Below are 55996 nucleotides of genomic sequence, written 5' to 3' on the forward strand. Positions count from 1 at the left end.
ATCGGCGCGAGCTGGCTGATCGGGCGCCGGATCGCCACCCGGCTGGCGCGGCCGCTGGAGGATCTGGCCGCCACCGCCGAACGGCTCGGCGAGGGCGACTTCAGCGTCCGCACCCGCCGGACCGGGGTCCGCGAGATCGATCAGGTCGCCGAAGCGCTCGACGTCACCTCCGAGCGGATCGGCGAGACACTGGACCGCGAGCGGACCTTCTCCTCCGACGCCTCCCACCAGCTGCGGACGCCGCTGACCGGACTGCGCCTGCAACTGGAGGCGGCGCTGGAAAGCCCCGACCGCGACCCCTACGCGACGATCCGGGACGGCATCGCCTCGGCCGACCGGCTCGAACGCACCATCGACGACCTGCTCGCGCTGGCCAAGCAGACGCGGGCGCCGCGCGCGCTGCTCGACCTGGGCAAACTCTTCGAAGAGGTCCGCCAGACCTGGCACGGCCTGCTCGCCGGACGCGGCCGCGCGCTGCGGATCAGCGGCCGTGACGCGCTGCCGGCGCGGGCGGCGGACGCGGCCGTGCGGCAGGTGCTGGCCGTACTGCTGGACAACGCGGCGACCCATGGGCGCGGCACGGTGTCGGTCCTCGCGCGCGACGCCGGGGACGCGCTGGCCATCGACGTGAGCGACGAGGGCGCCATCGAGGACGGGCGCGATCCGTTCGCGACCGCCGACCGGACCGAGGACCACGAAGGCAACGGGATCGGGCTGCGGCTGGCGCGGAGCCTCGCCGAGGCGGAAGGCGGGCGGCTGCGCCTGACCAGCCCGGCGCCGACGACGTTCACACTGCTGCTGCCCGCCGAACGCCCCTCGCCGAAAGAAGAAGGCCCGGGCCTGGCGAGCTAGGGGGGGTTACTCGCCAGGCCGGGCCGGTAGGAGGCAAACGCGCCCCGACAGCGCGCACGGCATGCCACCTGACTGAAGACGGTAAAGACCAGCGGGCCAACAGACGGTACACGCCGGATTAACTGACACTTTGCTTTTGAATGTCACAGCGCTTTTCGATGTCGAAAGGGATCCAGAGCCGTTGTCCGGCCGGGCTGAATCGATCGTGGGAAGATTGACCGCATGACCACCGAGCCGGCGCCGAGATGGCGGAGACTGGAACCGGACGAGCGCAAGGAGCAGATCTTCGCCTGCGCGGCCCGCCTTTTCTCCGACCGTCCCTACTCGGAAGTGTCCACTTCGGACATCGCGGCGGAGGCCGGGGTCGCCAGGGGGCTGATCAACCATTACTTCGGCACGAAACGCGAGCTCTACCTGGAGATCATCCGGCGGGCGCTGACCGTGCCGCGGCTCGCCGTCGAGATCCTGCCGGACGGGCCGCTCGAACTGCGCGCCGACGTCGCCATCGACTGGTTCCTGGACATGGTCACCAGCCAGGAGAAGATGTGGCTGGCCGCGATCGCGCCGGAGGGCATCGGCCGCGACCTCGAGGTCGAGCGGATCCTCGAAGAAGCCGATCGCGAATCGGCGGACCGGGTGCTCGAAGCCGTCGGCCTCTCCCGCGAAAGCGAGCACGGCCCGGAGCTGAACGCGCTCGTCCGCGCGTTCGGCGGGATGGTCAAGGCGGCGGGCCGCGAATGGCTCGTGCGCGGCGCGCTCGACCGCGCGCAGGTGCACACCCTGCTCAGCAAATCACTGGTCACGCTGGTCGGTGACGTCTTCCCCGAGATCCAGCGAGGCTGAGGAGGGAGAAGCCCCCGGCACCTCGAGGGGGAGGTTGGTGCCAGGGGCTTCGGGACCGGTGACGAGCACCGGTATTCCTCCACACTACGCCGATTCCCTGTCAGGGCTCTGTCAAACGTCCGATTGCGTTCAGCTGGGTGAGCCGGAGTTCGAGACCGTCGAGACAGCGCTGCACGGCGTAATGGTAAAGCCGCTCGTAGTAACCGGCCGCGAGGTCCGGATCCGCGACCAGCTCGGCGACCGACTCGCCCAGCGCCGCCATCCCGGGCAGATCGTCGCGCGTGCGGTACGCCGCGTAGCCCTCGCATCGGTCGAGCTGGAGCGCCATCGCGCTCTCCCGGTCGTCCTCCATCGCGACGAACTGGCAGGCGGTGGCCAGCAGCAGGTTGTAGGCGAACGGCGCCTCGCCGCCGAAGCCCGCCGCGAGCAGACGGCCGATCCCGGCGTTCATGGTCGGCACGGCGGCGGCGACCGACGGGCCGAACAGGGCCAGCCGTCGCGCCGAGCCGGGATAGCGGCGCAGCACGGTCCGCACGGTCGGCAGGAACTCGTCGAACCAGTCCCGCCACGGCAGGGTTTCGCCGGGCAGCTTCAGTTCGCCGACCACCCGGTCCAGCACCGCGACGACGACGGTGTCCCGGTCGCCGACGTGGTGGTAGACCACCGCGGGGTAGGCGTCGACGGCGGCCGCGAGCTGCCGCAACGTCCAGTTCTCCAGGCCCGATTCGGCCGACAGCTCCAGCGCGGCGTCGACGATCCGGTCCTTGGTGACGGCCGGCCGTCCGGAAGCCGCGCGGGACCTCGGCCGGGAGCCCGCGTCTTCGGAGAAAGTCGGCATGCGGGCTACCGTATCCGCATTCGGCTGGTCGGACGGCGGGGGCTTCCGGCAGGATCGGGCCATGCCCCGTGCGCGTGTGAACGGTCTCGAACTCGAGTACGACACCTTCGGCTCCCCCGCGGATCCGCCACTGGTCCTGGTGATGGGACTCGGCGCCCAGATGGTGACGTGGGAGGTCGGCTTCTGCGAACTGCTCGCCGAGGGCGGGTTCCACGTCGTCCGCTTCGACAACCGCGACATCGGCCTTTCGTCCTATCTGGACGATCTCCCCACGCCGGATCTGGCCGCGCTCGCCGCCGGCGACCTGACCTCCGCGCCGTACCTGCTGTCCGATCTCGCCGCCGACGTCACCGGGCTGTTCGACACGCTCGGATTCGCCCGCGCGCACGTCGTCGGCGCGTCGATGGGCGGGATGATCGTGCAGCAGCTCGCGATCGACTCGCCGGAGCGGCTGCTCAGCCTCACGTCGATCATGTCGACCACCGGGGATCCGTCGGTCGGGCATCCGGAGCCCGTCGCGGTCGCCGGGCTGACGCGCCCACCCGCCGCCACCCGGGAGCAGGCGATCGAAGACGGCATCGAATGGTTCAAGCTCGTGGGTTCGCCCGGTCACCCGTCCGACGAAGAGTTCCTGCGCATGAAGGCCACTCGCAACCACGACCGCGCGAATCACCCCGAGGGCGCGCTGCGGCAGGCCGCCGCCGTCGTCGCTTCGGGTGACCGCACGGCGAAGCTGCGCGACGTCCACGTCCCCACGCTCGTCATCCACGGCGAGAGCGACCCGCTGATCAACGTCAGCGGCGGGAAGGCGACCGCGGAAGCTATCCCGGACGCGGAACTGCTGCTGTTCCCCGGTATGGGGCACGAACTGCCGCGGCAGCTGTGGCCCGCGATCGCCGGCGCGATCATCGCGCACGCGCGGAAAGCCTGAGCGGGTCAGGATTCCGTCAAGGTTCCCGGCGGGGCCGTAGGGAACGCGTTCACGCCCGCGGCACGGGCGGTGACGCGGAGTTGACTGGACGGATGAGGAAACCCGAGTGTTTCGGCTTCCCGTTCGGTTGTGCCTCCGTCGTCGTCGCGGCGTCGGTGGCCGGACTCCTCGGTTCGGCGCGACATCACGTCTTTTCCTTGCTGGCTTTGGGTTTGGTCGTACTCGTCACCGGTGTCGCGACAAGCCTGACCGCGACCGCCGGGACGGCGGTGATCGCCTGGGGTGTCCATTCGGGATTCACCGCCGGAACACTCGGCGAGCTCCAGTTCACCGCCGAGACGGGGCTCGCCGCGGCCGTGTTCGCCTCCGCTACCGCGCTCGGCGCCCTCGCCGGAACGGCCCGGCGTTTCGTACGGGATGATGCCGGGTCCGAGTCGCCCCACCCCCTGGAAGGGGCGACCCGGACGCGGCTTTCCGGCCCTGACACACCTGCCCACACCCCTCCGGTGGGCGAATGCGACGGGGATCATCGATCACGGGAAGGTTCCAGCTGGTCCGCTCGTACCCAGGTCGCGTGAAAACCGAGCGGGACACGCTGGGGCAACAGGACCCTGGCCAAGGGTCCGGCAGCGAGATCGGCGGCGTCGAAGACGTCCAGCTCCGAGCGCCCCTCACGCTCGTCCTGGACGAAGGTCACCAGATAGCCGTCGGCGGAACCGGCGGCCGCGCCGTCGCGGGGTGCGAACGGCGCCTCACTGCCCCACCGGCCAGGACCGAAACGGTGTTCGGTCTTGACGCCGGCAAGATTGTCGTAGCACACCAGGCCGTCGAACTTGAGCGTCGACTCCGGCGAGATGTGCACCGCGTAGGAGAAGCGATTCCGGCCGCCGACCACCCTCGAATCGACGGACGGAAATTCGGTGTTGTCGTCGTCGAGCTGGTTCTCCAGGCACTGCCCGGTCCGGAGGTTGAACCGGTAGCGGTGCAGTGAGGCGTCCAGCCGCAGGTACGACAGCATCTTGGCGAGCGGGGTGTGCGCGCCGGACCGCGGTTGCGGGCGCTGGACGCGGCAGACGTCGAGGACGATTTCCTCGCCCTGCTCCCAGGAATTGACGACGTGGTAGATGTAGCACGGGCTGGCTTCGAACCAGCGGATCTGGCTACCGTTACCGTAGCGGGGAAGCACCCCGAAACGACTCGGCAGCGACCGGTCGAACAACAGCCTGTGACGGCCGTTGCGTGCCGCTTCCCTGTCCTGGACCAGCGGTAGATCCATCAGGACGGCGTGGTTCTCGGTGATCGCCATGTCGTGCGGCAGGCGCGGGCCGGGCAGTTCGATGTCGGTCGTGCTCGCGACCTTGCCGTCCGCGCTGATCACGCCGTAGCGCAGGTACGGCGGGCGCGGCCCGTAGTCGAACCAGAACATCTCGCCGGTGCGCTCGTCGACCTTCGGATGGGCCATCATGTCACCGACCAGCGTGCCCAGGAAGTCTTCGGCGCCCAGAGTCTCCAGCGAAAGCGGGTCGACCGAGTACGGCGTGCCGCACATGTACCAGGTGGAGAGCACCTTGCCGCGATGGAAGATCAGGTCGGTGTTGGCGCTGTCCTTGACGTTCAAGCCGTGCGTGTTGCCGAACGGGTTGCCCTTGGGCGATTCCATGACGCCCTTCCAGAGCGCCTTGCCCGCTTCGGATTCGGCTTCGAACGCCTTGGTGCGGACCCAGCGGTTGCGATAGCGGGCCTTGCCGTTCTCCAGATGGACCGCGTGGATCATGCCGTCGCCGTCGAACCAGTGATAGCGCCCCTCCGGCTCGAACCGGGGGTTCGGCCCGTTGCGCAGGTACACGCCGTTGAGGTCCGCGGGGATCTTGCCGATGACTTCGAGATCGCTCGCGTCGATCTCCTCGCCGACCGGGGCGTAGACGCCCATCAGGTACGGGTTGACCTCGGGTTCGCCGGTGGGGGCTGCCACCAGCACCGGCTGCTCGGAGGTGCTCGTCATGACCGAGACACTACGATTGCTGTAGTCAGGTGTCAATAGACTCCTACTGCTGTAGTCAGTAGTACGCTGACCGCGACTCCCCCTCGGAAGGAAGCACGTGACAGAGGCGACGGCGCACCGCGTCAGACCGGCGGGCGATCCACTGCGCCGCGCGCTCGAACTGCTCGGCGATCAGTGGACCTTGCTGATCCTGCAGAGCCTTTTCCTGCGCTTCCGCCGCTACGAGGAACTGCGGCTGCGGCTCGGCATCTCCCCCACCGCGTTGTCCGGGCGGCTGCGCGACATGGTCGACGCGGGCGTGCTCGTCCGCACGCCGTACCGGGACGCGCGCCGCACCCGGCACGAATACCGGCTCACCGAACGCGGCCTCGATCTGTGGCCGCTGCTGATCTCGATCTGGGCGTGGGAACGGGAATGGGTCGAGGGACGGCGTGCCGTACTGCCGACGCTGATCCATCTCGACTGCGAACTGGCCACCTCGGCGCCGCTCGGCTGCGCCTCCTGCGAACGCCGGGTCGACGCCCGCGACGTCCGCGCGCGACGGCTCGACGACACCGGCGTCGTCGAAGCGACGGCGTCGAAACGCTTCCGCCGCAAGGACGCCGAGTCCCTCGCGGGCGATCCGCTGATGTTCTTCCCGGACACCATGGAACTCCTCGGCGACCGATGGTCGACCGGGGTCGTGGTGAGCGCGCTGCTCGGGGCACGGCATTTCTCGGAGTTCGAACGCGAACTGGGCATCGGGCCGAGCGTGCTCTCAGGGCGGCTTTCGCGGCTCGTGGACGTCGGCGTGCTGCGGACCGGGGTCGCGAAGACCCGCACCGACGCGCACGACTACCGGCTGACGGCGAAAGGCCTCGCGTTCTTCCCCGCGCTGGCGTTCATCGCCGAATGGTCGCGGGGTTTCGAGGTCCCCGGCCAGGAGCCGGACATCACGCTGGAGCACGTGGACTGCGGCAACCGGCTGAAGCCGATCCTGCTGTGCGATCACTGCTGGCACCCGCTGCTGCGGGACCGGGTCCGGTTCGGCGGCCCGGTCCAGCTGCCCGCGCCGTCCAGGTGACGTAAATCGACTCGCCAAGCCGGTCGGTTCCTGACAGGCTGGCGTGGTCACACGTCGTCACCTCGGAGGTAAGAATGACTGAACCCGCACCGTCCCCGGCGGATGGCGAAGAGGACGACACGAAGCGCAAGTTCCGCGAGGCCCTGGAGCGCAAGCAGGCTCAGGCCCGCTCCGGCTCGTCGCACGAGAACGGCGGCGGGAAGAACCTGCACGCGCACGGTCCGGCGGCGAACAAGCGCACCTTCCGTCGCAAGAGCGGCTGAGTCCCCGGCACACCCAAGTGCCATGAAAGGTCCTTTCCTTGCAAAATTTGCAAGGAAAGGACCTTTCATAGCGTTCAGGGGGCCGCGTTCAGGGGAGCTACACGGTCAGGATCGACCGCAGCCCGCCGACCTCGGCCATCCGGCGTTCGGCCAGCCGGTCCGCCGCCGTCGCCGGCGGGACACCGTCGGCCTTCGCCAGCGCGAAGACCGCCTTGGTGGTGTCGAAGATGGCCGTCGTCTTGCGCTTGGCCCGCGCGAAGTCGAAGCCGCGCCGCTCGTCGTCGACCTGGATCACGCCACCGGCGTTGACCAGGTAGTCCGGCGCGAAGAGGATGCCGCGGTCGTCGAGCTGCTTGCCGACGCCCGGATGCGCGAGCTGGTTGTTGGCCGCGCCGCAGACGATCTTGGAGCGGAGCAGGCCGACGGTCTCGTCGGTGAGCACCCCGCCCAGCGCGCACGGCGCGAAGACGTCGAGTTCGGTGCGGATCAGCGCGTCGAGGTCTTCGACGACCTCGACCCCGGGGTACGCCGCTCGGGTGCGCTCGATCGCCGCGGGCGAGACGTCGGTGATGACCACCTGCGCGCCCGCCTCGATCAGATGCCCGACCAGGATGTGCCCGACCTTGCCGACCCCGGCGACGCCGACCTTGCGGCCCGCGAGCTCCGGGACACCCCAGACGGCGTCCGCGGAGGCGCGCATGCCCTGGTAGGTACCGAAAGCGGTGAGCACCGAGGAGTCGCCTGCGCCGCCGTTCTCCGGCGAGCGGCCCGTGACGAACTCCGATTCACGGGCGACGACGTCCATGTCCTGCACGTAGGTGCCCACGTCGCAGGCGGTGATGTAGCGGCCGCCCAACGTCTGGACGAACCGGCCGAAGGCGCGAAGCAGCGCTTCGGTCTTGTGCTTCTGGGGGTCGCCGATGATGACGGCCTTGCCGCCGCCGAGGTCCAGCCCGGCGAGCGCGTTCTTGTACGCCATCCCCTTCGACAGCGCGAGGACGTCCGCGAGCGCGGCGTCTTCGGATTCGTAGGGGTAGAACCGGGTCCCGCCCAGTGACGGCCCGAGCGCCGTCGAGTAGATCCCGATGATGGCCTTCAGGCCGGTGGCCTGGTCTTGACAGAAGACGACCTGTTCATGGCCGGTACCTTGGCCGAACACTTCGGTCACTGTGGTGACTCCTTGTCCTGGAGTGCACGCTGCTTGTGGCTCACGTGCGAAGTTCCTGCAACAAGGCACAGCCCCCGACGAAGGTCGTCCGGCGGCGACGGTGCCACATCGCAAACCTAGATCGCCCCGGTCCGTTCGCCAAGCCGGGGGCGAGGTGTCTCAGCCGGTGACGACCTCTCGAAGGACGTGGAGCGCGGAATCGAGCTGCCGGTCGGACAGATACGGGGCCGGCCCGAACCTCAGGTACGCGCCGCGGCTGTCGGTCCGGACGCCGCGTTCGGCGAGCGCGGCCTGCAGCGCACCGGCGTCGGCGCACTTCAGCGACAGGAAGCCGCCGATACGGTCCAGCGGCGTCTCCCTGTCGCGGGTGATGACGTCCTCGGGCAACCCGAGCCGGTCGAAGCCCTCGGCGAGGAAGCCCACCTGGTGCCGCGACACCTCGCGCAGGAATTCGGGCGTGAGCCCGTGCTCGGCGAAGAACCGGAAGACGCGAGCGCCCCGGTAGTGGCTCGTCGGGTCGTAGGTCGCACCGGCGAACCTGTCCGATCCGGCGGCGTAGGCGATCTGGCCGGGCCGGCGCTCGTCCGCGAGCGCGCCGAACTCGGCGTACCAGCCGGTGACGACCGGCCGCAGTTCCTGCGCATGCGCGGGCATCCGCAGGAAGCAGTTGCCCTCGCCGAGCTGGAGGTACTTGTACCCGCCGCCGAGCACCCAGGCGTTGGTGAGCCCGAGGTCGTGCAGCGAGAACGGGACGACGCCGAGCGCGTGGTAGGCGTCGACGACGAGGTTCACCGACTTCGAAAGGCAGACGTCGGCGAGATGCGCGAGGCCCGGCACGAGCCGGGAGGTCTCGAACAGCACGGCCGAGACGAGCACGGCGGCGGTGTCTTCGGTGACCTCGGCCGCGACACGTTCGGCCAGCGTGGCGACCGGCGCCGCGGGGACGCGGACCACCTCGACGCCTTCCTCCGCCAGCCTGCCCAGCTGACGGCGCAGGGTGTGGAACTCGCCGTCGGTGGTGACCAGGCGCGGGCGGCGAGGCAGGTCCATCGCCGAGAGGAACCGGATCACCAGGTCGTGGGTGCTGGCACCGAGCGCGATGGCGCCGTGCGGATCGCCGAGCAGCGCCCGGAACCCGGCCCGCATCTCGTCGGCCTTCGCGAAGGCACGGTCCCATTTCGTGTCGACCTCTTCGGCCGCGTCGGCGAAGGCTTCGAGAAGACCTTCCCGCGCGACGTCCGGCCACGCCTGATGCGAGTGCCCGGTGAGCAGGATCCGGTCCGCCACACCGAAGGCCTGATAGTGCTCCGCGAGCGCGTTGGGCTCGCGGCGGAGTTCGTCGAGGTTCGTCAAAGCCTGCTCCGCACCGCCCAGAGATCCGGGAACATCGGGGAGAAAAGCGTCGTACGCAGATAGTGCGCGCCCGACGAACCCCCCGTCCCGGTCTTGTCTCCGATGGTGCGCTCGACCATCTTCACGTGCCGATACCGCCACTCCTGCATCCCTTCGTCCAGATCGACCAGGTGCTCCGCCACGACGGACGGCCCGGTGTCGTCGCGGTAGACCCGCAACAGAACCTCTTGGAGCGCCGGAGAGGGTTCGAGTGGCTTGGTGACATCGCGCCCGGTCGGGACGTCGTACTCCTTCACCGCGAGGTAGGTGACGAAGGAGTCGAAGAGCGACGGCCGTGACATCGCGTCCGCGATCTGGGCGCGCTGTTCACCGCCTTCGGGGTAATGCGCGAACACCCGCTCGTCCCGGCGGCCGAGGACGGCCTCCAGGACACGGAACTGAGCCGACTGGAACCCGCTCGAAGCGTCGAGTCGCGCACGGAAACTGGTGAACTGGCTCGGAGTCATCGTCTCGAGCACATCGATCTGCGCGACCACCACCTTGAAGATAGTCAGGATTCGGCGCAAAGTGCGGACGGCGTGAGCGGTGTTACCCGCTTCGAGTTGCTCCTGCAGGTAAAGCGCCTCGTGGAGAACTTGTTTGAACCAAAGTTCATACACTTGGTGGATCACGATGAAGAGCAATTCGTCGTGCTCGTCGGACCGCGGATGCTGTGCGTCCAGCAATTCGTCCAGCGAAAGGTAGGACGTGTAACTCAATGCGGCCTGAGTGTCGTTCATTTTTCTGTCACTCCATCGATATCGCGCCGACCGTGATCGCGCTGCCAGGGCGCACTCTTCCCGATCAGCGCACGTTGCCCACGACGGCGCCCTGCCATCGCGATCACGGGGCCTTCCGGCCGAAAACGGCGCGACCCCGAAAAGATCAAGAGCCCCTTCCGGTCACCTGTCACTTTTCAGTCACCTCGTCGAAATGGCGTTGCGCCGCCGGGGCCAGCGCCTGATAGAGATCATGGAACAACTCGACCGCCGCCGCCCGGCACGGCGGAGCGGGCACCAGCCCGACCGGAAGCTCCGGATCGAGCGACGGGAAGGCGCGGAACGTGTGCGTCAGCCAGGTTCGGACCTGGAACGCCTCGGCGTCAGGCAGGTCGCCTGAATATCCGCCGAAATCTCGGACGAAAGCGTCGTAACGCGCGGCGAGGCCGTCGAGGTTCCACGCCCGCGCGGCGAACCGCCGGACATCGAGACCCGCCGAGGGCTTCCCGAGCATCAGCCCGGCGTGTTCGGCGACGTCCAGTTCGGCCAGCAGGGCGAGCACCTCGGCCTCGCGGTCGTGCGGGGCGATCCAGGTGCCGTCCTGTACCGGGCCGAAACCGAGGAAGCGCAGCCGCCGCACCAACCGCTCCCTGGCCTGGCGGCGGCTTTCCGGGATGCTCTGCCACAGCACCGTCCACTGCCCGACCTCGCGCTCGCGCCTGCCGAGGGAGAAGATCCGGCGGTCGCCGTCCTCCAGCAGCGCGATCGTGCGGCGGGTCAGCGAGTAGTGGACGAGCCTGCCCGCCTTGTGCCGCGCGAGCAGGTCGCGGCGGGCGAGCCGGGCCAGCGCGATCCGCGCGGCGCCGTCGGAGAAGCCGAGCCCGGCGAGCACGCCGACCAGGCCGCCGGACCAGACACGACGGCTCTCGCGCGGCGACACGTAGGTGCCGAGCAGCGTCATCACCAGTTCCTGGGGACCTGGGTCGCCGTGGGGCGGGGCCGATTCGGGCATGAGCGCAACTCTATACACCTCAGGCCGCTGCGGTGTAGCTTGATTCGAGTGACGTACTTCGCGGAGTTGAGCTCGCGTCAGGTGGCCGCACTCGCGTCCGACGCGCGCGTTCCCGTGCTGCTGCTCCCGGTGGGCGCCGTCGAGCCGCACGGACCGCACGCGCCGCTGGGCACCGATCCCCTGATCTCGCGCGGGATGTGCGAACGTGCCGCCGCGCGGCTGGCCGGCGATCCCGGTCTGCGCGTGCTGATCCTGCCCGAGGTGCCGTACGGGGTGACGCGGTTCGCCGCCGGGTTCGCGGGCGGCGTCTCGATCGGCGAAGAGACCCTGTACGCGCTGCTGACCGAGATCTGCGGCGCCCTCACCGAACAGGGACTCACCCGGATTCTGCTGGTCAACAACCATTTCGAACCGGCACATCTGGCCGTACTGCGCCGGGTGGTGGAGACGGCGGGCGTCGGCTTCGTCGACCTCGTCCGTCGCCGGTACGCCGCGCGGCTCACCGACGAGTTCCGCTCGGGCGAATGCCATGCCGGGCAGTACGAGACGTCGCTGGTGCTCGCCGACCGGCCGGATCTCGTCGACGCCACCGTCCAGCGCGCGCTGCCCGCGGTCCACGTCGACCTGGCGCGCGGCGGGGTCACGGATTTCGCCTCGGCCGGGATGACCGAGGCCTACTGCGGAACCCCCGCCCAGGCGACCGCCGAGGAAGGCGAGAAGACCTTCTCGGTGCTCACCGACATCCTGGTCGAAGCGATCCGGGAGCTCGTATGACCTTCAATCTGGCGACCCATTTCGTCGACCGTCTCCCCGGGCAGCGGACGGCGTTGCTGTGCGGCGACGAGGAAATCACGTACGCGCAGCTCGGGGCACTGGTGAACCGCGCTGGGAACGTGCTGCGGGAACTCGGTGTCCGAAGTGGACAGCGGGTCCTGCTGGCGCTGAACGACGGCGTCGAGTTCGTGGCCGTCTGGTACGCGGCGCAGAAGATCGGCGCGGTCACCGCCGAGGTCTATTCCTTCCTGCAGCCCAAGGATTACGCGTACTACCTCGGCTACACCGAGGCCGTCGTCGTCATCGCGGACGCCTCGACGTTGCCCGCGCTGCGCGAAGCCGGGGCACGGAACCTGCTGGTCGTCGGCGACGTGGAGTTGCTGCCCGGCGAGCACTCGTTCTCCACGCTGACCGCCTCGGCACCGGACGAGCTGGAAGCCGCGCCGACCACACTCGACGACGTCGCGATCTGGAAGTTCACCACCGGCAGCACCGGTGCGCCCAAGGCGTGCGTGCACCCCGCGCGCAGCGCGCTGGAAAGCTTCGACCGGTACGCGCTCGGCGTGCTCGGACTCCGCGAGGACGACCGCGTGCTGGCCGTGCCGAAGCTGTTCTTCGGCTACGCGCGCGATTTGACGGCCTTGTTCCCGTTCGGCGTCGGCGCGTCCGGCATCGTCTTCCCGCAGCGCAGCACTGCCGACCTGCTGTTCTCGCTGATCGAGCGCTACCGGCCGACGATCCTGGTCAACGTGCCGACCATGATGAGCGCGATGATCGCCCATCCGGCGGCGTCTACTGTGGACATGAGCTCCCTACGGCTGGCGACATCGGCGGGCGAGGGGTTGCCGTCCGAGCTGCATCGCAAGTGGGACAACCTGTTCGGTGTCCCGGTGATCGACGGGATCGGCTCGTCGGAGGCCTACCACATCTACCTGTCCAACGTGCCCGGCGCGCAGCGGGTCGGCAGCCTCGGCCGCGAGGTCCCCGGCTACACCGCCCGCGTGCTGGACGAGAGCGGCGATCCGTTGCCGGACGGGGAGATCGGCACCCTGGAGGTGACCGGCCCGACCATCGCCCGCGAGTACCACGGCGACGCGGAGAAGACCGCGCGGACGTTCCACGGCGACACCCTGCGCACCGGCGACCTGTTCAGCCGCGACACCGACGGGTACTTCCATCACCACGGCCGCGCCGACGACCTGCTCAAGGTGTCGGGCGTGTTCGTCGCGCCGAGCGAGATCGAAGACTGTCTCATCGGTCATCCCGCCGTCGTCGACTGCGCGGTGCTGGGCGTGACCGTCGACGGCCTCGTCGTCCCGCGGGCGTGCGTCGTCCTGGCCGAGGGCGCTTCCGTCACGGCCGAGGAACTCAAGGACCACGCGCGGGCAAACCTGGCGAAGCACAAATACCCGCGCGAGGTGGTCTTCGTGACCGAACTCCCCCGCACCGCCAACGGAAAACTCGATCGGCGCGCGCTGCGCCGGGTGGAGGCAGAGTGAGCAGGATCGTCGTCGTCACCGGCGGGACCCGCGGGATCGGCGCGGCCATCGCCGCCCGGTTCCGGGCCGCCGGCGACAAGGTGCACGCCCCCGGCCGGGCCGACTGCGACGTCACCGACGAAGACGCCGTCGCGCGGTACTTCGACGGTCTCGGCCCGGTGGACGTGCTGGTGAACAACGCCGGGATCTCGGCGAGCGCCCCGCTGGCGAAGACGTCGCTGGAGCAGTGGCGGACCCAGTTCGAGGTCAACGCGACCGGCGCTTTCCTGTGCACGCGGGCGGTTCTGCCCGGAATGCGGTCGCGCGACACCGGGCGGATCGTCACCGTCGCCTCGACGGCGTCGCATATCGGCTACCGCTACACGGCCGGCTACACCGCGTCGAAGCACGCCGCCGTCGGCCTGATGCGGGCGACCGCCGCGGAACTGGCGGGCACCGGTGTCACCGCGAACGCCGTGTGCCCGGCCTTCGTGCGCACGGACATGACGGCCGCCTCCGTCGCCCGGATCCAGGAACGGACCGGCCGCGACGAAGCCGACGCGGAAGCCGCCCTCGCCGCCGCGTCGCCGCTCGGCCGCCTGCTCGAACCCGACGAGGTCGCCCACGCGGTGACCTTCTTCGCGGCGCCCGAAGCCGCCGCGATCAACGGACAGACACTCGTCCTCGATGGAGGTGGGATCCAGTCATGAGCCCGTTCCGCGCCACGCCGCCGATCACGACGGACTGGGAGCACTTCGAGTTCACCGTGGACGACGGCGTCGCCACGGTCACCTTGAACCGCCCCGACAAACTGAACGCGCTCACCTTCGACAGCTACGCCGACCTGCGCGACCTGCTGGCCGAACTGCCGCATCGCGGCGACGTCCGGGTGTTGGTCATCACCGGGCAGGGGCGTGGTTTCTGCTCCGGCGGCGACGTCGAAGAGATCATCGGCGAACTGCAGAAGATGGAGTCCGCGGAACTGCTGGAGTTCACGCGGATGACCGGCGCGGTGGTGAAGGCACTGCGGGAATGCCCCATCCCGGTGATCGCCGCGGTGAACGGTGTCGCCGCGGGCGCGGGCTCGGTGATCGCGCTGGCGAGCGACTTCCGGCTGCTGGCGTCGTCGGCGAAGTTCGCCTTCCTGTTCACGAAGGTCGGCCTGGCCGGTGCGGACATGGGCTCGGCGTATCTGCTGCCGCGCCTGGTCGGGCTGGGCCGGGCGACCGAACTGCTGATGCTGGGCGACAAGATCGACGCCGCCCGGGCCGAGACCATCGGGCTGGCCTCGAAAGTGGTTCCCGACGACTCGCTGGCTTCGGAGGCTTCCGCGTTGGCTCGGCGTCTTGCCGATGGACCGGCTTTGGCTTACAGCACGACGAAGGTGCTGCTGACGCGTGAGCTCGACATGGATTTGGGGAGTTCCATCGAGCTGGAGGCGATCACGCAGGCCTTGCTGATGACGGCGAAGGATCATGGGGAGTTCTATGCGGCCTGGACGTCTGGGCGTTCGCCTCAGTGGACTGGCCGGTGAGGACTTTTCGCTGATCGTCGCTTTGTCGGGTGTCGCCGGCCTTCGGGCGATGCACTGTGTGGATTTTGGGACGTCAGATGCCCCAAAATCCACACAGTCATGACGAGGGGCCCGTCGCCGGTGTGGCCGACGGGCTCCTCGGTTTTCAGACGTGATGCAGGGTGTTACGGCGGGGTTGTCGGAGCGGGTCCCGGTATTGGGGCGGGATGAACTCCGGTAACCCATCGGCCGCCATCAGTACTTCCCAGTCACCGTGGTGAATCAACCGATGATGGAAACCACAGAGCAGCACGAGGTTCCGGAGGTCGGTGGGTCCGCCGTCTGCCCAGTGATGAATGTGGTGGGCGTGGCAGTTCTTGGGTTTTCGATGGCAGCCGGGGAAGGCGCAGCCGCCGTCGCGGATGTTCAGTGCCCGTCTCTGGCCGGGAGTGACGAACCGTCTCAGCCGTCCCATATCCAGTGGTTCACCCGAGGCTCCCAACACGACCGGCAACATCAGGCAATCGCAGGCCGCTAGCCGCGCTTCGCGGGCGGTCATCGTCCCGACAAAGTCGAGACACGCGGTCCCGAGACCGGATTTGAGTTCGTCGAGTCCGATGGTGACATGGACGAGGGTGCGGTAGCCGCTGGTGCCGGGCTGATCGGGGCAGGCGATGGCCAGATCCAGGAGCTCGGCCCAGGCGTCGCCCATGCGTTCGCACTTCATCCGCAGATCCGCCTGCCCGAACTCATCGACCGGGCGTGGCTGGGCATGTGCTTCCAAGGCGGCCGCCGTGCGGGCACCGGTCTCATTATCGAGGAGGCCGGTGAGTTTCCAGAACCCGTCCCTGCGGCGTTCCAGAGTGATTTCCCGGCGTGGTTCCTTGGGTTCAGGATCCTTCGGCTCGTTGCCGTCGGGGTCCAGCCAGGCCAGCAGTTTCGCCTCAGCCTCGACGAGCTGGTGAGGACCGGCGTTCGGGGCAAGCTCGGCCAGGATCTTCTCCGCGCTCGCCCGATCCCCAGCCGAGGTGTCGGCCGGGAGCTTCTTCAAGATCTCCAGGATCTGATCGATCCGCTCATCCCCGACCAACCCCTCGGCGGCGACCGCCGCAGTCGCCGGAGCGACAGGCGGAACCTCCGTACCGTCCAAGGCTCGGGTGGGGTTCAAGGCGAGAGCCCGCTTCACCACCGCGCCCGCTTCGCCGCGCGACAACCCCGCCATCTCCGCGAACCAGCTCGCCGTACTTCCATGCCCGTATAAGTCTTTGACGCCCCGATTCTCGATCTCCGCCAGAAACTGCCCCAACCCGGCAGTGGCCATGCGAATCACCTGCAAGAACTGCTGCACGCCATGCGCAAGCTCCAGCTTGCCAGCGCGCCACAACTCCTGCGGCAACTCGGGGAGGAAGGTCTCGGACACCCCTCAATAATACCGCAAACACGTCGAACACGTGTTCGTAATTTTAAGCAACAAGTCAACTCGCACCGACAACACTGAAGGGTGAAACAGTCGCCAACGCCGAATCACCCTGAGCGACCCGCATTTAGTCGGCTAAATGCGAAGACAAAGAACCGGCAGCTGAAAGCAACCGATCGGCCAGAACCCGGCACCGCTCCCCCAATTCCACCGGTTCGATCACCTCGAACGCATGCCCCAGCACCACCACGTGCATCAGCAGGAAATCGAGATCCCCGGCCCCGCTCACCACCTCGCACCGCGACCGGCCCCGTTCCCGCACCACCGCGGCCGACGCCGGGATCTGCGAACGCACGACCGGAGCGGGCGCGTGCACCAAAAACCGCGCCTGGTGCCGGTAGACGCGGCTGGCGATGTTCTCCTGCACGTACGTCGCCGCGTCCGGCGCCTCGCGCGGGCGGAAACGCCACGACCGCGCGGAAACCTCGGTCATCTTGTCGACGCGGAAGGTGCGCCAGTCGTCGCGGTCGAGGTCGTAGGCGAGCAGATACCAGCGCCGCCCCGAGGCCACCAAGCGATACGGCTCGACCCGCCGCGGCGTGGAACCCGAAGACGGATACTCGAAGGCCACCTCGAACTCGTCGCGACAAGCGCGAGCCAGGGTCATGAGCACGTCGGGGTCGATCGGAGCGCGGCTTCCGTCGAAGGCCACCACCGAGCCGGACAGCGCGCTCACCTCGTGCCGCAGTCTGGTCGGGAGCACCCGGTCGAGTTTCGTCAAAGCCCGCAGCGCGGCTTCCCCGCTGCCCGCGCCGGCGAGCAGCGAGACCGCGGTGGCGATCGCCTCCTCGTCGTCCAGCAGCAGCGGCGGCATGTCGTGGCCGGGCCCGAGCTGGTAGCCCCCGCCGACCCCGTTACTCGCCTGCACCGGGTAGCCGAGCGCGCGCAGCCGCTCGACGTCGCGGCGGATCGTGCGCGGCGTGACCCCGAGCCGCTCCCCCAGCTCCGGGCCGGTCCACACGGCACGCTGCTGCAACAGCCCGAGCAGGGTGAGCACCCGCTCGGTCGTCCCCCGCTCGTCCTCCATGTCACCCACTCTGCCAGAGATAGCGGACCGATCCTGTCCGCTAGGCATGTCAGAGTGATCCCATGAACCGCAAGAGCCGCGAATTCCAGGTCAGCTTCGACGCCCTCGACCCGAAAGCCTTGTCCACCTTCTGGCGCGACGCTCTGGGCTACGTCCACCCCGGCCCGCCCGGGGTCGAGGTTCCCCAGGGCACCGACCCGCTGGACGCGTGGGACGAGTTCCTCGAGCGGGTCGGCGTGCCCGCGGACCAGCGCAACAGCCGCTCGGCCCTCGAAGACCCGGCGGGCGAAGGGCCGCGGATCTTCTTCCAGCAGGTCCCGGAGGACAAGATCGCGAAGAACCGCGTCCACCTCGACATCCGCGCCGCTCCCGGGCTGGAGGGAGACGAGCGCATGGCGGCGCTCGAAGCCGAATGCGACCGTCTCGTCGCCCTGGGCGCGACGCGAGTGAAGCGTTTCGAGCCCGAGCAGCCGTTGAGCCTCGGCTTCATCGTGATGAACGACCCGGAGGGCAACGAGTTCTGCCTAGACTGACGTCACCGCGATCGCGTTGTCCTCCAGGGAACCGAAGTAGAGGGTCCCGGCCCGCTCGCGGACGCCGACGAGCACGTGGAACCCGTCGATCTCCCCGCGCAGTTCGTGGACGAGCTTCCCGTCCGGAGTCACGCCCCGCACCCCGCATTCCCGCGCGGGTGCGGGCTGCAGGGCCGTCGGCAGCGCCCGGACACCGGCCCGCAGCGGCGCGGGGAGCTTCTGCACCAAGGAAAGCGCGGGGACCTTCGGGCTGGCCACGGTGATCCAGATCAGCCCGTCGCTGCCGGTCGAGATGTTGTCGGGATAGCCCCACAGATCGTCGACGAGGTAGTCCCGCGTGCCCGCCTTGTCGCCCGTGAGCCACACGCGCGCGACCCGGTAGGCGCCGGTCTCCGCGACGGCCACATAGGACTCGTCGGGCGGCAGCGCGACACCGTTGGCGAACTGGAAACCGTCCGCGAGCTGCTCGATCTTCCCGTCCGGCGTGCGGCGCAGGAGCCGGCCGCCGCCGGTCTGCTCGATCAGGTCGTCGCGCCATTTCTCGATGCCGAAGCGGCGCGACGAGTCGGTGAAGTACACCGTGCCGTCGGAGGCGACGGCGGCGTTGTTGCAGAACACGAAGTCGAGCCCCACCGCCGAAGTCGCCAGCGTGGTGACCGGGCCGCCCGCGAGGGGCATGGTGAGCAGACCGGCCTTGGCGTCGCAGATCAGGAGGTCTTCGCCGTAGAACTCCAGGCCCAGCGGACGGCCGCCGGTGTCGCCGAGGACGTCGATCCGCTTGCCGTCCGGCGTGACGCGCAGGATCCGCCCGTCGTCGACGCCGGTGTAGATCCGCCCCTGGTCGTCGACCACGACGTCCTCGGGACCGTGCCCGTTGACCGGGATGACCGTGACCTCGCCGAACGCCATCGCGTTTCTCCTAGTGTCGCGCACCGGAATGCGGTGCATGAGTCGGTGGATCCAGGTTTCCGCTGGCGGTGTTGCCGGTTCGTCCTCGTACCGGGTTGTACTCGGGCGGACCGGCAATGCCGCCAGCGGGAAGCTGGGCCGCCGAATCGTGTGCCACATTCCGGTGCGCGACACTAGCGGTACGTGAGCAGTTGTGCGGCTTCCGCCTCGAAATGCGGATGTTCGTTGAACGACAACAGGGTCACCCCGCCGCGGCCGGACACCAGTTTGGTGATGCCCGCGTTCACGGTGACCCGGTTCAGTTTCAGCAGTCCCGCCTCCGGCGTGCCCATGAGCGCGCCGCAGACCGTCGCGATCACCCCGCCGGAGCTGAAGACGACCGCGTGCTCGCCCTTGCCCAGCGAAGCCACGACGTCGGCCAGCGCGCCCTTGACCCGCTCCAGGAACCGGGGCCAGGTCTCGGCACACGGACTCGAATCCCCCGCCGACACCCACGCGTTCAGGGCACCGTCCAATGCGGCCTGGTACGCCCGCGAGTCGGTCTGCTGGACACCGGCGGCGTGATACTTCGCGATGTCGACGTGGTCGTACTCGTTCCAGCGTTCGTCCTCGACGACGGCGATCCCGGAACCGAGCACCTTCAACGCCGTCGCGGCCGTGTCCCGTTGGCGGGCAAGGGAACCCGCCCGCGCCTGGGTGAACTCGACGCCTCGCCGGAGCAGTTCCTCGCCGACCACAGTGGACTGTTCGAAGCCGCGAGGCGAGAGCTGGTCGTAGTTCGCCGCGCCGAACGACGCCTGCCCGTGCCGGACCAGGTAGATCGCGCCCATCAGGCGTGCCCTTTCGCGATGATCCGGCGGCAGCGGCCGTCGAGGTAACCGACGAACTGCCAGAGATCCTTCAGCGCCGGATTGGTCGTCTGCCCCGCGTGGTAGCGGTAGTAGATCTGCTGGATCACCACCGCGAGCCGGAACAGGCCGTACACCTCGTAAAACGTCCAGTCGCCGATTTCGAGGCCGGACCGCTCCGCGTACCGTCGCACGAATTCCTCGCGCGTGTACATCCCCGGCAGGTGCGTCGGCTGGCGACGGCTGAGCTTCATGACGTCGTCATCGTCGTCCTGCACCCAGTACGCCAGGGTGCTGCCCAGTTCCATCAGCGGATCGCCGAGGGTGGCCATCTCCCAGTCGAGCACGCCGACGATGCCCAGGTCGTCGTCGAGCACCAGATTGTCGAGCCGGTAGTCGTTGTGGATCAGGCAGATCTTCACCTCGGACGGCTGGTTCTCCTTCAGCCACGCCATCACCTCGGCGCAGTCCGGGACGTTCTCCGTGCGTGCCTTGAGGAACCGCTCCGACCAGCCGCGCACCTGACGCTCGACGTAGCCGGCGCCCTTGCCGAGGTCGGCCAGCCCGGCGGCCTCGACGTCGACGGCGTGCAGCTCGACGAGCCGGTCGACGACCTTGCCGCACAGTTCGCGCGCGCTGTCCGGCGACAGGTCGAGCCCGGCGGGCAGATCTCCGCGCAGGATCAGGCCTTCGAGCCGCTCCATCACGTAGAAGTCGCCGCCGAGCACGGTTTCGTCGTCGCAGAAGGCGAGAACCTCGGGCACGTACGGAAAGACGGGCCGCAACCCCTGCTGGACCCGGAACTCGCGGCGCATGTCGTGCGCGGACGCGGCCTTGTGCCCCAGCGGCGGGCGCCGCAGGATCAGCTCGCGATCCGGATAGGTCAGCAGATAGGTGAGGTTCGAGGCGCCACCGGGGAACTGGCGGACCCCGGGCGGCGCATCGCCGAGCCCGGGCACCCGCGCGGCCAGCCAGGCGTGCACCGCGGCCGGGTCGAACGAGTCCTCACCGCGTACCTCGACGGTCTTGTCCGCGGCCAAGGTCATGCGAACTTCTTCAGCACCGACGCCGGGACCAACGGGAACACCTTGGCGAGCACGGCCCATGGCCACGAGGGCACATACGCCTTCGCGGCTTCTGATTCGATCGCCTTGACCAGTGCCTGCGCACCCGCCTCGGCCCTCGTCCCGAGCGGGACCTTCGTGATGTCCTCGTTCATCTCCGATTCGATGAATCCGGGGAGCAGCGTGGTGACCTTGATAGGCGTCTTCATCAGCTCGATCCGCGTGCCTTCCGCCAAAGCCGAGACACCCGCCTTCGAGGCGGCGTAGGCGGTCAGATTGCCGGGGAAGGCGCGAAGCGCGGAGAACGAGGAGACCACCACGAGGTGGCCTTCCTTCTGTTTCCGGAAAATGCCGACGGCGGCTTCGATCTGGGCGGCCGCGGCGAGGAAGTTCGTCTGCAGGGTCTGACGGTTGGCGTCGAACCGGCCCGAGCCGATGGGCTGTCCCTTGCCGAGCCCCGCGTTCACGATCACGCGATCGAGGGAGCCGAGCTCCTCACGGAACTCCTCGAAGACGGCGAAGACCTGGTCGTGGTCGTTCACGTCCAGCTTCCGGGTGACCACGGTGATGCCGGGGTACGCCTTCTTGAGGTCCGCGGCGAGGGCTTCGAGCCGGTCGACCCGGCGGGCGGCCAGTGCCAGATTGCGGCCTCTCGCGGCGTACTGCCTGGCCATTCCTTCGCCGAGTCCGGAGCTCGCCCCGGTGATCAGGATGTTCTTCCGCAGCACCATGGGCAGGAGCTTACCCGTTGGTAACAAGTCTGGGATCCCCTCGGACAGGGGGCTGCCCCCGGCGCCTGGAGTTCGCCGGGGGCAGCCTGTCCGCAAGGGTCTTACTTGACCTGGAGCAGCTTGTTGGCCGTTCCACCGGTCGGGTTGCTGATCTTGCCGTCCGCGGCCGCGCCGACGAGACCTTCGGCGACCTGGGCCGGGGTGGCGTCGGGGTGCGCCGAGAGGTACAGCGCGGCGGCACCGGCGACGTGCGGCGCGGCCATCGAGGTACCGCTGATGGTGTTGGTGGCGTCGTCACCGGTCGCCCACGACGAGGTGATGTCGACACCCGGCGCGTACAGGTCCACGACCGAACCGTAGTTCGAGAAGCTGGCCTGCTTGTCGGTCTTGTCGCTGGCGGCCACCGTGATGGCCTCCTTCACCCGGGCCGGGGAGGTGGTGCCGGCGTCGGAGGACTCGTTGCCCGCCGCGAGCGCGAAGGTCACGCCCTTGTCGATGGCACCCTTGACCGCCGCGTCCAGGGCGTCGTCCGCGCCGCCGCCCAGGCTCATGTTGGCGACCGACGGGCCCTTGGCGTTCGCCGCGACCCAGTCGACCCCGGCGACGACACCCTCGGTGGTGCCGCTGCCGTTGGCGTCCAGCACGCGGACACCGACGATCTTCACGCCCTTGGCGAGGCCGTGGTCCGTGCCGCCGATGGTGCCGGCGACGTGCGTGCCGTGGCCGTGCTCGTCGTTGGGGGTGTCGTCGTTGTCGACGAAGTCCTTGCCGCCGGTCGCGCGGTCACCGAAGTCCTTGTGCGAACCGCGGACACCGGTGTCGATGACGTAGGCGGTGACGTTGTCGGCCTTCGTCGGGTACGTGTACTTGTTGTCGAGCGGGAGGTCCGCCTGGTCGACCCGGTCCAGGCCCCACGACGGCGGGTTGTCCTGGGTCTCGCTGATCTTGAACGTCTTGTTCTGGACGACGTACGCGACCTGCGGGTCGGCGGCGAGGCGCTTCGCGGCGGCCTCGTCGGCCTTGATCGAGAAGCCGTTCAGCGCCGAGCCGAAGGTGCGGGACAGCGTGGTGCCGTACTGACCGGTGAGGCCCTGCGCCTTCGCGGCCACGTTCGCGGTGATCTCGCTCGCCGCGGCCACGCCCTGGCCGACGGCGGTGGGCTTGAGGACGACGATGTAGCTGCCGCCGACCGCGTTGGCCGCACCCGCGCCGCGGATCTCGCCCTGCTGCTCGGCGTTGGCCGCGCCCGCGCCGAACGTGGCGACCGCCGCGGTCACACCGGCGAGGGCGACTCCCGCCACGAGGCCGCTACGGGTCTTTCGGGACTTCAGGTTCTTCCGGGACTTGCTCACTGGTTCCCTTCCTGCCGCACCGTGCGGATCACCCGGGAGGATGATCGTTGTTGAGAGCCATGCAAGCCGGTGCCCAGGTGGGCGGGCAATGATTCACAGTTACCAGTACTAGGCCATCCGGAGTAACCGCGCTCGTCCGGAAAGTCGTTTTCGCCTGGCAGAAGGCGCCCCTGAAGCGTTACCTCAGACTGTTAAAGTTATTCGTGTTGTTATCAACCGGGCGGTGTCAGGGAACGGCAGACGGGGGCGGTCGGGCAGCATATGGTGGCGGGGAGCGCGGCGGACCGAGTGACCACGGACGATGACGATCAACCGCGTACCGCGTTCGCCACCGCGTTGCGTTCGGCCATCGCGACGAGCGGCCTGAGCCTCGACCGTATCCAAGCCCGGCTGCTCGCGCGCGGCGCGTCGGTGAGCGTGACCGCGCTGAGTTACTGGCAATCGGGCAAACGTCAGCCGGAACGGCAGAGTTCGCTGTCCGCCGTCCGGGTTCTCGAAGAGGTTTTGGCGATCCCCGCCGGATCGCTGCTCAGCCTGCTGCCGCCGCCGCGGCCACGCGGGGCCTCGTCACGCCGCAGCCGGGCCACCACCGAGCAGCCGCTGACCTTCCCGCTCGAAGCGCTCCAGGCGCTGCTGGAGAAGGTCGGCGCGCCCAACGCGCTCGAACAACACCATCAGCTGAAGCTCGTCGGCCTGCACGACCTGTGCGAGATCGCCGAGGACGGCGGGCAGCGCGCGGTGACCGCGCGGGCGGTGTTCCAGGCGGGCGCGGACGGGCAGGACCGCTGGCTGCTGGTGTACGCCCAGGGCGACCCGGAAGCGGGGCCGCCGGCGCTGAACACGCTGCGCAACTGCCATGTCGGCCGCGCCGAGGTCGACGACGAGCACGGGCTCACGGTGGCCGAACTGCTCTTCGACCGGCCCATCGATCGCGGCGAGACTCACCTGATCGAGTACTCGCTGACCAACCCCGGGCCGCCGTACCCGGAATGCCGGAACACGCATTACCGCGAGTTCCGGCGTCCCGTACGCGAGTACCTGCTGGAGGTCCGGTTCGATCCGGAGTCCAGCCCGGCGAAGTGCTGGCAGTATTCGCGCCAAGGCACGTCGCCGATGGACCGGAAGGAACTCAAACCGGACCAGGGCAACGGCGTCCACGCCGTCGCGCTCGACTTCGGTCCCGGCGTCTTCGGCATCGACTGGGAGTACTAGCGCAGCTTGTTGCGCAGCACCTTCCCGGTCGCGTTGCGCGGAAGCTCGTCGAGGAATTCGACGTCACGCGGCACCTTGTACCGGGCGAGGTTCGCCTTGACGTACTCGCGCACGCCGTCGACGTCCAGGTCCGACTTCTCGGCCCGCACCACGAACGCTTTCAGCCGCTGCCCGAACTCGGGATCCTCGACGCCGACGACCGCGGCTTCGATCACGTCCTCGCGTTCGACCAGGAGGTTCTCCACCTCGATCGGGAAGACGTTCTCGCCGCCGGAGACGATCATCTCGTCGTCGCGGCCGTCGATGAACAGCAGGCCGTCCTCGTCGAAGTGCCCGACGTCGCCGCTGGAGAGCAGCCCGTCGATGATCTCCTTGTTGCGCCCGTCGGTGTAGCCCTGGAAGCTCAGCCCGCTGCCGACGAACACCCGGCCGGTGACATGCGGCTCGGTGATCTTGCCGCCCTTTTCGTCGTACAGCGCCACCTTGCAGCCCACCGGCGCGCGGCCGACGGTGCCCGGCGCCTTGCGCCAGTCCTCGGGCGTCGCGACCGTCGCGACCGCGACCTCGGTGGAGCCGTAGAGGTTGTGCACGACGTCGCCGAACGCGGCGGTCGCGCGGTTCCCCAGATCCGGGGACAGCGCGGAGCCGGCGACGAAGATGATCCGCAGGCTCGACGTGTCGTACTTGGCGCGGATCTCCTCGGGCAGGTCGACGATGCGCTGCAGCATCGTCGGCACGAGGACCAGCGTGGTGCAGCGGTTCTCCGCGACCCCGCGCAACGTCTCCTCCGGCACGAACTTGCGCCGCATGACGACCTTCGAACCGAGCGCGAAGGACAGGATGAACTGCGACAACCCGGTGCCGTGGAACAGCGGCGCGCCCATGTAGGTCGCTTCGCCGGTGCGCAGCGGGATGCGGTCGAGGAACTGCGCGGAGGCGAGCGCGGAGGTGTGCGGCCGCGGCGCGCCCTTCGGTGTCCCCGTGGTGCCGCTGGTCAGCAGGATGAACCCGCCGGGTTTGGCGGGGGCGGGCCACGGACGGTCGTCGGTGCTGGCGACCAGTTCGGCGACGACCGGGATGCCGGCCGGGCGCGCGGTGTCCGAATCGACCCAGGCGAGGTAGTGCTCGACGTCGCCCTCGACGGCGTCCAGCAGGTCGGTGAACTCCTGGTCGTAGACGAGCGCGGTGACGCCTTCACGCTTCGCGACGTCCGCGAGCTGGGGTTTGGCGAACCCGGTGTTCATCAGCAGCAGCTTGGCGCCGAGTTTGCCCGAGGCGAGCATCGTCAGCACGAGACCGCGGTGGTCGCGGCACAGTGCGGCGATCACCGAACCCGGGCCGAGGCCGCGTTCGGACCACGCCCTGGCCAGCGCGTTCGACTGGGTGTCGAGCTGCTTGAAGGTCAGCGGCCCCAGCTCGTCGATGATGCCGGTCGCGGTCGGGTCGCGGCGGGCGGCGATCATGTTCGCCCCGGCGAACGGGCCCCACTTCCGCACCATGACCAGCGAACGCAGGCCCTCGTCCACCCGAGGGATCGGGAGCAGGCCCGCTTGCCGCATCACGTCGATGCTGCGCACGGTCTCGGTCACCTTGCCCGCCACCAGGGTGGCGAGGCCGGTGGGGTTTCTCATCCGGGCACCTCCGTTGCTGCTGCGGCGAGACACCATGCCACCGGCGGTTCGCGTACCGGCGGTATGGGGTTGCTACTCGACAGTAGCCGACCGATAGCGCAGGCGCACTAGCCGTCTGGTGACAGAAATGTCGGAGGGAACCACCACAATGTGAGTGTGCAGGCGATCGCAGGTCAAGAGGAGGATGGCGACTTCGCGATCGCACTTTCCGGGCAGCCGCCGCGGCGCGGCCTGAAGCTCGCGGAGTTCGTCGGTGAAGTACGGAGTTTGGAGGCGGAGCATTCACCCCGTTGGGTGTTCCCATCGGTCGAAGGGACGTACCCCGCGCTGATCAAGGCGGGCGTCCAGGTGCGGCGCTGCCACGACCTGACGTTGATCGAGGGATTGCTCCTGGCCCACGAGGGGCGGCCGCAGGAGTCGCGAAGCCTGCGCGCGGCGTTGGCCAGGGCGAACGGGCAGGAGCCTCCCGCCGACGAGCCGCCGCTCTGGGCCGAGGACGACCAGCCGACGCTGTTCGAGACGCGCGGCCCGCGGCTGCCCGCCGGTGTCACGGTGATCGACGCGGCGCGACGGGTGCTGGCCGAGCAGGAGAAACGGGTCGCGCTGACCGACCATCCGGAGCGGCTCCGGCTGCTCTTCGCGGCGGAGTCGGCGAGCGCGCTGGCGGCCGCGGAGATGTCGGCCGACGGGCTGCCGTGGCGTGCGGACCTGCATTTGGCGTTGCTCGCCGAGCAGCTCGGCCCCCGTGTCCCGGCCGGGCACCGGCCGAAGCGGCTGGTCGAGCTGGCGGCGAAGATCAGCGACGCGTTCGGCGGACGCCCGGTCAACCCGGACGCCCCGGCCAGCGTCGTCCGCGCGCTCGGCCGGGAGGGCATCGAGGTCTCGTCGGCGAGGAAGTACCTGCTGCGCGACATCGACCATCCCGCCGTCCCGCCGCTGCTGGAGTACAAGGAGCTCGCGCGGCTGCATTCGGCCAACGGATGGACGTGGCTCGACGAGTGGGTGCGCGATGGGCGGTTCCGCCCGCATTACGTCGTCGGTGGGGTCGTCTCCGGCCGCTGGGCGAGCCGGGGCGGGGGCGCGCTGCAGATCCCGAAGGTCCTGCGGACCTGCGTCCGGGCCGATCCGGGCTGGAAACTGGTGGTCGCCGACGCCGCGCAGCTGGAGCCGCGGGTGCTCACGGCGTTGTCCGGGGACCGCAAGCTGGCCGACGTCGCCGCGGCCACCGATCTGTACGCGAGTCTCGCCGAGGCGATGTTCTCCGGCGTGCGCCGGGTGCCGGTGCCCGCGTGGGACGACAGGGACGACCGGGACCGCGCGAAGATCGCGATGCTGTCGGCGATGTACGGCGGCACGTCCGGCGAGGCCGGACCGCTGCTGGCGTTGCTGCGGACCAGGTTCCCGGACGCGGTGTCCTATGTGGAGCGTGCCGCGCAGGCCGGGGAACGCGGGGAGCGCGTCCGCTCGCGGCTGGGCCGGACGTCGCCCGCGCCGTCGGAGGCTTGGCGCGCGCTGACCGGTGGCGTCGCGGCGGACGAGGCCGGCGAGCTGAAGGCGCGTCAGGCGTCGCGGAACTGGGGCCGGTTCACCCGCAACTTCGTCGTACAGGCGAGTGCGGCGGACATGACCGCGGTCCTGCTGGCGACCCTGCGCGGCAGGCTCCCCTCCCCCGCGCACCTGGTGTTCTTCCAGCACGACGAGGTCCTGGTGCACACCCCGGCCGAGTTCGCCGACGAGGTCTCGCAGTCCATTGTGGACAGCATGACCGAGGCGGCGCGGCTGCTCTTCGGTGCCGCCTGCCCGGTCCGGTTCCCGCTGCACATCGCCGCCGTGGACACCTACGCCGACGCCAAGTGACCGCATTTAGTCCTCTAAATGCGGTCTACGTCCGTCACGCTCGGCTGGGTGCCCTCGCATTTAGAGGACTAAATGCGGGCGGCGTCGTCCAGGGCCTTGATGACCCGCTTCAGCGAGACGGGGTGGGCGGTACCCAGGGTCTGGGCGAAGAAGCTCACCCGCAGTTCCTCGATCATCCACCGGATCTCCCGCAGCGCGGGCGACGAAGTGCCCGGCGGCAGCGCGTCGAGGGCGGCCTGGTACTCGTTGCGGAGCCAGGCGATGTCGCCGGTGCGCTGGATGTCCCGGGTCGGCTCGGTCGGGAGCTTCTCCAGCCGCCGTTCGATCCCCCGCAGGTACCGGACGACGTGCTTGAGCCTGTCCTGCCCGGTCTCGGTGACGAAACCCTTGTGCACCAGCCCATCCAACTGCGAACGGATATCCGCGAGCGAGTCCTTCGGGCCACGCGTGTCGGCCAGCCGGGTTTCGACGTCGTTGGCCGCGCGCAGGATCTTCTCGACGTTGGTCAGCACGTCGAGCACCCCGGCGTTCAGGCCCGCGCGCACCTTTTCCAGCAGGACGGCGAATCCCGCCTCGTCCCAGCGCGGTCCACCGTTGTCGGCCACGAGCTTGTCGACAGCGCAATCCACACAGTCTTCGAGCAACGCCGCCACCGAACCGTGCGGATTCCGGTTCAGCACGAGTTTCGACGAGTTGCCGAGGCTGCGGGTGATGAACTTCATCGGCGACGGGATGTTCAGCCGCAGCATCCGCCGCGTACCCGCCCACATCGACTGTTCCTGCTGGCCCGGCGTGTCCAGCAGCCGCACCGCCACGGAACCGCCTTCGTCGACCAGCGCCGGATACGCCTTGACGTCGTGCCCGCGCTGCTTGCTCGCGAACACCTTCGGCAACTCGCCGAACGCGGGCGTCGTCAACCCCTCGCGCTCGATGCTGTCGGCGGCCTTGGAGATCGTCGCGCGCACCTGGCCGCTCAGATCCCGTTTGAGCGCCTCGATGTCCTTGCCCTCGGACACCTTCTTGCCGCGGACGTCGACGACGCGGAACGTCATCTTCAGATGCTCGGGAACCGTCGACAGCTGCCACGCGTCGTCCGGGATCACCACCCCGCGCAACGCCTCCAGCTCGTCGGCGACGGCGTGCAGCAGCGGCCCGTCGGCCGGGCCGACTCGCGAAAGCACCAGCTTCGCGTGGTCGGGCGCCGGCACGAAGTTGCGCCGGATCGCCTTGGGCAGCGACTTGATCAGCTGCGTCACCAGTTCTTCGCGCAGGCCGGGAACCTGCCAGTCGAAACCGTCCGGGGTCACCTGGTTCAGCACCGGCAGCGGGATGTGCACGGTGACCCCGTCCGCGTCGGCACCCGGCTCGAACTGGTACGTGAGCTTGAAGGTCTGCGTGCCCTGCGTCCAGAAGTCGGGGTAGTCGGCCTCGCGCACGCCGCCCGCGGTCTCGTTGATGAGCATCGTCTTCTCGAAGCTCAGCAGATCCGGCTGGGTGTGCCGCGCCTTCTTCCACCAGCTGTCGAAATGCCGCGCGGAGACGACGTCGGCCGGGACGCGCTGGTCGTAGAACTCGAACAGCGTCTCGTCGTCGACCAGGATGTCGCGACGGCGGGCCCGGTTCTCCAGGTCCTCGACCTCGTCGAGCAGCGCGCGGTTCTCGCGGAAGAAGTGGTGCCGGGTCTCCCAGTCGCCCTCGACCAGCGCGTGCCGGATGAACAGCTCGCGGCTGACCTCGGGATCGATGCGGCCGTAGTTCACCCGGCGGTCGGCGACGAGCGGGACGCCGTACAGCGTGACCTTCTCCTTCGCCATCACCGCACCCTGCTTGCGTTCCCAGTGCGGTTCGGAGTAGTTCCGCTTCACGACGTGCCCGGCGAGCGGCTCCACCCATTCCGGCTCGATCCGCGCGTTGACCCGGCCCCACAGGCGCGAGGTCTCGACGAGTTCGGCCGACATGACGAACCGCGGCTGCTTCTTGAACAGCGCCGACCCCGGGAACACCGAGAACCGGGCCCCGCGCGCGCCGAGATAGTCGCCCTTGGCCGGATCCTTGAGGCCGACATGCGACAACAGCCCGGCGATCAGCGACGTGTGCACACGTTGCGGATCGGCCGGGCCGGAGGTGGAGAGGGTGATGCCGAGCGGTTTGGCCAGCTGGCGCAGCTGGCTGAAGATGTCCTGCCATTCACGGATGCGCAGGTAGTTCAGGTACTCGTTGCGGCACATCCGGCGGAACTGGTTGGTGGACAACGCATTCTGCTGCTCGCTGACGTACTCCCACAGGTTGAGGTACGCCAGGAAGTCCGACGTCTTGTCCGCGAACCGCGCGTGCTGCTCGTCCGCCGCCTGCTGCTTCTCCGCCGGCCGCTCGCGCGGGTCCTGGATGGACAGTGCGGCGGCGATGATCATCACTTCGCGGACGCAGCCGTTGCGCGAGGCCTCCAGCACCATCCGCGCCATCCGCGGGTCCACCGGGAGCAGCGCGAGTTTGCGGCCGATCTCGGTGAGCTTCTTGCCGTCCGACATCTCGAAGGCGCCGAGCTCCTGCAGGAGCTGGACACCGTCGGTGACCTGACGGCGATCCGGCGGCTCCACGAAGGGGAACGCCGCGATGTCGCCGAGGCCGAGCGAGGTCATCTGCAGGATGACCGAAGCGAGGTTGGTCCGCAGGATCTCCGGGTCGGTGAACTCGGGCCGTGCGTCGAAGTCGTCCTCGGAGTACAGGCGGATGCAGATACCGTCCGACGTCCGGCCGCAGCGGCCCTTGCGCTGGTTCGCCGACGCCTGCGAGACCGGCTCGATCGGCAGCCGCTGCACCTTGGTGCGGTGGCTGTAGCGCGAGATCCGCGCGGTGCCCGGGTCGACGACGTATTTGATACCCGGCACGGTCAGCGAGGTCTCGGCGACGTTCGTCGCGAGTACGACGCGGCGCCCGGTGTGGCGCTGGAACACCCGATGCTGGTCCGACGACGAAAGCCGCGCGTACAGCGGCAGGATCTCGGTGTTCCTGAGGTCCTGTTTGGACAGCGCGTCCGCGGCGTCGCGGATCTCCCGCTCGCCGGAGAGGAACACCAGGATGTCGCCCGGGCCCTCGTGCTGGAGCTCGTCGACGGCGTCGCAGATGGCCTGCGTCTGGTCCCGGTCCTGATCGGCGTCCGGATCGTCCGGGTCGATGATCGGCCGGTAGCGGACCTCCACCGGATACGTCCGGCCCGAGACCTCCACGATCGGCGCGTCGTCGAAATGCTTGGAGAACCGCTCCGGATCGATCGTCGCCGAGGTGATGATCACCTTGAGGTCGGGGCGCCGAGGCAGGAGCTGTTTGACGTAGCCGAGGATGAAGTCGATGTTGAGGCTGCGTTCGTGGGCCTCGTCGATGATCAGCGTGTCGTACTGGCGCAGCATCCGGTCGGTCTGGATCTCGGCGAGCAGGATGCCGTCGGTCATCAGCTTGACCAGCGTGTCCTGGCCGGACTGGTCGGTGAACCGGACCTTGTAGCCGACGGTCTCGCCGAGCTCGGTGTTCAGCTCGGAGGCGATGCGATCGGCCACCGTGCGCGCGGCCAGCCGCCGCGGCTGCGTATGCCCGATCTGGCCCCGGATGCCGCGGCCGAGTTCGAGGCAGATCTTGGGCAGCTGGGTCGTCTTCCCCGAACCGGTCTCGCCGGCGACGATCACCACCTGGTGGTCGCGGATGGCCTCGGCGATCTCGTCCTTCCGCTGGCTGACCGGCAGCTCTTCGGGGAACGAGATCTTCGGGACGCTGTCCCGCCTGCGGGTGATCCGGAGTTCGGCGGCCTCGATGTCGGCCTCGATCTGCGCGGCGATCGACTCCGCGTCGCGCGCTTTGCGGGCACCGTCGAGCCGGCGCCGGAGGCGGTGCTCGTCGCGCGACATCAATTCGGGCAGGCGAGCGCGCAGGGCGCCGAGCGGGGAAGGTTGAGAAGCCATGACCGGCACCAGGATAGCCGTGCGTGACGATCCGGGCCTCCGAATATCCCGCACGTCACCACCACCCCGCGCATTTCGTCCTCTGAATGCGGTAGTTGGTGCCACGAACTACCGCATCCAGAGGACTAAACGCGGGTGAGTGAGCCCGGCGTGAGGTCGGCGAGCCGCCGGTGCCCGGACAGGCCCATGGTCAGGTCGAGGTCGGCGAGCAGGCTCCGCAGCACGTGCCGGACGCCGTCCTCCCCCGCGTGCGCCAGGCCGTACACCCACGGCCGTCCCACCAGCACGGCCTTGGCCCCGAGCGCGAGCGCCTTGGCGATGTCGGCACCGGTGCGGATGCCGGAGTCGAACAGGATCTCCAGCCGGTCGCCGACCGCGGCCACGATCTCCGGGAGCGCGTCGAGCGAGGCGACCGCGCCGTCGACCTGGCGGCCGCCGTGGTTGGACACGACGATCCCGTCCATCCCGGCGTCCACGGCGCGGCGTGCGTCGTCGGGGTGCTGGATGCCCTTGAGCACGATCGGCCCGTCCCAGTGCTCGCGCAGGAACGGCAGCCGGTCCCAGGTGCTGTCCGTGCCGGTGATCATCGAGATCCAGCGCAGGATCGCGGTGGGCGGGTCCTCTTCGGGCGTCTTCTCCAGCAGGCCGCGGAACACCGGGTCACTCAGCGGGACGCCCAGGCCCACGCCCTTGATGAACGGCAGGTACGCGTGGTCGAGGTCGTTCGGGCGCCACGCGAGGGTCCAGGTGTCGAGGGTGACGACGAGCGTGGTGAACCCGGCGGCCTTCGCCCGCGCCAGGATGCTCGCGCAGACGTCGTTGTCGGTCGGCCAGTACAGCTGGAACCAGCGCGGCCCCTCACCACTGGCCTCGGCGACGTCCTCGATGCTCGTGGACGACGCCGTCGACATGACGTAGGGCAGGCCGACCGACGCCGCGGCCCGCGCGGCCGCCGGCTCGGCGCCCTCGTGGACGATCGACTGCACGCCGACCGGCGCCAGCAGCACCGGCGCCGGAACGGGCGTGCCGAGGACCGTCGTGGACAGATCGCGTTCGGTGGCGCCGGTGAGCATCCGCGGCACCAGGCGCCAGCGGTCGAAGGCCTCGCGGTTGGCCCGGGCGGTGGCACCGGAACCGGCCGAACCGGCGACGTACCAGAACGGCCCGGGCTCCAGGATCTCCCGCGCCGACTCCTCCAGCTTCGTGGCGTCGGTGGAGCACGGCGGGAAGGTCCCGCCGAGCCCCTGCAGGTAGATCTCGTTCTGGTAGCCGCCGAACCGCTCCGTCACCCAGGCCTCCTCGTCACGTCGCCCTGGCCGGCTCGTCGCGGCGGGTCGAGCCTCGGACAATACTCGCCGGTAGCAACCAGGTGAGCTTCTCGGAACGGATGACCGCGACTGGACCGATCACGGCCAGCAGCAGGACGTAGCCCGCGACGAACGGCGCGACCCGCGAGTCGAGCCCGGCCGCGGTCGCCATCGCCGCGAGCACCAGCGAGAACTCGCCCCTGGTGAGCACGGTCAGCCCGATGTTCACCCCGGCCTGCCGGTCGAACCCGTTGACCCGCGCGGCCAGCGCGCCCGCGCCCAGGTTCAGCACGATCGTCAGCGCCACCGCGATCAGCACCGGCACGACCACCGAGCCGACCGCGTTCGGATCGATGCTGAGCCCGAAGATGAAGAAGAACAGCGCGCCGAACGCGTCCCGCAGCGGGAGCACCAGCTTGTGGATGCGCGGCGCGACCTTCGAACCGCCGAGCATCATGCCGACCATGAACGCGCCGATGGCGTCGGACACCCCGACCTCCTCGGCGACCGCGGCGCCCATGACCGCGACACCGACGAAGCAGACGGTCAGCAGTTCGTCGTCGGCCGAACCGAACAGCTTCGACACCACCCGGCCGCCCCAGCGGGCGAGCGCGGCCATGACGATCAGGAACGCGAAGGCCTTGCCGAAATCGGCGAGCGCCGAGCCGAAGCTCCCGGCGCCGGACAGCACCGGCTGCAGCAACGCCAGGTAGAGGGCGAGGAAGATGTCCTCGATCACGATGATGCCCATGATCAGCCGGGATTCGGGGTTGTCCATCCGGCGGGCTTCGAGCAGGAGTTTGGTGACGATCGCCGACGACGAGATGCCGATGGCACCGGCGATGACCAGCGCTTCCCTGGTCCCCCAGCCGAGCAGGAAGCCGAACGCCAGCCCGCCGCCGATGTTCAGGATCAGGTAGATCAGCCCGGACCAGACGAGTTTGCGCCCGCCCTTGGCCAGGTCGTCGAGGGAGAATTCGAGGCCGAGGTAGAACAGGAGGAAGACGAGGCCGAGACCGGCGAGCACACCGAGCTCGGCTGGATCGTCCACAAGGGACAGTCCGGGGGTGTTGGGGCCGAAGACGAAACCGGCCAGCATGAACAGGGGGATGGTGGGCAGCCCGATACGGGCGCCGGCTCTGGCGATGACACCGGCGGCGAGGAACGCCCCGCCGACGGCCAGCAGGGCATGACCGGAACTCATGGAGACCTCCGATGGATGGCTGATGCGGGAAGAAGACGCCGATCAGCGCGGAGGTGCCCGTGCGGGCGCCTGGGGCACCGCACGGGTGATGACGACGGGTTCGCCCTGCTCAGGGGCGTGGCCGGCGTCGGGGAGGTCGACGGTCTCCGCTTCGGCGGGAGCGTCGGCGAGGGGCACGGCCTGCCCGCCGTGGAAGGCGGGCAACGGATGGGTCGCGAAGACGGCGACGGGATCTTCCTTCGCGGCCCGGCCGTGCCCATGGGGAACGGTCGGCGTGACGAAGGCGAAGACGAGCAAGATCAGCAGGAAGAAGACGGAACGGTGCCGTGCGGCGGGGGCACGGGTGGTCGTCATCTGCCCGCCACTTTACCATTCCTTTATAGACAAATCGACCAGGGGTCCGTCACGTATGTCCATTTAGGACCGCTTGGCGGCGGCGAGCTCCTCGTCTTCGAGCGGTCCGCCGATGGCGGCATACGTCTCGGGATCCTTCGTCCGCAACACTTCCGCGCGCAGGAAGCCCGCCAGCGCGGCGACGAGCACGAGACCGGGCAGGCCCCAGCGCAACAGGAACGTCCCGGCCGGGCCGAGCAGCAGATCGAAGTTGAGCAGGATCAGCGCGAGGACGGCCGACAGCGCGAGGATCGCCAGCGACGGCGCGATCCAGCGGCGCCAGGCGTTTTCGGCGTCGCGGCGCCGTTTGAAAAAGCCGATCACCGAAAGCGAGACGGCGATCATGATCACCACGACCCCGGTGGACGCCGTCGAGCCGAGCCAGGTGAACAGTTCGGTCACCGGGTCGCGGCCCGCGATCGCGAAGAGCGACACGACCGTCATCGCCAGCGCGGTCTGTGTGAGCGAACCGGCCACCGGCGCGCCGGTGCGTTTGCTGGTCTTGGCCAGCGAGCGCGGCAATAGCCCTTCCCTGCCCAGCGCGAAGAAATACCGCGCGACGGCGTTGTGGAAGCTCAGCAGCGCCGCGCACTGACCGGTCACGAAAAGCGTGTACGCGACGTCGGAGAACGTGCCGCCGAGGTGTTCGCCCGCCAGGTTGAACAGCAGATCCGGGCCCTGGGCGGCCGCGGTCGTCACGATGACGTCCGGTCCGGTGCCCACGGCCAGCGCGAGCGACGAGACGACGTAGAGCACCGCGGTGAGCGCGATCGCGGCGAACGTCGCCCGGCCGACCGTGCGGCTGGGTTCCCTGGTCTCCTCGCCGTAGGTCGCCGCGCCCTCGAAGCCGATGAACGCGGCCGCGGAGAACGCGAACACCGCGCCCACGCCGGTGGTGAACAGGCTCGACGGCTCCAGCGGAACCCAGGAAACGCCGCCACCGGCCGGATTCGAGAACAACGCGATGTCGACGATCGCGACGACGGCCACCTCGAGGCACAGCGCCACCCCGAGCACCTTGGCGTTGAGATCGACCCGCAGGACACCGAGCGCGCCGACGAGAAGGACCATCACCAGCGCGCACAACCACCACGGCGGCGGGGATCCGGTGAGCGTGCCCAGCCAGGTCGACACCGACCAGCCGAACAGGCCGTAGATGCTGATCTGGATGGCGTTGTAGGAGATCAGCGTGACGAAGGCGATCCCGGCGCCGGTGGATTTGCCGACACCGTTGGCGACATACGGATAGAACGCGCCGGCATTGGTGATGTAGCGGCTCATCGCCGCGTAACCGACGGCGAAGAGGCCCAGGATCGGGGCGAGCAGAAGGAACGACAGCGGCACGCCGACATTGCCGGTGACCGCGTAGTTCGTCGGGACCCCGCCCGCGATGGCGAAGAGCGGACCCGCCGCGGCCACCACGAAGAACACGATCTGGGCGGCTCCGAGCCGCCGATGACCGAGACCGCGCCGCGGTCTTTGCGTACCCATGGACCCGTCCCCCCGGACGTCGGTATGGCGGTGAAAGATCTTGATCTTCCGAAGCCATCCCACCTTAGGGCCGGGCACCCCGGCGAGGTACGTCCGTTCAGGCTAAAAACGGACCTCGGGTCGCAGTGGTACGCGCGCTACCGCTACTTTGGCCGTCCCGCACTTCAACGCCGGAGGGCGTGCCATTCATGCGTCGGCTGACCTTGGTCGATTCCCTGTTCTTTCTCGCCCACGACGAGTTCACCGGAAAACCCGCGTTGCGCCGCACGGGACTCGGGATCGGAATGGCCGGTTCCGCGCTCTGCGATCTCCTCCTCGCCGAGCGGATCACCGTGGAACGCAAGCGAATCCGCCCGCTGTCACGACGCGGCCTCGCCCATCCCCCGCTCGACGGGGTGTTCTCGGAAATCCTGGCCGAACGCGAGCGGCACACCGTCCGGGAATGGGTCACGCATCTGCGGCACGACCTCGGGGAAACGGTCGCGGGGAATCTGCTCGCCGCCGGGGTGATCGACCGCGAGACCGACCGGGTGCTCATGCGGAAGAATCACCGGTACCCGCCGCGGGATCTGCTGTTGTCGACGGCCGCGCGCAGCAAGGTGCGGGCGGCCGTCCTCGGCACCGAACAGCCTGATCCGCATTCAGTCTGTCTTGCGCTGCTGGCCTGGACCATCGGGCTCGACGACTTCTGCGAACCGGAACTCGACCGGGCGGGCCTGCGCGCCTGGGTGGAGTCCACTCAGCGGGACCTGCCGAAGGCGCTCGCCGAGCTGATCTCGGGGGTCGACGCGGTGTGCGCCGCCGTCGTCTACACCGGCGACCGGCGATAGCCCGGGTGGCCTGTGCGGACGACGGACGTGCCCACCGCGCCGGTCCAGGACTAGCCCGCCGGCACCGAGGAGAGGTGCGCCCACGGGTTCGCGGCCTTGAGCCCGGTGAAGGTGAAGGACTGATTCGTGTTCTTGGGGCAGGCCTTGCGGCTGGTGTCCCAGCGGTTCTCGCTCGGCCAGTAGATCTTGAGCACGATGCAACGATTGTCGGCCGCGCTGTCGTAGACCTTGCCCTTGATGGTGACGGTGTTGCCGCTGCAGGTCGCCCAGAACTCGGTCCATCCGCCTGAGACGACCTCGTTGTACTGGAACTGCCTGCACTTCACCTCCCAGCTGTTGGTCGTCGCCGCCTGGGCGGGTGCGGCCGCGAACAGCGTCCCGAACGCCATCGCCGCACCCGTGGCGGCGATGCCGAGCTTCCTGATGTTCATCTTCATCCCCTCGGTAGTGGACCTTGCCCGACGAACCGTGCCAGGCCCGGTGCGCCTCCCCCGGCCAGTTTTAGTTCTCGCTGAAACATCGCCAAGACGGGCATTCCGTGCGTTAATTCCTGCGGGGACCTGGGGAGGGGGCGCTGTGCTGCGCGTGCATTTTTCCGGAGACGATCTTGGCCGCGTCAGGGTCGCGACGAGGCCGGATCCGCTGTGGGAGACGACGTTGAGCCTGCACCGGCTGCAACGCGGGGACGGTGACCTGCGGGTGCGGAAGTGGCGTGGTGCCGTCCGCACCCGTCTGCCGAAGGCCGCGGGGCCGTTGCTGACGCTCGTCCCGCCCAGCGGGTACTTCCCGGACTTCCTCACGCCGTCCGGCGAAGACCTCGAAGAGCAACTGGACCTGGTGTGCCGCACCGAGCGCCTCGCTCTGCGGCGGGATCTGGCGGTGCTGGCACGATCCCGGCGGCCGACACCGTGGGCACGCGATCTGGGTGACGCCAACCCGGCCGCGCTCGGCGCGCTGACGCGAGCGGCCCGGTCCTACCACCGTGCGGCGATCGAGCCCGTCTGGAACGACATCCTCGCCTGCTTCGACCGTCAGCGCGCGAGACAGGCACGGCTTCTGCTCACGGACGGCGTCGACGGGCTGCTGCGCGGGCTTTCCCCCGCGATGCGGTGGAAAGCGCCGGTGCTCGAGGTCGACTACCCGGTGCGCCAGGACCTCCACCTCGATGGGCGGGGGCTGCTGCTCATCCCGTCGTACTTCTGCTGGCGGACCGGGGTGACCCTGGTCGAGAACGACCGGGTGCCGGTGCTCGTCCACCCATCGAAGAGCACGTTCCCGAAACCGTGCGCCCCGGCCACGGCTCCGCCTTGGCCACACTGCTGGGGCACACGCGTGCGGCCGTGCTGGAGACGATCGAAAGCGGCGGGCGGACCAGCGATGTCGCGCGCCGCGCGGGCATCTCCATGTCGTCGGCGAGCCAGCACGCCACGGTGCTGCGTGAAGCGGGTCTCGTGCTCAGTACGCGTGAGGGCAACACCGTGCGGCATCACCTCACGCAACTGGGGTCGGCACTGCTGCGCAAGAATCTTTAACCGGCTCTCCCTCTTGCCGGAAACTGTCACCCATGGTTATCGTGTGCCCACGCCGCAGCAACACCTGATGAGAAAATGACAATTCTCTGTGGAAAGGGACACCTTTCATGAGTGACACCCTGCGGCCCGCGATGCGTCGTGCTCTCGGCGCGGTCTCCGTTCTCGCCCTCGCCGTTTCCGGCCCCGTCGCGATCTCTTCGCTCGCGTCCGCGGCGCCCAGCCCGGCGTCGGCGCCGATCTTCGCTTCCGGTGGCGATCTCGCCTCGCCGGAGAAGAAGGAGATCGCGATGCAGATCGTCTCCAGCGCGGAAAACTCCTCCCTGGCCTGGAAAGCGCAGTACTCCTACATCGAGGACATCGGCGACGGGCGCGGGTACACCGCCGGCATCATCGGGTTCTGCTCCGGCACCGGGGACATGCTGGAACTCGTCGAGCGCTACACGAGCTCGGTCCCGGACAACCCGCTCGCGGAATACCTCCCGGCGCTGCGCAAGGTCGACGGCACCGAATCGCACGAAGGGCTGGGCACCGGTTTCGAAAACGCTTGGCGGGAGGCCGCCGGCCGCGAGGACTTCAAGGCGGCGCAGAACAGCGAACGGGACCGCGTCTATTTCGACCCGGCGGTGAATCAGGCGAAATCGGACGGTCTGGGCGCACTGGGACAATTCATCTATTACGACGCCATCGTGATGCACGGCCCGGGCACCAGCCAGGACAGCTTCGGCGGTATCCGCTCGGCCGCTCTCCAGCAGGCGAAGCCGCCCGCGCAGGGTGGTGACGAGACGGCGTACCTCAAGGCGTTCCTCGACGCGCGGCGCGTGGTCATGAAGCAGGAAGAGGCGCACGCGGACACCTCGCGGATCGACACCGCGCAGCTGGTGTGGCTCAACGACGGCAATCTCGACCTGCACACCCCGCTGAAGTGGGCGGTCTACGGGGACCCGTACGAGATCGGCTAGCGCACCGCGACGCATGTCATGAAAGGGCCGTTCAGGACATCTTTCGTCCTGAACGGCCCTTTCATGACACACACGAGGAGGTGAACTAGCCCGCGAGCAGGTCCTCGGCGGTCCGCGTGTTGATCACCCGCTCCGGCTCGATCCCCAGTTCGTTGGCCCGCTCGCAGCCGAAGACCAGCCAGTCCAGCTGACCGGGGGCGTGCGCGTCGCTGTCGATCGCGAAATCGCAGCCAAGGTCCACGGCAAGGTTCAGCAGCCGCGTCGGCGGATCCCGGCGTTCGGGCCGCGAGTTGATCTCGACGGCGACCCCGTTGTCCCGGCACGCGGTGAACACGGCTTCGGCGTCGAACTCCGACTCGGGCCGTTTCCCGCGGCCGCCCATCACGAGCCGTCCGGTGCAATGCCCCAGCACGCGGACCCGCGGATGCTGCACCGCGGCGATCATCCGCGGCGTCATCTCCTTCGCGGGCATCCGCAGTTTCGAGTGGACACTCGCGACGACGAAGTCCAGCCGCTCCAGCAGTTCTTCCTCCTGGTCGAGTGTGCCGTCCAGGTGGATGTCGACCTCGATGCCGTGCAGGATCCGGAACGGCGCCATCGTCTCGTTCAGTTCCGCGACGACGTCCATCTGACGGCGCAGCCGCTCGGGCGAGAGCCCGTTCGCGACGGTCAGCCGCGGCGAGTGATCGGTCAGCACCATCCATTCGTGGCCGAGCGCGCGGGCGGCCTCGGCCATCTCCTCGATCGGGCTGCCACCGTCGGACCAGTCCGAATGGGTGTGGCAGTCGCCGCGCAGCGCCGCCCGCATCGCGCCGCCGTCAGGCAGCTTCGGCTCGCCGATCTTCTCGAAGTACGCGGGACGGCGGCCGGCGAGGACGTCTTCGACGACGGCCGCGGTCGCCTTGCCGATGTTCGGCAACGCGGTCAAGGTGCCCGCCGCGGCGCGTTTGCGCAGGTCGTCCGCCTCGATCTTGGCGATCACCGAGGCCGCCTGCCGGAACGCCCGCACCCGGTAGGTCGGCTCGCCCGCGCGCTCCAGCCGGAACGCGATCTCCCTCAACGCCTGCGCCGGTTCCATGCCTACCTGTCTACCCCGTCAGCGGCGAAGAGGCAGCTCATGCAGCGTGACGTCGCGCAATTCGCCGTCGCGGACCTCGGCGGTCTGATAGGTGCAGAACGGCTGCCGCCGCCGGTCGGTCGGCGAGCCGGGGTTCAGCAGCCGCAGCCCGTTCGGCGTGACGGTGTCCCAGGGGATGTGACTGTGCCCGAACACGAGGACGTCGGTCTCCGGGAACTGTTCGTCGCAGCGCCGTTCACGGCCCTGTTTGCCGCCGGTTTCGTGGACGACCGCCAGCCGGACGCCGTCGAGGTCGGCCCGCGCGATCTCGGGGAGCCGCGCCCGCAGATCAGCGCCGTCGTTGTTGCCGTAGACGCCGAGGAGCCGCTTGCTCCGGGCTTCGAGTTCGTCCAGCAGGGCGGCCTCGACCCAATCGCCTGCGTGGACGACGACGTCCGCCTCGTCGACCTCGCGCCAGACCTGCTCCGGCAGCGCCTTCGCGCGCAGCGGCAGATGGGTGTCGGCGATGAGCAGCAGCCGCATCAAGCGTCTCCGATGGTCTCGAGGGTCCGCTCCAGGAAATCGCCGATGTGGGCGCGCAGCAACCGGGCCGCACCTTCGGCGTCGCCCTTCTTCGCCGCCGCCAGCACCGCCTTGTGCTCGTTCCATTCCTTGCGCCAGCTGGGATTCGTCTCCCAGCCGACCACGCTGATCAGCGCGGCGCGGTCCCTGAGATCGTCCAGCATCGAGACCATCAGCGGATTGCCGCAGCCGCTGTAGAGCGCCCGGTGGAACCGGCGGTTGAGCAGGCTGAGCGCGGCGTGGTCCTTGTCCGAAAGCGCCGCCGACGCCTCCTTCAGCGCTTCCGCGGCGTCTTCGAGCAGGTCCGGGGAGCGGCGTTCGACCGACCGGCGCACGGCCTCGGGCTCCAGCACCATGCGGACGTCGTACACGGACTTCGCCAGCTCCGCGTCCACCACGCACACCGAAGCGCCCTTGTACGGGCTGAACGTCACGAGCCCTGTGTTCGACAGCACCTTGAGCGCCTCGCGGACCGGCGTCTTCGAGACGCCGAGCCTGGCCGCGAGCTCGGCTTCGACCAGCGGCTGACCGGGCTTCAACTCCCGGGTGAGGATGCCGCGGCGGATCTCGTCGAGCACCACTTCGGTCCGCGAAGCGGGCAGGCTGAAGGTCGAAGACATGGGCCCGATCATATATGAGATGCCATACTCGCGGACATGAGGAACCCCGAGGAACTCCGGAGCCATCGCTGGTTCGGCGGCGACGAGCTGCGCGGCTTCAGTCATCGTGCCCGCAGCAGGCAACTCGGCTACAACCCGGAGGAACACCTCGGGAAACCCGTCATCGCGATCCTCAACACCTGGAGTGACATCAACCCCTGCCACATGCATCTGCGCGAGCGGGCCGAACAGGTCAAACGCGGGGTGTGGCAGGCGGGCGGATTCCCGCTGGAGTTCCCGGTCGCGACGCTGTCCGAGACGTTCCAGAAGCCGACGCCGATGCTCTACCGCAACCTGCTTTCCATGGAGACCGAAGAGATCCTGCGGTCCTATCCGATCGACGGCGCAGTGCTCATGGGCGGCTGCGACAAGACGACCCCGGCGTTGCTGATGGGCGCGACGAGCGCGGGGCTGCCCGCGATCTTCGTACCCGCCGGGCCGATGCTGCGCGGGCACTGGCGGAACGAGGTGCTCGGCAGCGGCACCGACATGTGGAAGTACTGGGACGACAAGCGGGCCGGCCTGATCGGCGACGAGGAACTGTCCGAATTGGAGCGTGGGCTGGCCCGTTCCCCCGGAACCTGTATGACGATGGGGACCGCGTCCACGATGATGTCGGTCGCCGAAGTACTCGGGCTGACCTTGCCCGGCGCCGCGTCGATCCCCGCCGTCGATTCGGCGCACCACCGGATGGCCGCGGCGAGCGGCGCGCGTGCCGTCGAGATGGTGTGGGAGGACCTCACCATCACGAAGATCCTCGACGAGCGCGCCTACGCCGACGCGATCACCACCGTGCTGGCGCTCGGCGGCTCCACCAACGCCGTCATCCATCTGATCGCGATGGCGGGACGCGCGCGGATCCCGCTGGCATGCGACGATTTCGACGCGATCGCGCGCCGGGTCCCGGTGCTGGCGAACATCCGGCCGGGCGGCGACTGGCTGATGGAGGACTTCTATTACGCCGGCGGGCTTCCCGGCCTGCTTTCCCGACTGACCGACCTGCTGCATACCGATCGGGTGACGGTGACCGGCCGGACACTCGGCGAGAACCTGGCTTCGGCGCGGGTACACGACGACGATGTCATCCGCACGCGTGACAACCCTGTCGCCGAAGAAGGAGGAGTCGCGGTGCTGCGCGGGAATCTCGCGCCGTCCGGGGCGGTGATCAAGCACATCGCCGCCGAACCGCGGCTACTTGTCCACACTGGACCGGCGGTGGTCTTCGACGACTACCGGGACTTGAAGAAACGCATCAACGACCCCGCGCTCGGCATCACCGAGGACTCGGTGCTGGTGCTGCGCGGATCCGGCCCGCTCGGCGGCCCCGGCATGCCCGAGTACGGGATGCTGCCGCTGCCGGATCACCTGCTGGCCAAGGGGGTCCGCGACATGGTCCGCGTTTCCGACGCGCGGATGAGCGGCACCAGCTACGGCGCCTGCGTGCTGCACGTCGCACCGGAGTCCCATGTGGGCGGTCCGCTCGCACTCGTCCGTGACGGCGATCCGATCACCCTGGACGTCCCTTCACGACGGCTGAGCCTCGACGTCGATGATGCGGAATTGCAACGTCGCCGGGCGGAGTGGACCACACCACCCCCGCGGTACGAACGGGGTTACGGCGCGTTGTACGCCGAACACATCACGCAAGCCGATGAAGGCTGTGACTTCGACTTTCTCGCCAGAGTGGGCGAAAATCCGGAACCTGACGCCCAGTGACCACCCGACGGAGTGACCCGATCACCCAACCGGGCGAGTTGCAGGCTCACAAAACGCGCCCCGTATCTTGAACCTACGTCCGGAACGTGTGGAAGGCCCGGACGTTCGATCACGAAGCCCGGCGCTCGCCGGACCGTGGAGGGTGGAGAGTTGCCGCAGGAACCGCGCTGGCCCGAGTCCCACGCTGAGCAGACGGACATTCTCCCGGTCGTCACGCCCGGGTTCGCGGAGTCTGCCACGCCGCAGGAGCCCACGCCACCGAAGCGCCGTCGCAGCTATCGCAAGGCCGCCTTCATCGGCGGCGGCGTGTTCGGCCTCCTGGTCGTCGCGTACGCCCTCGACGTGCTGGTCTCCCAGGGCAGCGTCCCCCGCGGCGTCACCGTCGCCGGGGTCGACGTCGGCGGGATGGACCGCACGGCGGCCGAGAAGGAGCTCCGCGGCGGTATCGAGCCGCGGCTGACCCGGCCGGTGAAGGTCGTCGCGGGCGACGCCGAGGAGTCGCTGGCGCCGAACAACGCCGGCCTGCGCCTCGACTGGCCCGCCACCCTCGACCAGGCGGGCGACCAGCCGCTGAACCCGTTCACGCGGATCGCGTCGTTCTTCTCGACCACCGAGGTCGGTGTCGTCACGCAGACCGACGACGCCAAGCTCAGCGGCGCGCTGGAGAACCTGCGCGACAAGGTCGACCGCGACCCCGTCGAGGGCACCGTGCGCTTCGAGGAGGCCAAGCCGATCGCGGTCGAGCCGAAGGCCGGGCAGAAGCTCGACCTCGAAGCGGCCAAGAAGACCATCCTGGAGCGCTGGGCCAGTGGCGAGCCGCTGACGCTCGCGGTCACCCAGACCCCGGTGAAGGTCTCGCCGGAGGCCGTCCACGCCGCCCTCGATCAGATCGCGAAGCCCGCCGTGGCGGCGCCGATGGTCGTCAAGGGCGAGGGCAAGGACGCGGTCGTCAAACCCGAGCAGATCGCGGCCGCGCTGACCTTCGAGCCCGTCGACGGCGGTGTGCTGAACCCGAAGGTGGACAACAACAAGATCATCGAGGCGGCGGGCCCGCAGCTGAAGTCCACCGAAAAGGAGGGCAAGGACGCGCAGATCGTCTTCGAAGGCGGCAAGCCGACCGTCCAGCCCTCCGAGGACGCCAACGTCGTCGACTGGGAGCCGAGCCTCAAGCCGGTGCTCGACGTGCTCAAGCGCGCCGCGCCCCGCGAGCTGCCGGTGACCTACAAGAAGACCCCGGCCAAGGTGACCACCGAGCAGGCGAACCAGCTCGGCATCAAGGAGGTCGTCAGCGAGTTCAAGACCGGCGGCTTCGCGCCGGACTCGGGGACGAACATCCGGGTCGTCGCGCAGAAGGTCAACGGCGCCATCGTGAAGCCGAACGAGACGTTCAGCCTCAACGGGTTCACCGGGCCGCGCGGCGCCGCGCAGGGCTACGTCGAGGCGGGTGTCATCAAGGACGGCGCGCCCGGCCGCGAGGTCGGCGGCGGGATCTCGCAGTTCGCGACCACGCTGTACAACGCTTCGTACTTCGCCGGCATGAAGGACACCGAACACAAGGAACACAGCTACTACATCAGCCGTTACCCCGCCGCGCGCGAGGCGACCGTGTTCCAGAACCACAGCGGTGGCAGCGTCATCGACCTGAAGTTCACCAACGACACGGACACCGGTGTCGCGATCCAGACCATCTGGACGCCGTCGGACATCACGATCCGGCTGTGGGGCACCAAGAAGTACACCGTCGAGTCGATCCCGGGCGGCCGCACCAATCCGTCCGAGCCGCCGACGAAGCCCGGCCCCGCCGAGAACTGCAAGCCCAGCAACGGCGCGCCCGGCTTCACCACGTCGGACACCCGGGTCATCAAGGACGCCGCGACCGGCCGCGAGATCCGGCGCCACACCCGGAACGTGCACTACAACCCGCAGCCGAAGATCACCTGCGGCACGGAGTAGCTTCGAGGGTTCACCACCCGCGCCCGGAGCGGTACGCTGAGTGACTCACTCGACCGGGCGGGGGTGGTCACCTCGTGGACTCCAAGGCGACCTTCCGGCAGATCCTCGCGGTCGGTGAGCTGCGCGCGATCTGGTTCGCGGAACTCCAGTCCATCCTCGGCGACCAGGTGGCCAGGGTCGCCCTGTCGGTGCTGGTGTTCCAGCGCACCGGCTCGGCGACGTGGCCCGCGCTGACCTACGCGCTCACCTATCTCCCCGACCTGATCGGCGGGCCGTTGCTCGGCGGGTTGGCCGACCGGTACCCGCGCCGCGCGGTGATGGTCTGCTCCGACGTCGTCCGCGCGCTCCTGGTCGCGGTGCTCGCCGTCCCCGGCATCCCGCTGCCCGTGCTCGCCGCCGTGCTCGTGGTGGTGCAGCTGGCCAACGCGCCGTTCACCGCCGCGCAGGCCGCGGTCCTCCCGTCGGTGCTCAGCGGGGATTCCTACGTGCTCGGCCAGTCCCTGCTGAAGATCACCAACCAGATCGGTCAGCTGGCCGGATTCGCGCTGGGCGGCGCGGTGATCGCCGCGATCGGACCGGGACGCGGGCTGGCGCTGGACGCGGTGACGTTCGCCGTCTCGGCGGTCGTCCTGCGGCTGGGGGTCCGCGCGCGGCCCGCTTCTGGAGCGAGCGGACCGGCGACGTCGACCCTGCGGCGGCTTTCGGCGGGCGCCAGGACGATCTGGCGTGATCGCCGGTTGCGCGCGCTGGTCGGCCTGGCGTGGTTGGCGGGTTTCGTGATCGTGCCGGAAGGGCTCGCCGTGCCCTACGCCGCGGAGATCGGCGGCGGGGCGATGACCGCGGGGCTGCTGCTCGCGGCGCATCCCGCGGGGATCGTGCTCGGGGTGTTCGCGCTGGGCCGCCTCGTGCGGCCCGAGATCCGGTTGCGCCTGGTCGGCGCGCTGGCGCTCGGTGCGATCGTGCCGCTCGCGGCGTTCTGGTTCCGGCCCTCGCTCCCCTACGCCGCCGGACTGCTCGTGCTGTCCGGGATGTGCGCGGCCTACCAGGTCACCGCGAGCACCACGTTCATGCGACTGGTACCCGACACCGAACGAGGCCAGGCCTTCGGCCTCGCCGGGTCGGGACTCATCGCCGTGCAGGGAATCGGGCTGATCGCCGGCGGCCTGCTCGTCGGCGTGCTCGGTTCACCGGCGACGACGGTCTCGGTCATCGCACTCGCCGGTCTCGTAGTGGCTGTTCCGGCCACCCGGGCTTGGCGCCACGTGGCCCCACCGCACCCCCTTTAGACCGGAACCCGGTACTCACCAGTTCTGCCCGCGCATAGGGCTCACCCCCTCCGCTTTCCCGCTCCCGGTCACGCGTGGTGCACCCACGCCTACCCATACAGCGTAGTGACACCTAGTATCCAACCGATTACGTTCGTCTCCGTGGCGCTAACGAATTGGGCGCTGTGGCGGCTACCCAACCGTGGTTTGATCGGCTTCGTCCTCCTGGTGGACGTCGCGGCGATCGCCGGATCCGCCTGGTCTTTTCTCCGCATCCCCTTCACCGAGGGCGACGCGCTCCCCTTCGCGATCCTGATCCTCAGCTCCGTGCTGTACACGGAGTTGTCGCGCCCGGTGGAGCGGGTCCGGGAGCGGTTCGCCGGCACACCGCACATCTCGCTCGACAGCGTGTGGACCTTCGCCGCCGTGCTGCTGGTGCACCCGGCGCTCGCCGCGCTGGTCATCGCCGTGTCGTTCTTCTACCGCTGGTTCCGCGGGCAGCCGAACCCGTTGTTCCGGCGGATGTTCTCCGCCTCCGCGACGGTGCTCTCGGGGTTCGCCGCGGCCGCCTTCCTCGCCCGGTACGCGGAGCCGTTCGACGTGCTCCCCCGCGACGCTTCCTCGTTCGGTTCGGTGGCCGCGGCGGGCGGGGTGTTCCTGCTGGTCAACACCGTGCTGATGACGATCGCGGTGTACTACGGCACACCGCACGAGCGGCTTCGGGACGCGCTGGCGAAGCCGTTCGAGTACGCGCTCGAAGCGGCGACGATCGCGCTCGGCGTCATCGTCGCGTGGGCGCTGCGGGACTGGCCGGTGGTGCTGCTGCTGGTCGTCGGGATCACGCTGGTGCTGCACCGCGGGGTCCTACTGCGGCAGCTGAAACGGCAGGCGCGCAGCGACGCCAAGACCGGGCTGCTCAACGCGAAGGCGTGGCGTGAGGCCGCGACCGACGAACTCGACCGCGCGCGGCGCGCGGGGCGGCACACCAGCCTGCTGATGGTCGACGTCGACCGATTCAAACTGATCAACGACCGGCACGGGCATCTGGTCGGCGACCGGTATCTGGCGGCGATCGCGGAAACGCTGCGTACCGAGGTGCGCGGCACGGATCTGGTCGGGCGCTTCGGTGGCGAGGAGTTCGTCGTCCTGCTGCCCGGCACGCCCGCCGTGCACGCCCACGCGATCGCGGAGCGGATCCGGTCGAGCGTGGCGTCGCGCGCCGGTGACCTGCCCGAGCACGTCACCGTGTCGATCGGGCTCGCCGACCGGCCGGGGGTCGCCGATCTGGACACGGTGCTCGCCGTCGCCGACCGGGCGCTGTACCAGGCGAAGAACACCGGGCGGAACCGGACTTCGGGCTACCAGGTGACCGGCTGACCCCCGCGTTTCGTCCTCTGAATGCGGTCCTTGCACACGCAAGGACCGCATCCAGAGGACGAAATGCGCTCAGGGGAGGCCGGCAAGGGACTTCTCGAGGGCTTCGTCGGGCAGCGCGCGATCGGAGATGTTCCCCGCCAGGTACGCGCCGTACGCCGGAAGGTCGAGGTGCGCGTGTCCGCACAGCGCGGTCAGGATCACCTTCTCCTCCCCGGTTTCCTTGCACCGCAACGCTTCCTGGATACACGCGGCGAGCGCGTGCGTCGGCTCCGGCGCGGGGATGATGCCCTCCGTCCGGGCGAACCGCACTCCGGCGGCGAAGCAGTCCTCCTGCCCGATGGCGATCGCGTCGATCAGCCCGAGTTCGTAGATATGCGAGATCAGCGGTGACATCCCGTGATAGCGCAGGCCACCGGCGTGGATGGGGTCGGGGATGAAGTCGTGACCGAGCGTGTGCATCTTCAGCAGCGGCGTCAGCCCGGCGGTGTCCCCGAAGTCGTACGCGTACTTCCCGCGGGTGAGCGTCGGGCAGGCGGCCGGTTCGACCGCGCGGATCACCGGGTCCATCCGCCCGGCGAGTTTCTCGCGCAGGAACGGGAAGGCGAGCCCGCCGAAGTTGGATCCGCCGCCGGTGCAGCCGACGAGGACGTCCGGGGTGTCCCCGGCCAGCTCGAACTGCTTGAGCGCCTCTTCACCGATGATCGTCTGGTGCAGCAGCACATGGTTGAGCACGCTGCCGAGCGCGTAGCGAGTGTTCTCCGCCTGCGCCGCCTGCTCGACGGCCTCGCTGATCGCGATACCGAGGCTCCCGGTCGAGTCCGGATCGGCGGCCAGGATCGCGCGGCCGGATTCGGTCAGCTCGGACGGGCTCGGGTGCACCTTCGCGCCGAAGGTCTCCATCATCAGCTTGCGATACGGCTTCTGGTCGTAGGAGGCGCGGACCTGCCACACCTCGCATTCGAGCCCGAAGGTGGTGGAGGCGAACGCGAGCGCGCTCCCCCACTGCCCGGCGCCGGTCTCGGTGGTCAGCCTGGTGACGCCCTCCGCCGCGTTGTAGAACGCCTGCGGTACGGCGGTGTTGGGCTTGTGCGAGCCGACCGGGCTGACACCCTCGTACTTGTAGTAGATACGCGCGGGGGTGCCGAGCGCCTTCTCCAGCCGCCGCGCCCGGAACAGCGGCGACGGACGCCAGAGCCGGTAGACGTCCAGGACCTCTTCCGGGATGTCGATGTACCGCTCGGTGCTGACCTCCTGGGCGATGAGCGCCTGCGGGAACAGCGGCGCGAGATCGTCCGGGCCGACCGGCTCGCGGGTGCCGGGATGCAAGGGCGGTGGCGGCGGCTCCGGCAGATCCGGGACGACGTTGTACCACCGGGTCGGCATGTCCGCTTCGTCGAGGATGTACTTGGTCCGCTCCGCCATGGGGCCTCCTCCGTCCGTCCCATCAACCTAAAGGGACGGACGGCGCGGCACCAGACATCGCTACTACGGTGTGACCATGGGGAATCTCGTACTGCTCGACGCGCCGTCCAACCTCGGGCTGCGGCCGCCCGCCGAAGGTGTGGTCCCGGGCTGTTACAAGGCGCCGGGCGCGCTGCGTGACCACGGCCTGCTCACCCGGTTGGGGGCGGCCGATGGCGGCATCGTCACCCCGCCGCGCTATCTGCCCGCGTGGTCGCCCGATGGCGGCGTGCGGAACGCGGCCGGGATCGCGGCCTACACCGAGGCCCTCGCCGGACGCCTCGCGAAGATCCGCGCGGACGGTGGCTTCCCGGTGGTGCTCGGCGGCGACTGCTCGATCGCGCTCGCCGCGATGCTGACGCTGCGTCGCGAAGGCCGCTACGGCATCGTCTACTTCGACGGACACGACGACTTCCGGCATCCCGGCAATTCCGAGTACGTCGCCAACGTGGGTGGCGAGGCCCTAGCCGTCGTCACCGGCCGCGGCCAGCCGGAACTGGCCGATGTGGACGGTCTGAAGCCCTACGTCCGCGACGAAGACGTCCTCGTGCTCGGCGTTCGCGCGGAGGAGTCCGCCGAGGCACGGGACGCCGGGCTCCGGGTCGTGACCAGCCAGGAGATCATGGCGTCCGGCACCGACGGCGCGCTCGCCGCCGCACGGGAGATTTTCGCGCCACTGGACGGTTTCTGGATCCACATCGACATCGACACGCTCGACCCGGAGTATGTGTCCGCTGTGGACAGTCCCGATCCGGGCGGGCTCAGCCCGGACAAACTCGTCGAGCTGCTCCGCGGCCTGCTCGCGATCCCCGGTGCCGCCGGGCTGGAGCTGACCATCTTCGATCCCGACCTCGACCCCGACGGCACGCAGGCCGCCCTCGTGACGGATTGCCTCGTACGCGCACTGGAAGGAACCCGATGACCAAGGTGACCGTCGCCGACGGCTCGTTCGACGCCCCGCTCTGGCTGCCCGAATCCGGCTCCGGCCCCGGCCTGGTGCTGATCCAGGAGATCTTCGGCCTCGACGACTACCTCAAGTCGGTCGCCGCGGACCTGGCCGCTCTCGGCTACGTCGTCGCGGTGCCCGAACTGTTCTGGCGTATCTCGCCCGGATGGTCGGCCACGCACGACGAAGCCGGGGTCTCCGCGTCGATGGCCGTCGCCGGCCAACTGGACCCGGCGAGCGCCGTCACCGACGTGCTCGCCACCCTGGCGACGCTGCGCGCCTTGCCCGAAACCGACGGCCGCGCGGGCGTCTTCGGCTTCTGCCTCGGCGGCTCGATGGCCTACGCGGCCGCCGCCGAAGGCGACCCGGACGTCGCGGTTTCGTACTACGGCTCGCGCGTACCCGAACAGCTTCCGTTGCTGGACCGGATCACCTGCCCGATCCAGTTCCAGTTCGGGGGCGCGGACCCCTACATTCCCGTCGAAGGCGTGCGCCGCCTCGCCGACGCGGTCGCCTCCCACGACGGGGCGGAGATCCACATCCACGAGGGCGCGGGGCACGCGTTCCACAACCACGTGGCGCCGATGTTCCATCAGCCGGAGCCCGCCGCGGCGGCCTGGGCGCTGACGCTGGAGTTCCTGGGGCGGACCTTCCCGGCCTGAGGCGGCCGAACGCCGGAATATGTCGGTGCCTCCCGGTAGTTTCCCCACCATGGCCACATTGGTGAGTTTTCACGCCCACCCCGACGACGAGTGCATCGTCGCGGGTGGCGTCATGCGCAAGGCCTTCGAGGAAGGCCACCGTGTCGTGCTCGTCGTCGCGACCAGGGGGGAGGTCGGCGAGGTGCCGGACGGGTTCCTCGACGACGGAGAGGAGTTGTGGCAGCGCCGCGTGCAGGAGACGCACGCCTCCGCCGAGGTCCTGGGGGCCAAACGCGTGGAGTTCCTGGGGTACACCGATTCCGGCATGATGGGCGAGCCGCGCAACGACGTGCCCGGCACGTTCTGGCAGGCCGACGTCGAGGAGGCCGCGCAGCGGCTGGCCGCGATCCTGCGCGAGGAGCAGGCCGACGTCCTGACCGTCTACGACGACAACGGCGGCTACGGGCATCCGGACCACATCCAGGTGCACCGCGTCGGCATGCGCGCGGCCGAGCTGGCGGGCACGCCGCGCGTCTACGAGGCGACGAGCAACAGTGACGAGATGCGCCGCGGTATGGAGGAAGCGGTGCGGACCGGGCAGATGAAGGCCGAGGACCTTCCCGATTTCGAAGACGGTTCCGAGTTCGGCAAGCCGGAAGCGATCCTGACGGCGAGGGTGGACGTCACCGCGTACCTGCCGTACAAGCGGGCCGCGATGCGCGCGCACGCCAGCCAGATCAGCGAGGACTCGTTCTTCCTGGCGATGCCCGACGAGGGTTTCGCGCAGGCGTTCGGCGTCGAGTGGTTCATCCGTGCCGGGCAGGGTCCGGGCATCACGGAGACCGACATCATGGCCGGTCTCTGACCGATGGGCATGTGCGGTGCGTATCTCCGGGTCACGCCGGAGGAATTGCGCGAGCTGATCGAGGAGCCCGAGCGGTACTGGACCTACGCCGAAAAGGCCGACGGGACCGAGCGGGCGATGGACATCGACAAGGCGTGGAACGCGCTGTGGTTCCTGGCGAAGCGCGCCGGGTTCGAGGGCGAGTTCGTACTGGGCGGGACCTTGCTGGGGGAAGCGGACAGCGACGGACCGCCGCGGTACTTCACCGCGGATCAGGTGCGGACGGTCTCCGCGGAGATGGCGCGGACCGGGTTCGATCGGCTCTCGGAAGGCGTCGAGCTCTCGGAACTGGAGGCCGAGGGTATCTACCCGTCGATCTGGGACGAGCCGGACGCGCTCGATTACGTGCGCGGGCACTACAACGAGCTGGTGACCTTCTTCGCTGAAGCCGCGAAGGCCGGGGAGCCGGTCGTCACGATCATCACCTGACGAAGCCTGCCGCAGTCCGTGAAGGCCTCCTTGAGGGACTCTGGGTCCCTCAAGGAGGCCTTCACGGAACTTCGCGGACTCGACGCGCAGGTCAGGCCGTGGCGGCGGTGACGTCGAGTTCGACGAGCTGCCCGGGGTAGCCGAGCTGCGCGACGCCGAGCAGGGTGCTCGCGGTGGTGAAGGCCTCCCCGATCGCCGACCCGACGAACCGGTCCCACACCGCCGAGAGCACGTCCGCGTCCGGCGTCACCACGTAGATCACCGTGCGCACGACGTCCGCCGGGGTCGCCTTGGCGAAGGCGAGCGCGGCGGCGGTGTTCGCGACGACCTGGTCGACCTGGGCGAGCACGTCGCCTTCGACGACCTTGCCGTCTTCGGTGAGCGGGCACTGGCCGGCGAGGTGGACGTCTCTGCGGCCTTCGACGATGGTCACGTGGTGGTAGGTGGGTGTGGGGTGCAGACCGGGCGGATGGTGGCGTTCAATGGTCACGAGCCGCATCCTCACCGAGGCGGTCGCGACGGGACAACCGGATTTCACGGGGGAGCGATGCGCAGGACGATCGACTGGACCGGTGACGCGGTCACGATCATCGACCAGACCGTCCTTCCCGCCGAGTACCGCGTGCTCGAACTGCGCACGGTCGGCGAACTCGTCGCCGCCATCCAGCGGCTCGCGGTACGCGGGGCACCGGCGCTCGGCGCGGCGGGGGCGCTCGGCGTCGTGCTCGCCACCCGCGCGCCAGGCGACGTCGAGGCCGAAGCGCGACGCGTCGCCCAAGCCCGGCCGACGGCGGTCAACCTCAGCTGGGGCGTTTCCCGCGCCCTCGCGAAACTCCCGGAGGGGCCGGAAGCCGTTCTCGCCGAAGCGCTGGCGATCCTCGACGAGGACGAGCGGATCAACCACGAGGCCTCCCGGCTGGCGGCCGACGTGGTGATCGAGCACTGCGGGCGGCGGCCGCTCAAGCTGCTGAGCCACTGCAACGCCGGACACCTCGCGACGGTCGCCTGGGGCAGCGCGCTCGGCGTCGTCTGGCATCTGCAGGCCCGCGGCCTGGTCGAGTCCGTACTGGTCGACGAGACCCGGCCGCTGCTGCAAGGTGCCCGCCTGACCGCGTGGGAACTGGCCGAAGCCGGTGTCCCGTACCGGATCCAGCCCGACGGTGCGGCCGCCGCGGCGATGAGCCGCGGCCTGGTCGACTGCGTCCTCGTCGGCGCCGACCGGATCGCCGCCAACGGCGACGTCGCCAACAAGATCGGCACCTATGGCCTGGCGATCGCGGCGAAGCACCACGGAATCCCGTTCGTGGTCGTCGCCCCCTCGTCCACTGTGGACACTTCGATGCCGGACGGCGCCGGGATCGTGATCGAGGAACGCGATCCCGGCGAGGTCCTGGCCTTCGGTGGCACGAAGGTCGCGCCCGAAGGCGCGGAAGTGTTCAACCCGGCCTTCGACGTGACGCCGCACGAGCTGATCACCGCGGTGGTGACCGAGCACGGAATCCTGAAGCCTTAGAAGGATTCCAGGCAGGACGGCTCGCGGTCGGTGGCGAACGCGGCCGTCGCGCGCGAGACCGCGCCGGCGGTCCGTTCCTTGATGCGGCCCGCCGCGGCCAGGGTGCTCGGCCTGGTCCCGCCGAGGAAGATCGCGCCGAGGTCGGTGACGTCCAGTTCGAGATCCGGCGCGTCCTCCACGCGGGTCACTTGCGCGTGGCCGTCGGCGTCGGTGACGAGCCGCCAGTTCCCGGTGTTCCACGGGCAGAAGGCGTCGCGTACACCGAACACCAGGTCCACCGGGCCGTTGTAGCGCCGCGTGACGAGGGCACGATCGACATCGACGAGCCGGAGCCACAGGGAGTCGCCGCCGGACCGGGTCATGGCGCGCGGGTTGGCGAGCAGATGGACGAGCGGTTCGTCGAGGGCGGCGGACACCTCCACCGTGACGACGAGGTCGTAGTCGAGCAGGAAGCGATACAGCGTCGCGTACGCCTCCGGTGTGGTCGCGACCAGCTCCTGCACGGTCAGGATCCCTCGCGGGCCCTCTTCGTTCCAGTCGTTCTTCACCCGGTAGATCACATAGCCGTCGGGCAGGACGGCGAACCTGAACGCGGTCGCGCCGTTCCTCCGCCGCTCCGGGTCGTCGAGGTTGAACTCCCACGTCGCCCCGGGCCGGTCCAGCGCGCCGACCCGTTGGGGCGCTTCCTTTTCGTAGATCGCCTTGATCAGCGGGATCGCCTGCTCGCGGCCGACTTCGCGCACGCGCTCGGCTTCGAGTTCGACACCGGGCCGGAACGCGGACTTCGCGCGGATCTTCGCGCGGTAGAACTGTGCCGCGAGCCCGTATCCGAAGCGGGGGTAGATGACGGCTTCGGACGCCCACAACGCGGCGATCGGTTCGGCGCCGTCGTCGTGCAGGCCGTGCAACTGCGCCCGCATGACCCGGGTGAGCGCGCCCCGCCGCCGATGCCCCGGAGCGACACCGACCGACGTGATCCCCGCGAACGGCGTCGGCCCCGTGCCGGGAACGGTGATCTTCCTGGTGAGGATCTCCCCCATCCCGATCAGCTCGTCGCCGTCGAAGACGCCGTGCGAACGCTCGGGTTCGAACACCAGCCCTTCGCGGTGTTGGAAGCCTTCCGAAGGATCGGCGAGGAAAGCACGCGCCAGCATGTCCGAGAGTGCGGGCAGGTCGTCGGTGGTCAGGGTGCGGAGGGTCAAGCCGTCGTCGCTCACCCTGTTCGTACTACGCCCCTTCACCGACGACCGCCACGCATTAAAGGGCGGCGTTCAGGGCCTCGGCCCGATCACCTCGCCCTTTTCCGTCACCTCGATGGCCATCGCGGGGCAGGAATCCGCCGCGTCGAGCACCGTCTCGTCCGGATCCACCTCCTCCTTGACCACCGTCGCCACGGCGCCTTCGAGTTCGAAGACCTCCGGCATCAGCGCCGCGCACATCCCCGAGCCGATGCACGTGTTGCCATCGACCTCGACTTTCCAGCTCATGCTCACCATCCGATCGGCATGGAGCGGGGGCCCCGCACCAGCATCTGGGTCTTCCACACGATATCGCCGTCGAGGTGCAGCCCGGGGAGATCTCGCAGCAGCGCCTTCAATGCCTCCTGTAGTTCGAGCCTGGCCAGCGGGGCACCGAGGCAGTGGTGCACGCCGTGCCCGAAACCGAGGTGGGGATTGGCCTCCCTGCCGAATTCGAGGGTTTCCGCCGAGGTGAACTGGAGCCCGTCCCGGTTGGCGGCGCCGATCGCGACCATCACCGGCTCGCCCTCCTTCACCAGCACATCACCCACTTGGATGTCTTCGGTGGCGTAGCGGGCGAACCCGGCTCCGGCACCCAGCGGGACGAACCGCAGCAATTCCTCCACCGCGGCCGGGATCAGGTCCAAGTCCGCGCGCAGGCGGGCGAGCTGCTCCGGCTGTTCGAGCAGGGCGTAGACGAAGTTGGGGATCTGGCTGGCGGTGGTCTCGTGCCCGGCGATCAGGATGCCGATGCACATGTCGACCAGTTCCAGCTCGCTCAGCCGGTCGCGGACGTCGCGCGCCTCGATCAGCGCGGTCATCAGGTCGTCCTGCGGTTCGGCGCGGTGCTGCTCGACGAGCACGTGCATGTACGCCCGCAGCTCGTCCTGGTTGGCCATCATCTCTTCGGTGGTCAGCGGGCTGGTCGACAACGCGGCGTCGCTCCACACGCGGAACTTCGGCCGGTCCTCGACGGGAACGCCGAGCAGTTCGCAGATCACCGCGACCGGGATCGGCAGCGCGTAGTCCTCGACCAGATCCGCGGGCTGTCCCTTGGCCTTCATGTCCTCGATGAGGCCGGCCGCCAGCTCGGCGAC

53 protein-coding genes (2 of these 53 running past the window's edge) are annotated in these 55996 nt (G+C 69.1%); 25 read left to right on the forward strand and 28 right to left on the reverse strand.

The window, feature by feature from the left end; genetic code table 11:
• Together DMC61_RS16475 and DMC61_RS16480 are read left to right on the forward strand one after the other, a co-directional pair.
• Positions 1 to 852 carry the 3' portion of a HAMP domain-containing sensor histidine kinase gene (locus DMC61_RS16475; protein WP_125690015.1) on the forward strand. It extends 513 nt beyond the left edge of the window, so 852 of the gene's 1365 nt are visible here — the last part of the coding sequence; the start codon falls outside the window, past its left edge; its stop codon occupies positions 850 to 852.
• 222 nt (positions 853 to 1074) lie between these two features.
• A complete protein-coding gene (locus DMC61_RS16480) occupies positions 1075 to 1695 on the forward strand; it encodes a TetR/AcrR family transcriptional regulator (protein WP_125690016.1) in 621 nt (206 codons plus the stop codon).
• Between the two features lie 100 nt (positions 1696 to 1795).
• Here DMC61_RS16480 and DMC61_RS16485 read toward each other — a convergent pair whose 3' ends face one another.
• Positions 1796 to 2533: a TetR/AcrR family transcriptional regulator gene (locus DMC61_RS16485; protein WP_125690017.1), complete on the reverse strand. Its 738-nt coding sequence runs from the start codon at positions 2531 to 2533 to the stop codon at positions 1796 to 1798.
• Between the two features lie 61 nt (positions 2534 to 2594).
• Here DMC61_RS16485 and DMC61_RS16490 point away from each other — a divergent pair, with 61 nt between their 5' ends.
• Both DMC61_RS16490 and DMC61_RS16495 read left to right on the forward strand, forming a co-directional pair.
• A complete protein-coding gene (locus tag DMC61_RS16490; protein ID WP_125690018.1) occupies positions 2595 to 3464 on the forward strand; it encodes an alpha/beta fold hydrolase in 870 nt (289 codons plus the stop codon).
• A gap of 92 nt (positions 3465 to 3556) precedes the next feature.
• Positions 3557 to 4042, forward strand: coding sequence for a hypothetical protein (locus DMC61_RS16495; RefSeq protein WP_125690019.1), 486 nt, complete (start codon positions 3557 to 3559; stop codon positions 4040 to 4042).
• Here the strand turns inward: DMC61_RS16495 and DMC61_RS16500 are convergent.
• Positions 3991 to 5466 (reverse strand): carotenoid oxygenase family protein, encoded by a 1476-nt coding sequence (locus tag DMC61_RS16500; protein ID WP_125690020.1) that lies wholly within the window; start codon positions 5464 to 5466, stop codon positions 3991 to 3993. The genes DMC61_RS16495 and DMC61_RS16500 overlap by 52 nt on opposite strands.
• Before the next feature lie 97 nt (positions 5467 to 5563).
• Here DMC61_RS16500 and DMC61_RS16505 point away from each other — a divergent pair, with 97 nt between their 5' ends.
• Positions 5564 to 6529 (forward strand): helix-turn-helix domain-containing protein, encoded by a 966-nt coding sequence (locus tag DMC61_RS16505; protein ID WP_125690021.1) that lies wholly within the window; start codon positions 5564 to 5566, stop codon positions 6527 to 6529.
• A gap of 74 nt (positions 6530 to 6603) precedes the next feature.
• Positions 6604 to 6792 (forward strand): DUF5302 domain-containing protein, encoded by a 189-nt coding sequence (locus DMC61_RS16510; RefSeq protein ID WP_016332157.1) that lies wholly within the window; start codon positions 6604 to 6606, stop codon positions 6790 to 6792.
• Positions 6793 to 6889: 97 nt separating this feature from the next.
• Here DMC61_RS16510 and DMC61_RS16515 read toward each other — a convergent pair whose 3' ends face one another.
• The 4 genes from DMC61_RS16515 to DMC61_RS16530 form a co-directional block, all read right to left on the reverse strand.
• Complete coding sequence (locus DMC61_RS16515; RefSeq protein ID WP_125690022.1) at positions 6890 to 7960, reverse strand: Glu/Leu/Phe/Val dehydrogenase; 1071 nt, start codon at positions 7958 to 7960, stop codon at positions 6890 to 6892.
• Between the two features lie 159 nt (positions 7961 to 8119).
• Entirely contained in the window at positions 8120 to 9313 is a 1194-nt protein-coding gene (locus DMC61_RS16520; protein WP_125690023.1) for a kynureninase, read from the reverse strand.
• A complete protein-coding gene (locus DMC61_RS16525; protein ID WP_016332154.1) occupies positions 9310 to 10092 on the reverse strand; it encodes a tryptophan 2,3-dioxygenase in 783 nt (260 codons plus the stop codon). The genes DMC61_RS16520 and DMC61_RS16525 overlap by 4 nt, the downstream gene beginning before the upstream one ends.
• A gap of 169 nt (positions 10093 to 10261) precedes the next feature.
• Positions 10262 to 11083, reverse strand: a complete 822-nt coding sequence (locus DMC61_RS16530) for a PaaX family transcriptional regulator C-terminal domain-containing protein (protein ID WP_125690024.1) — start codon at positions 11081 to 11083, stop codon at positions 10262 to 10264.
• Positions 11084 to 11131: 48 nt separating this feature from the next.
• On the opposite strand from DMC61_RS16530, the gene DMC61_RS16535 reads away from it, so the two are divergent.
• Genes DMC61_RS16535 through DMC61_RS16550 form a run of 4 tightly spaced genes read left to right on the forward strand, consistent with a single transcriptional unit; the run spans position 11132 to position 14869 of the window.
• The gene (locus tag DMC61_RS16535; RefSeq protein WP_125690025.1) at positions 11132 to 11857 is read left to right on the forward strand and encodes a creatininase family protein; all 726 of its coding nucleotides are present in this window, start codon (positions 11132 to 11134) and stop codon (positions 11855 to 11857) included.
• Positions 11854 to 13356 (forward strand): benzoate-CoA ligase family protein, encoded by a 1503-nt coding sequence (locus DMC61_RS16540; RefSeq protein WP_125690026.1) that lies wholly within the window; start codon positions 11854 to 11856, stop codon positions 13354 to 13356. The genes DMC61_RS16535 and DMC61_RS16540 overlap by 4 nt, the downstream gene beginning before the upstream one ends.
• Positions 13353 to 14045 carry an SDR family NAD(P)-dependent oxidoreductase gene (locus DMC61_RS16545; RefSeq protein WP_037346793.1) on the forward strand — a complete coding sequence of 231 codons (693 nt, stop codon included), beginning with the start codon at positions 13353 to 13355 and terminating at the stop codon, positions 14043 to 14045. The genes DMC61_RS16540 and DMC61_RS16545 overlap by 4 nt, the downstream gene beginning before the upstream one ends.
• Positions 14042 to 14869, forward strand: coding sequence for an enoyl-CoA hydratase family protein (locus DMC61_RS16550; protein WP_125690027.1), 828 nt, complete (start codon positions 14042 to 14044; stop codon positions 14867 to 14869). The genes DMC61_RS16545 and DMC61_RS16550 overlap by 4 nt, the downstream gene beginning before the upstream one ends.
• Positions 14870 to 15014: 145 nt before the next feature.
• Here the strand turns inward: DMC61_RS16550 and DMC61_RS16555 are convergent, their stop codons facing one another.
• Together DMC61_RS16555 and DMC61_RS16560 are read right to left on the reverse strand one after the other, a co-directional pair.
• The gene (locus tag DMC61_RS16555) at positions 15015 to 16268 is read right to left on the reverse strand and encodes an HNH endonuclease signature motif containing protein (protein ID WP_125690028.1); all 1254 of its coding nucleotides are present in this window, start codon (positions 16266 to 16268) and stop codon (positions 15015 to 15017) included.
• Between the two features lie 124 nt (positions 16269 to 16392).
• Positions 16393 to 17352 (reverse strand): YafY family protein, encoded by a 960-nt coding sequence (locus DMC61_RS16560; protein WP_125690029.1) that lies wholly within the window; start codon positions 17350 to 17352, stop codon positions 16393 to 16395.
• Positions 17353 to 17414: 62 nt separating this feature from the next.
• Between DMC61_RS16560 and DMC61_RS16565 the strand changes: the two genes are divergently transcribed.
• On the forward strand, positions 17415 to 17885 hold the full coding sequence (locus tag DMC61_RS16565; RefSeq protein ID WP_125690030.1) for a VOC family protein: 471 nt from the start codon (positions 17415 to 17417) through the stop codon (positions 17883 to 17885).
• On the opposite strand, the gene DMC61_RS16570 is transcribed toward DMC61_RS16565, so the two are convergent.
• The 5 genes from DMC61_RS16570 to DMC61_RS16590 all read right to left on the reverse strand — a co-directional run bounded on the left by DMC61_RS16570 (position 17877) and on the right by DMC61_RS16590 (position 22789).
• Positions 17877 to 18794 carry an SMP-30/gluconolactonase/LRE family protein gene (locus DMC61_RS16570; RefSeq protein ID WP_038517668.1) on the reverse strand — a complete coding sequence of 306 codons (918 nt, stop codon included), beginning with the start codon at positions 18792 to 18794 and terminating at the stop codon, positions 17877 to 17879. The genes DMC61_RS16565 and DMC61_RS16570 overlap by 9 nt on opposite strands.
• Before the next feature lie 173 nt (positions 18795 to 18967).
• Positions 18968 to 19624 carry a histidine phosphatase family protein gene (locus DMC61_RS16575; protein ID WP_125690031.1) on the reverse strand — a complete coding sequence of 219 codons (657 nt, stop codon included), beginning with the start codon at positions 19622 to 19624 and terminating at the stop codon, positions 18968 to 18970.
• Positions 19624 to 20688, reverse strand: coding sequence for a phosphotransferase family protein (locus DMC61_RS16580; protein WP_125690032.1), 1065 nt, complete (start codon positions 20686 to 20688; stop codon positions 19624 to 19626). The genes DMC61_RS16575 and DMC61_RS16580 overlap by 1 nt, the downstream gene beginning before the upstream one ends.
• On the reverse strand, positions 20685 to 21437 hold the full coding sequence (locus DMC61_RS16585; protein WP_125690033.1) for an SDR family oxidoreductase: 753 nt from the start codon (positions 21435 to 21437) through the stop codon (positions 20685 to 20687). The genes DMC61_RS16580 and DMC61_RS16585 overlap by 4 nt, the downstream gene beginning before the upstream one ends.
• A 101-nt stretch (positions 21438 to 21538) precedes the next feature.
• Positions 21539 to 22789: a S8 family peptidase gene (locus DMC61_RS16590; RefSeq protein WP_125690034.1), complete on the reverse strand. Its 1251-nt coding sequence runs from the start codon at positions 22787 to 22789 to the stop codon at positions 21539 to 21541.
• A gap of 261 nt (positions 22790 to 23050) precedes the next feature.
• On the opposite strand from DMC61_RS16590, the gene DMC61_RS16595 reads away from it, so the two are divergent.
• Positions 23051 to 24001, forward strand: coding sequence for a hypothetical protein (locus DMC61_RS16595; protein WP_125690035.1), 951 nt, complete (start codon positions 23051 to 23053; stop codon positions 23999 to 24001).
• Here DMC61_RS16595 and DMC61_RS16600 read toward each other — a convergent pair.
• Entirely contained in the window at positions 23998 to 25632 is a 1635-nt protein-coding gene (locus tag DMC61_RS16600; RefSeq protein ID WP_125690036.1) for an acyl-CoA synthetase, read from the reverse strand. The two genes, DMC61_RS16595 and DMC61_RS16600, sit on opposite strands and share 4 nt — an antisense overlap.
• Before the next feature lie 150 nt (positions 25633 to 25782).
• On the opposite strand from DMC61_RS16600, the gene DMC61_RS16605 reads away from it, so the two are divergent.
• Positions 25783 to 27489, forward strand: a complete 1707-nt coding sequence (locus DMC61_RS16605) for a bifunctional 3'-5' exonuclease/DNA polymerase (RefSeq protein ID WP_199750013.1) — start codon at positions 25783 to 25785, stop codon at positions 27487 to 27489.
• A gap of 68 nt (positions 27490 to 27557) precedes the next feature.
• Here DMC61_RS16605 and hrpA read toward each other — a convergent pair whose 3' ends face one another.
• The 5 genes from hrpA to DMC61_RS16630 all read right to left on the reverse strand — a co-directional run bounded on the left by hrpA (position 27558) and on the right by DMC61_RS16630 (position 35837).
• Positions 27558 to 31442: an ATP-dependent RNA helicase HrpA gene (hrpA, locus tag DMC61_RS16610; protein WP_125690038.1), complete on the reverse strand. Its 3885-nt coding sequence runs from the start codon at positions 31440 to 31442 to the stop codon at positions 27558 to 27560.
• A 125-nt stretch (positions 31443 to 31567) separates the two neighbouring features.
• Positions 31568 to 32731 (reverse strand): lactate 2-monooxygenase, encoded by a 1164-nt coding sequence (locus DMC61_RS16615; protein WP_125690039.1) that lies wholly within the window; start codon positions 32729 to 32731, stop codon positions 31568 to 31570.
• 13 nt (positions 32732 to 32744) lie between these two features.
• The gene (locus tag DMC61_RS16620) at positions 32745 to 33953 is read right to left on the reverse strand and encodes a cation:proton antiporter (protein WP_125690040.1); all 1209 of its coding nucleotides are present in this window, start codon (positions 33951 to 33953) and stop codon (positions 32745 to 32747) included.
• Between the two features lie 42 nt (positions 33954 to 33995).
• Entirely contained in the window at positions 33996 to 34307 is a 312-nt protein-coding gene (locus DMC61_RS16625) for a hypothetical protein (protein ID WP_125690041.1), read from the reverse strand.
• Between the two features lie 63 nt (positions 34308 to 34370).
• Complete coding sequence (locus DMC61_RS16630) at positions 34371 to 35837, reverse strand: APC family permease (RefSeq protein WP_125690042.1); 1467 nt, start codon at positions 35835 to 35837, stop codon at positions 34371 to 34373.
• Positions 35838 to 36025: 188 nt separating this feature from the next.
• Between DMC61_RS16630 and DMC61_RS16635 the strand changes: the two genes are divergently transcribed.
• Positions 36026 to 36667, forward strand: a complete 642-nt coding sequence (locus tag DMC61_RS16635; RefSeq protein WP_125690043.1) for a GPP34 family phosphoprotein — start codon at positions 36026 to 36028, stop codon at positions 36665 to 36667.
• 50 nt (positions 36668 to 36717) lie between these two features.
• Here the strand turns inward: DMC61_RS16635 and DMC61_RS16640 are convergent, their stop codons facing one another.
• On the reverse strand, positions 36718 to 37098 hold the full coding sequence (locus tag DMC61_RS16640) for a hypothetical protein (protein ID WP_228688323.1): 381 nt from the start codon (positions 37096 to 37098) through the stop codon (positions 36718 to 36720).
• Positions 37099 to 37243: 145 nt separating this feature from the next.
• Here DMC61_RS16640 and DMC61_RS42125 point away from each other — a divergent pair, with 145 nt between their 5' ends.
• Complete coding sequence (locus DMC61_RS42125) at positions 37244 to 38278, forward strand: ArsR family transcriptional regulator (protein ID WP_370456412.1); 1035 nt, start codon at positions 37244 to 37246, stop codon at positions 38276 to 38278.
• Between the two features lie 28 nt (positions 38279 to 38306).
• On the forward strand, positions 38307 to 39158 hold the full coding sequence (locus DMC61_RS16650) for a chitosanase (protein WP_125690044.1): 852 nt from the start codon (positions 38307 to 38309) through the stop codon (positions 39156 to 39158).
• Positions 39159 to 39243: 85 nt separating this feature from the next.
• On the opposite strand, the gene DMC61_RS16655 is transcribed toward DMC61_RS16650, so the two are convergent.
• The 3 genes from DMC61_RS16655 to DMC61_RS16665 are packed head-to-tail and all read right to left on the reverse strand — an operon-like array spanning position 39244 to position 41417.
• Positions 39244 to 40236 carry a PHP domain-containing protein gene (locus DMC61_RS16655; protein ID WP_125690045.1) on the reverse strand — a complete coding sequence of 331 codons (993 nt, stop codon included), beginning with the start codon at positions 40234 to 40236 and terminating at the stop codon, positions 39244 to 39246.
• An 18-nt stretch (positions 40237 to 40254) separates the two neighbouring features.
• On the reverse strand, positions 40255 to 40758 hold the full coding sequence (locus tag DMC61_RS16660; RefSeq protein ID WP_125690046.1) for a metallophosphoesterase: 504 nt from the start codon (positions 40756 to 40758) through the stop codon (positions 40255 to 40257).
• Positions 40758 to 41417: a GntR family transcriptional regulator gene (locus tag DMC61_RS16665; RefSeq protein ID WP_016332125.1), complete on the reverse strand. Its 660-nt coding sequence runs from the start codon at positions 41415 to 41417 to the stop codon at positions 40758 to 40760. Before DMC61_RS16665 ends, DMC61_RS16660 begins: the two co-directional genes overlap by 1 nt.
• Before the next feature lie 36 nt (positions 41418 to 41453).
• Between DMC61_RS16665 and araD the strand changes: the two genes are divergently transcribed.
• The 4 genes from araD (at position 41454) to DMC61_RS16685 (ending at position 47767) form a co-directional block, all read left to right on the forward strand.
• A complete protein-coding gene (gene araD / locus DMC61_RS16670; protein ID WP_125690047.1) occupies positions 41454 to 43172 on the forward strand; it encodes an L-arabinonate dehydratase in 1719 nt (572 codons plus the stop codon).
• 150 nt (positions 43173 to 43322) lie between these two features.
• Positions 43323 to 45125, forward strand: a complete 1803-nt coding sequence (locus DMC61_RS16675) for a VanW family protein (protein ID WP_125690048.1) — start codon at positions 43323 to 43325, stop codon at positions 45123 to 45125.
• 74 nt (positions 45126 to 45199) lie between these two features.
• Entirely contained in the window at positions 45200 to 46411 is a 1212-nt protein-coding gene (locus tag DMC61_RS16680; protein ID WP_125690049.1) for an MFS transporter, read from the forward strand.
• Positions 46412 to 46552: 141 nt separating this feature from the next.
• Positions 46553 to 47767 (forward strand): GGDEF domain-containing protein, encoded by a 1215-nt coding sequence (locus DMC61_RS16685; RefSeq protein WP_233594829.1) that lies wholly within the window; start codon positions 46553 to 46555, stop codon positions 47765 to 47767.
• Between the two features lie 69 nt (positions 47768 to 47836).
• Here the strand turns inward: DMC61_RS16685 and DMC61_RS16690 are convergent, their stop codons facing one another.
• Positions 47837 to 49189 (reverse strand): TrpB-like pyridoxal phosphate-dependent enzyme, encoded by a 1353-nt coding sequence (locus DMC61_RS16690; protein WP_125690050.1) that lies wholly within the window; start codon positions 49187 to 49189, stop codon positions 47837 to 47839.
• 76 nt (positions 49190 to 49265) lie between these two features.
• On the opposite strand from DMC61_RS16690, the gene DMC61_RS16695 reads away from it, so the two are divergent.
• Genes DMC61_RS16695 through DMC61_RS16710 form a run of 4 tightly spaced genes read left to right on the forward strand, consistent with a single transcriptional unit; the run spans position 49266 to position 52148 of the window.
• Positions 49266 to 50150, forward strand: coding sequence for an arginase family protein (locus DMC61_RS16695; RefSeq protein ID WP_125690051.1), 885 nt, complete (start codon positions 49266 to 49268; stop codon positions 50148 to 50150).
• Complete coding sequence (locus DMC61_RS16700; RefSeq protein ID WP_016332118.1) at positions 50147 to 50836, forward strand: dienelactone hydrolase family protein; 690 nt, start codon at positions 50147 to 50149, stop codon at positions 50834 to 50836. Before DMC61_RS16695 ends, DMC61_RS16700 begins: the two co-directional genes overlap by 4 nt.
• A 49-nt stretch (positions 50837 to 50885) precedes the next feature.
• Positions 50886 to 51680: a PIG-L family deacetylase gene (locus DMC61_RS16705; RefSeq protein WP_125690052.1), complete on the forward strand. Its 795-nt coding sequence runs from the start codon at positions 50886 to 50888 to the stop codon at positions 51678 to 51680.
• Between the two features lie 3 nt (positions 51681 to 51683).
• Positions 51684 to 52148, forward strand: coding sequence for a YfbM family protein (locus DMC61_RS16710; RefSeq protein ID WP_125690053.1), 465 nt, complete (start codon positions 51684 to 51686; stop codon positions 52146 to 52148).
• A 91-nt stretch (positions 52149 to 52239) separates the two neighbouring features.
• Here the strand turns inward: DMC61_RS16710 and DMC61_RS16715 are convergent, their stop codons facing one another.
• On the reverse strand, positions 52240 to 52638 hold the full coding sequence (locus DMC61_RS16715) for a RidA family protein (RefSeq protein ID WP_125690054.1): 399 nt from the start codon (positions 52636 to 52638) through the stop codon (positions 52240 to 52242).
• A gap of 57 nt (positions 52639 to 52695) precedes the next feature.
• Here DMC61_RS16715 and mtnA point away from each other — a divergent pair, with 57 nt between their 5' ends.
• Positions 52696 to 53661, forward strand: coding sequence for an S-methyl-5-thioribose-1-phosphate isomerase (mtnA, locus tag DMC61_RS16720; RefSeq protein ID WP_125690055.1), 966 nt, complete (start codon positions 52696 to 52698; stop codon positions 53659 to 53661).
• Here the strand turns inward: mtnA and DMC61_RS16725 are convergent.
• The 3 genes in view from DMC61_RS16725 to DMC61_RS16735 are tightly spaced (at most 54 nt apart) and all read right to left on the reverse strand, a layout consistent with a single transcriptional unit that may run on beyond the window.
• On the reverse strand, positions 53658 to 54878 hold the full coding sequence (locus tag DMC61_RS16725) for a GNAT family N-acetyltransferase (protein WP_125690056.1): 1221 nt from the start codon (positions 54876 to 54878) through the stop codon (positions 53658 to 53660). The two genes, mtnA and DMC61_RS16725, sit on opposite strands and share 4 nt — an antisense overlap.
• A gap of 54 nt (positions 54879 to 54932) precedes the next feature.
• A complete protein-coding gene (locus tag DMC61_RS16730) occupies positions 54933 to 55148 on the reverse strand; it encodes a ferredoxin (protein ID WP_125690057.1) in 216 nt (71 codons plus the stop codon).
• A 2-nt stretch (positions 55149 to 55150) separates the two neighbouring features.
• On the reverse strand, positions 55151 to 55996 hold the 3' portion of the coding sequence (locus tag DMC61_RS16735; protein ID WP_016332111.1) for a cytochrome P450. The gene runs 345 nt beyond the window's last position; the window shows 846 of its 1191 coding nt (coding positions 346-1191); its start codon lies beyond the right edge, outside the window; its stop codon occupies positions 55151 to 55153.

The organism is Amycolatopsis sp. WAC 04169 (assembly GCF_003947535.1).
GTDB classification, from domain to species: Bacteria; Actinomycetota; Actinomycetes; order Mycobacteriales; family Pseudonocardiaceae; genus Amycolatopsis; species Amycolatopsis keratiniphila.

Excerpts from the sequence above, each read along its gene's own strand:
- DMC61_RS16480 (WP_125690016.1), top strand. The coding sequence starts at position 1,075 with ATGACCACCGAGCCGGCGCCGAGATGGCGGAGACTGGAACCGGACGAG.
- DMC61_RS16485 (WP_125690017.1), bottom strand. The coding sequence starts at position 2,533 with ATGCCGACTTTCTCCGAAGACGCGGGCTCCCGGCCGAGGTCCCGCGCG.
- DMC61_RS16490 (WP_125690018.1), top strand. The coding sequence starts at position 2,595 with ATGCCCCGTGCGCGTGTGAACGGTCTCGAACTCGAGTACGACACCTTC.
- DMC61_RS16495 (WP_125690019.1), top strand. The coding sequence starts at position 3,557 with ATGAGGAAACCCGAGTGTTTCGGCTTCCCGTTCGGTTGTGCCTCCGTC.
- DMC61_RS16500 (WP_125690020.1), bottom strand. The coding sequence starts at position 5,466 with ATGACGAGCACCTCCGAGCAGCCGGTGCTGGTGGCAGCCCCCACCGGC.
- DMC61_RS16510 (WP_016332157.1), top strand. The coding sequence starts at position 6,604 with ATGACTGAACCCGCACCGTCCCCGGCGGATGGCGAAGAGGACGACACG.
- DMC61_RS16525 (WP_016332154.1), bottom strand. The coding sequence starts at position 10,092 with ATGAACGACACTCAGGCCGCATTGAGTTACACGTCCTACCTTTCGCTG.
- DMC61_RS16530 (WP_125690024.1), bottom strand. The coding sequence starts at position 11,083 with ATGCCCGAATCGGCCCCGCCCCACGGCGACCCAGGTCCCCAGGAACTG.
- DMC61_RS16540 (WP_125690026.1), top strand. The coding sequence starts at position 11,854 with ATGACCTTCAATCTGGCGACCCATTTCGTCGACCGTCTCCCCGGGCAG.
- DMC61_RS16550 (WP_125690027.1), top strand. The coding sequence starts at position 14,042 with ATGAGCCCGTTCCGCGCCACGCCGCCGATCACGACGGACTGGGAGCAC.
- DMC61_RS16560 (WP_125690029.1), bottom strand. The coding sequence starts at position 17,352 with ATGGAGGACGAGCGGGGGACGACCGAGCGGGTGCTCACCCTGCTCGGG.
- DMC61_RS16565 (WP_125690030.1), top strand. The coding sequence starts at position 17,415 with ATGAACCGCAAGAGCCGCGAATTCCAGGTCAGCTTCGACGCCCTCGAC.
- DMC61_RS16570 (WP_038517668.1), bottom strand. The coding sequence starts at position 18,794 with ATGGCGTTCGGCGAGGTCACGGTCATCCCGGTCAACGGGCACGGTCCC.
- DMC61_RS16575 (WP_125690031.1), bottom strand. The coding sequence starts at position 19,624 with ATGGGCGCGATCTACCTGGTCCGGCACGGGCAGGCGTCGTTCGGCGCG.
- DMC61_RS16580 (WP_125690032.1), bottom strand. The coding sequence starts at position 20,688 with ATGACCTTGGCCGCGGACAAGACCGTCGAGGTACGCGGTGAGGACTCG.
- DMC61_RS16585 (WP_125690033.1), bottom strand. The coding sequence starts at position 21,437 with ATGGTGCTGCGGAAGAACATCCTGATCACCGGGGCGAGCTCCGGACTC.
- DMC61_RS16595 (WP_125690035.1), top strand. The coding sequence starts at position 23,051 with ATGGTGGCGGGGAGCGCGGCGGACCGAGTGACCACGGACGATGACGAT.
- DMC61_RS16600 (WP_125690036.1), bottom strand. The coding sequence starts at position 25,632 with ATGAGAAACCCCACCGGCCTCGCCACCCTGGTGGCGGGCAAGGTGACC.
- hrpA (WP_125690038.1), bottom strand. The coding sequence starts at position 31,442 with ATGGCTTCTCAACCTTCCCCGCTCGGCGCCCTGCGCGCTCGCCTGCCC.
- DMC61_RS16620 (WP_125690040.1), bottom strand. The coding sequence starts at position 33,953 with ATGAGTTCCGGTCATGCCCTGCTGGCCGTCGGCGGGGCGTTCCTCGCC.
- DMC61_RS16625 (WP_125690041.1), bottom strand. The coding sequence starts at position 34,307 with ATGACGACCACCCGTGCCCCCGCCGCACGGCACCGTTCCGTCTTCTTC.
- DMC61_RS16630 (WP_125690042.1), bottom strand. The coding sequence starts at position 35,837 with ATGGGTACGCAAAGACCGCGGCGCGGTCTCGGTCATCGGCGGCTCGGA.
- DMC61_RS16635 (WP_125690043.1), top strand. The coding sequence starts at position 36,026 with ATGCGTCGGCTGACCTTGGTCGATTCCCTGTTCTTTCTCGCCCACGAC.
- DMC61_RS16640 (WP_228688323.1), bottom strand. The coding sequence starts at position 37,098 with ATGAACATCAGGAAGCTCGGCATCGCCGCCACGGGTGCGGCGATGGCG.
- DMC61_RS16650 (WP_125690044.1), top strand. The coding sequence starts at position 38,307 with ATGAGTGACACCCTGCGGCCCGCGATGCGTCGTGCTCTCGGCGCGGTC.
- DMC61_RS16655 (WP_125690045.1), bottom strand. The coding sequence starts at position 40,236 with ATGGAACCGGCGCAGGCGTTGAGGGAGATCGCGTTCCGGCTGGAGCGC.
- DMC61_RS16660 (WP_125690046.1), bottom strand. The coding sequence starts at position 40,758 with ATGCGGCTGCTGCTCATCGCCGACACCCATCTGCCGCTGCGCGCGAAG.
- DMC61_RS16665 (WP_016332125.1), bottom strand. The coding sequence starts at position 41,417 with ATGTCTTCGACCTTCAGCCTGCCCGCTTCGCGGACCGAAGTGGTGCTC.
- araD (WP_125690047.1), top strand. The coding sequence starts at position 41,454 with ATGAGGAACCCCGAGGAACTCCGGAGCCATCGCTGGTTCGGCGGCGAC.
- DMC61_RS16690 (WP_125690050.1), bottom strand. The coding sequence starts at position 49,189 with ATGGCGGAGCGGACCAAGTACATCCTCGACGAAGCGGACATGCCGACC.
- DMC61_RS16695 (WP_125690051.1), top strand. The coding sequence starts at position 49,266 with ATGGGGAATCTCGTACTGCTCGACGCGCCGTCCAACCTCGGGCTGCGG.
- DMC61_RS16700 (WP_016332118.1), top strand. The coding sequence starts at position 50,147 with ATGACCAAGGTGACCGTCGCCGACGGCTCGTTCGACGCCCCGCTCTGG.
- DMC61_RS16705 (WP_125690052.1), top strand. The coding sequence starts at position 50,886 with ATGGCCACATTGGTGAGTTTTCACGCCCACCCCGACGACGAGTGCATC.
- DMC61_RS16710 (WP_125690053.1), top strand. The coding sequence starts at position 51,684 with ATGGGCATGTGCGGTGCGTATCTCCGGGTCACGCCGGAGGAATTGCGC.
- mtnA (WP_125690055.1), top strand. The coding sequence starts at position 52,696 with ATGCGCAGGACGATCGACTGGACCGGTGACGCGGTCACGATCATCGAC.
- DMC61_RS16730 (WP_125690057.1), bottom strand. The coding sequence starts at position 55,148 with ATGAGCTGGAAAGTCGAGGTCGATGGCAACACGTGCATCGGCTCGGGG.